This is a genomic window from Paenibacillus residui, from assembly GCF_042677205.1.
GTDB lineage: Bacteria > Bacillota > Bacilli > Paenibacillales > NBRC-103111 > Paenibacillus_L > Paenibacillus_L residui.
On record NZ_JBHTIU010000109.1, the window covers coordinates 1 to 55,609 of the forward strand.

Below are 55,609 nucleotides of genomic sequence, written 5' to 3' on the forward strand. Positions count from 1 at the left end.
GCCGACCTCGAAGTGATTCGAGAAGCATTTTCAGCCGGTGCGGAAGGACGTTGCCAAGCGGCTTTTTTTTGCCTGAATTTAACGTCATCTCTCCCGGAGGAGAGTATGCGGAATCTTTGAACGAAGAAAGCCAAGAAGCTGGCCCGGCCCAAGCAGTGGATTCCGATGCCGACCTCGAAGTGATTCGAGAAGCATTTTCAGCCGGTGCGGAAGGACGTTGCCAAGCGGTTATTTTTTTTGTTTAAAAATCCACGTCGTCTCTCCCGAAGGAGAGTATGCGGAATTTTTTATAAGAACCAAGCCTTGCGGGTATATTGCCGGCAGGGCTTTTTTTATTTTGCTTTTCACCGCCGCTTAACCGAAGAATTGACACTACAAACTGGCTCAAACTGCCAAAGTTTTGAATAAAACGAACATCACAAGCCAAAAATAAATAACATCTACTGAATGATTTGCACAAAAACTATTGGCAAATGATAAAAACATGCTATAATAAGTTTAAGGTCAAAGATAGTCAAAGTCAGTTTGACCTGTATGAAGCTTAACAAAATATATTTAAGAATGCTTATTATGTCAGAAGTGAGGGATGGAAGCAATGCGCAACGCCTCGGAAATCATCGAACAGTATTTAAAGCAAATCATGATGCAAAGTCCGAACGGCGTCATTGAAATCCAGCGAAACGAACTCGCTGAACGATTTGATTGTGTCCCTTCGCAAATTAATTATGTAATCAGTACACGATTTACGTTGGAGAAAGGATATATTGTCCAGAGCAAACGCGGCGGAGGGGGATACATTCGTATTCAGAAGGTGCCGTTAGGAACGCAAGGCCCGGTTTTGGACCATATTTTGCGAACCGTTATTGATTCCATTGACCAGACCACATCCGAAGGTCTTGTTTACCAGTTGGAAGAAGGGGGATTTATTTCCCGCAGGGAAGCCAAATTAATAAAAGCGGCCATTTCACGAGATGTATTAATGGTTAAACTGCCATTGAGGGATGAAATACGGGCTAAAATATTGAGGTCTATGCTGTTAGCCTTGTTAAGCAAATAATGCGTTAGGCTGTCCATGAGCTGCGAAGCAAAGATAAGTCGCTATACTTCACTTGCTTCTCATATACATTTAATCAGGGAAGCGTACAGGAGGGTTGAGCTATGAATTGCCAAGAATGCGGTAAAAGACCGGCGACACTTCATTTTACCAAAATTGTTAATGCGGAAAAGACAGAATTTCATCTTTGTGAAGCCTGCGCCAGGGAAAAAGGGGAGATGATTCCCGGAACACCTAACGGCTTTTCCATCCATAACCTGCTTTCCGGTCTGCTTGATTTCGATCCGTCCTCCCACAGCTCGCTAGGCAATAAACCGCAATCCATACGCTGCGAGGAATGCGGGTTAACCTATTCCCAGTTCAGCAAGCTCGGGAGATTTGGCTGCAGTTCCTGCTACCGGTATTTTTCGGAACGCCTCGATCCTTTGTTCAAAAGAGTGCATGGCAACACTTCGCACGTGGGTAAAGTCCCCAAAAGATCGGGAGGAATTATTAAGTATAAGCGGGAAATTGAAAATTTGAAGCAGGAGCTGTCCAAGAAGATTGAGTTTGAAGAATTCGAGCAAGCGGCCAGAATCCGGGATAAAATTCGGGATTTGGAAAGACGGATGGCTGAATTTTAAGAAACGAGGAGGAAATCGCATGCCTGGGCGTTACACAAGCGAAGCTTTAAGCGAATGGATGAAAGACAACGGACCGGATTCCGATATCGTGATTAGCAGCCGTATCCGGATTGCCCGCAATTTGCGCTCGTTTCCTTTTCCGATGCTGGCCACCAACCAACAATCCAGAGAAGTCATGGAGAAAATAGCGGCAGTTCTGTCCAATGAAGGGCTGACCGAAATTAGTGAACTGGATACGATGCATCTGGCTGACCTGAACGATTTGGAAAAGAGGGTTCTGGTCGAAAAGCATCTAATCAGTCCGAGTTTGGCGAATGAATCGCGTAACGGTGCCGTAATTCTGAGTAAAAATGAGTCGATCAGCATAATGGTCAACGAAGAGGATCACCTGCGCATCCAGGTTCTTTGTTCCGGATTTCAGATTAAAGAGGCTTGGGACCTGGCCAATCAATTGGACGATATTTTCGAAAGCCAGCTGGATTACGCCTATGATGAGAAGAGAGGATATTTAACCAGCTGCCCTACCAATGTCGGAACGGGGATCAGAGCGTCCGTCATGATTCATCTGCCTGCCCTCGTCCTTACTCAGCAGATCAACCGCATTCTGTCGGCGATTACCCAGGTAGGGTTGGCTGTAAGAGGGCTATATGGAGAAGGCAGCGAGGCAACAGGAAATCTGTTTCAAATCTCGAATCAAATAACATTGGGACAGAGCGAAGAGGAAATTATAGATAATTTGTACAGTGTGGTTCGACAGATTATCGAGCATGAGCGGGCTGCCAGAGTAAGGTTGATGGAGGAATCCAGACACCGTTTAAGCGACAGGGTGAACCGCTCCTATGGCATCTTGTCCCACGCCATCATCATGGATTCCAAAGAAGCTGCACAACGCTTGTCCGATGTCCGGTTGGGCATTGATCTGGGGATCATTAAACAACTATCGGCCCGGGTATTAAACGAGCTGATGGTCATGACTCAACCCGGATTTCTGCAGCAATATGCCGGACAGAAGCTTTCGCCGGAGGAAAGGGATATCCGCAGAGCCCAAATGATCAGAGAGCGTTTTAACCAAGCGTGATGTTCAACTGTTTATTCAATAGCATTAGAAATTATCTGGAGGTGTAGGATATGATGTTTGGCAGATTTACGGAACGTGCACAGAAGGTTCTGGCCTTGGCGCAAGAAGAAGCCGTCCGGCTGGGGCACAACAATATCGGCACGGAGCACATTCTGTTGGGGCTTATTCGTGAAGGGGAAGGCATAGCTGCCAAAGCCCTTGTAGCCCTGGGTCTTGGCCTGGAGAAAATTCAGGATGAGGTGGAATCGTTAATTGGACGCGGGCAGGAGCAGCCTACTAATTTCGCTTATACACCGCGGGCGAAGAAAGTGATCGAGCTGTCCATGGACGAGGCTCGCAAGCTGGGACATACTTATGTGGGCACAGAGCATATTCTGCTTGGATTAATTCGCGAAGGAGAAGGGGTTGCCGCCAGAGTTCTTAATAACCTGGGAATCTCTCTGAATAAAGCCCGTCAGCAAGTTCTGCAGCTTCTGGGGAGCAGTGAGGTGGTTTCGTCCAATCATGGTACTCCGGCAAATGTCAACACGCCAACGTTGGATAGTCTGGCCAGAGATCTGACTGCTATTGCCAAAGAAGGTAATCTGGACCCTGTTATCGGCCGGAATAAAGAAATTGAGCGCGTCATCCAAGTGCTGAGCCGCCGGACCAAGAACAATCCCGTTCTGATCGGGGAACCGGGGGTTGGTAAGACCGCCATCGCCGAAGGTCTGGCACAGAAAATAATCAACAACGAAATTCCGGAGACACTGCGTGACAAAAGAGTGATGACCCTGGATATGGGATCGGTCGTGGCAGGGACGAAATACCGGGGAGAATTTGAGGATCGTCTTAAGAAAATAATGGACGAAATCCGTCAAGCCGGCAACATCATTCTGTTTATTGACGAGCTCCACACTTTAATTGGTGCGGGAGGAGCCGAGGGAGCCATCGATGCTTCGAATATTCTAAAGCCGTCTTTGGCCCGGGGTGAATTGCAATGCATCGGGGCGACGACGCTAGATGAATATCGCAAATATATCGAGAAGGACGCCGCATTGGAAAGACGTTTCCAACCTATTACGGTGGATCAGCCTTCTCCTGAAGAAGCGATTCAAATTTTACACGGGTTGAGAGACCGGTACGAGGCGCATCATCGCGTGAAGATCCCCAATGAATCCATTGAAGCCGCGGTGAAATTGTCCGACCGGTACATCACGGATCGTTTCCTGCCGGATAAGGCGATCGATCTCATTGATGAAGCCGGTTCTAAAGTAAGGCTCCGCTCTTATACGGTACCGCCGAATTTGAAGGAGCTGGAGAGCAAGCTGGAGAATATCCGCAAGGAGAAGGACTCCGCAGTTCAAAGCCAAGAGTTCGAGAAAGCCGCTGCGCTGCGCGATACCGAGCAGAAGCTGCGGGAAGAGCTGGAAATTACCAAGAACGACTGGAAAGAGAAGCAGGGCAGAACCGATTCCGAGGTCACTCCGGAGGATATCGCCCAGGTTGTAGCCAGTTGGACGGGGATTCCGGTAAGCAAACTGAAGGAAGAGGAGACGGAGCGTCTGCTCCGGATGGAAGACATTCTTCATTCGCGTGTCATCGGCCAATCCGAAGCGGTCAAGGCGGTCAGCCGGGCCATTCGCAGAGCCCGTGCAGGGCTGAAGGACCCGAAGAGACCGATGGGCTCCTTCATCTTCCTGGGACCGACCGGGGTCGGAAAGACAGAGCTGGCAAGGGCGCTTGCCGAATCTCTATTCGGCGATGAGAATGCCGTCATACGCATCGATATGTCGGAGTATATGGAGAAGCACTCGACCTCCCGTCTGGTCGGAGCTCCTCCGGGATATGTCGGGTATGATGAAGGCGGACAGCTCACCGAGAAAGTACGCCGTAAGCCTTACTCCGTTGTACTGCTCGATGAGATTGAAAAGGCACATCCAGAAGTATTCAACATTCTGCTGCAGGTGCTGGAAGACGGCCGGTTGACCGATTCCAAGGGACGGACAGTCGATTTCCGCAATACCTTGATCATTATGACCTCGAACGTCGGTGCGGAAATGATTAAGAAAAACACTTCCCTCGGATTTACCGTTAGCCGGGATAACGACAAGGATTACAATAATATGAAGGACAAAGTGATGTCCGAGCTGAAGAAAAGCTTCCGTCCGGAATTCCTCAACCGGATCGACGAAATTATTGTATTCCACTCTCTGGATAAGGAGCACATTGCGCAAATTGTTACCCTGATGTCGGATGAACTGCGGAAGCGACTGAAGGAGCAGGAAGTCGACTTCGTTCTGACCGATGGGGCGAAAGAATTCCTGGCTAACGAAGGCTACGATCCGGCTTATGGAGCAAGACCGTTGCGCCGTGCCATCCAGAAGCATATTGAGGATCGTCTCTCGGAGGAATTGCTGAAAGGCAACATCTCCAAGGGAGATACCGTATCTATAGATGAAAAAGACGGGGAACTGATCGTAACCCGATCGAAGCCTGCAGGCGTGGCATCGGAATAAGGACGCTTTCGACATAGGCTAATGAGTTACCCGCGATGCTCAAGTTTGCATTTTCCCAAACGCCTCACTAATCGGCCTATGAGCCGTTAGTGAGGCTTTTTTTCGATGATTTAAAGAAGGAATAAGCAACGGACAGGGGAACACCGTTGAAGGACATTGCAGGACATGGTAAACTTTGATAGAATGTGTGTTTTTTTGAAGATAGGAGAAGGCTCCAATGGCTAAACAAAAGACGAAATTTTGCTGTCAGGAATGCGGTTACGAATCGGCCAAATGGCTGGGCAAATGCCCCGGATGCCAAGCCTGGAACAGCATGGTGGAAGAGATAGAGACGGTTATTAAAACACAGGGAATCGGTTCTTCTCTGCTCCAGACGAAAGAAAAGCCCGTTCCAATCATAGATATAGAAAGTACAAGGGAACCGCGGATAGACACCAACAACCGGGAACTGAATCGTGTGCTTGGAGGAGGGATTGTTCCGGGATCTCTTATTTTGGTAGGCGGAGACCCGGGGATAGGAAAGTCTACCTTACTGCTTCAGACTTCCTTCGCCTTAACCGCCAACAAGCTTCGCGTGCTATATATATCCGGAGAGGAGTCGGCCCGCCAAACCAAGCTAAGAGCGGACCGGCTTGCAGCCGCTTCTCCCGATCTGTACGTTCTCTGCGAAACTAACTTCGAACATATTCAGGCCGCCATTGATGAGGTTAAGCCTGATTTTCTAGTCATGGACTCCATTCAGACGGTTTATCACCCGGCTATTTCCTCAGCGCCTGGCAGTGTCGCTCAGGTACGCGAATGCACTGCGCACTTTATGCGTATAGCTAAGGTCAAAGGAATAGCGACTGTTCTTGTAGGCCATGTGACCAAAGAGGGAGCGATTGCCGGACCGCGACTTCTCGAACATATGGTCGATTGTGTGTTGTATTTTGAAGGGGAACGCCATCATACGTACAGACTTCTCAGGGCAGTGAAGAACCGGTTCGGTTCGACCAACGAAATCGGCATCTTCGAGATGTCTGAAGGCGGATTAACGGAAGTGAATAATCCATCAGAGTTATTTCTGTCCGAGCGGCCGGTAGGGGCTTCCGGCTCTGCCGTTGCGGCAAGCATGGAGGGGACCCGTCCCGTGCTTGTGGAGCTTCAGGCGCTCGTTGCCTCTACCAATTTTCCGTCGCCTCGAAGAATGTCGGCCGGCTTTGACCATAACCGGCTATCGCTCATTATTGCGGTATTGGAGAAGAGAATAGGACTGGTTCTGCAGAGTCAGGACGTTTATTTGAATGTAGCGGGAGGCGTAAAGCTGGATGAGCCGGCTGTCGATCTGGCGGCGGCCGTCAGCATTGCCTCGAGCTTCCGCGATTATCCCGTGGAACCGGACGTAGTCGTGTTCGGGGAGATCGGCCTGACCGGAGAGGTCAGAGGGGTTTCACGCATCGATCAACGGGTGAAGGAAGCTCAGAAGCTTGGATTTAAGAGAGTCATCATGCCGGAAAAAAGTCTGAAGGGCTGGACACCTCCAAGTCAAATGGATATCGTTGGAGTAACGACCGTCTCGGAAGCTTTGGCAGCGGCTATGCGATAGAAGGATCAATAGTGACTAGGGGGGCTAACATGGGTAAGGATGATACAAACCGGGATGTGATGAATCAGCTTCTGCAATTGGTGGCGCCCGGCACCTCTTTTCGCGATGGATTGGAGAATGTGCTGCGTGCCAATACAGGAGCATTAATTGTTGTTGGATATAGTCCCGAGGTTATGGAAATTGTAGACGGAGGCTTTTCGATCAATTGCGATTTCTCCCCGAATTTTCTTTATGAACTGGCCAAGATGGATGGGGCTATTATTCTCAGTGAAGATTTAAAAAGAATTTTATATGCCAACACGCAGTTGATTCCCGATTCCTCCATTCCATCGACGGAGACGGGGATCAGGCATCGGACGGCCGAAAGGGTAGCCAAGCAAACCGGCAAACTGGTCGTTTCCATCTCCCAGCGCAGGCGCGTCATCACACTCTACCAAGGAAATATGCGATATTCGCTTAAAGATATCGGCGTGATCCTGACGAAGGCCAACCAGGCTATTCAAACGCTGGAGAAGTACAAAGCGGTGCTGGATCAGGCGATGATAAATTTGGGAGCATCCGAATTTGAGGAAATGGTGACACTTTATGACGTGACCAACGTATTTCAAAGAGTGGGGATGGTACTCAAGGTCAAAGAAGAAATCAAGAAATATATCAACGAGCTGGGAACGGAGGGGCGGCTGATTCGCATGCAGCTCGAGGAACTGGTAGCTTATACCGAACAGGAATCGACGCTTCTGATCAGGGATTATTGCAAAGATTTGAGCGAAGAGAAGGTAAGAGACATCCGCACGGCTCTGCGCAAGCTGACCAGCGAAGAATTGCTCGATCACCAGCATCTTGCCCGCATTCTCGGCTACAGCATTACTAACACGACATTGGAAGAACAGGTGCAGCCCCGAGGGTTCCGGGTGCTTCATAAAATTCCTAGACTTCCTTCCCCCATTATTACCAATTTGGTAGAACAGTTCGAAAGTTTTTCCCACATTTTGACCGCGACGACGGAGCAATTAGATGAAGTAGACGGAATTGGAGAAGTGAGAGCCCGGGCGATCAAGGAAGGTCTGAAACGAATTCAAGGCCAGTTGTTTGTTGACAGACATATTTAATTCCCGTAAAATGTTTAAGATTAGGTGACTATTCTAAAGGTGGTCAAGGAATGATTAAAAAATCCCTTCCCAGTGTCTTTACGGTGTTGAACCTTTTCCTGGGAATTATCGCCATTATTCTAGTTTATACCGATAAGCCAAGCCTCGCGGCTGTTATGGTTATTATTGCTATGCTTATGGATGGTTTGGACGGCAGAGTCGCCAGGGCATTAAATGCTCAGAGCGAATTCGGCAAAGAACTAGATTCGTTATCAGATGTCATTTCATTCGGGGTAGCTCCCGCTTTTATTATGTATGTGGTTGCTTTCTCCGGCTTGAATCCACCTACCGCCTGGATCACAACAGCGCTGTTCCCTATTTGCGGAGCATTGAGGCTGGCCCGATTCAATGTGGTGGAGGGAATTCCGGGGTACTTCATCGGCCTGCCGATTCCTGCGGCCGGAGGAATTCTGTGTACACTGGCTTTGTTCCATCAGGAAATTCACCCTTATATTTTGGTAGCTTGTACGGTACTTCTGTCCTATTTAATGGTCAGCAATATCAAATACCCCAGCTTTAAGAAAGTGAATGTTCCGAAGCCGATCATTTGGTTAGCACCCTTGATCGTTATTGCCGCTACGGCAATAGCCTTTGCTTATCCCGGACCGTTATCCAAGCTTATATTCGTCCCGCTTGTGCTGTACGCTTTATATGGGACGCTTCAAAGCTTCAGGAAAAGACGCTAGCTGGCGGCGACAAGTAAATATCGAAAATAAAAAGCATTTATTTTCTGAAACTCAGGAAATAAATGCTTTTTTTATTTCTCTTCGAAAATTCCGATCGATAAGTGGAAATATTACGATAGATTAAAAAAACCGAGAGTCGAGCATTTCTTGGATTCGTCTGAGACGATTTCCTGCAAATCGATTTGAAGCAAATTGCACAGGGAAGCCGTGTAAAACAGATTCTTCCCCAGTTCTGCGCTAATAACCTCCAGACAATTTTCGCATAGCTGTCCTGCAATGTGAGTATCCAGAGTTTGACTGGCGTCCTTCAGAGACATCTCGGCCGAGTATTGCTGTTTCTTGGCATTGACCTCAATGCACCCGCATTCGGTTACGGCCTTCACGACGGAGCGGTGCACTGCGGCGTTGGATTGCTGGCATTTAGATAAAACATCAAGCAAACTTCGGTGTCGGAGCAACAATTCGGAGACTTGTTCCTGGAACTGCTTCAAATCGAGCGAGTTCATTCCATCCACCTCAATCAAGTTTAGTGTTTGGAAATCATTATAGCTTATTGGAGGATTGGTTTTCAATTTGAGAATAAGGGTGAGAGAACTCGAAAACCAAAGGTTTAGGGTGGAATGAATTGGAACATAATTACTACTAGAAAGAGAATTCATTATATTCGGAGGTGAAGCAGTAATGAAATTATGGATAGGAATTGTGGCGGCAATCATCGGTGGTATTATGGGATTCCAATGGAATCTGTACTTGGGTGAAGGCTCGCTTCCATGGTTGGAGTCCCTGACGGGTCAAGCACAGCTTAAAGGTCAGGTGTATTGGTTGGTAGGCTTGGGGGCAGCGGCCGGTTATATCTTGGCCGTACTGCTTAGATGGGGGGGAAGGAGGCTTCTTCAGCGAGAGGGTGAATCTCAGCAAATGCCCCTTACCGAGCTGTTAACCGGCATTGCCGGAATGATCGTCGGGTTGATCATTGCCGTTCTGCTGTTCCCTGCCCTGAATCGAATGACCGCCGGTGGAGGAAGCGTTCTGCCGATCGCAGTCACATTGTTGCTGGGAATCGGCGGGTTTCGTTGGGGGAGTTCGCAGACTGAAGAGTTCGCCTCTCTATTTTCCAAGATACGTTCTAGTCAAGGCCCCGCTGCGGAAGAACAGGTGATGGAAGAACATAAAATTTTAGATACCAGTGTCATTATTGACGGAAGGATAGCGGACATTTGTAAAACCGGCTTTATTGAAGGAATTCTTGTCATTCCCGAATTCGTGCTGGAGGAACTGCAGCATATTGCCGATTCTTCCGACCTGCTGAAGAGGAATCGCGGGCGCAGGGGATTGGACATTTTGAACAAGATTCAGAAAGAGCTGGAAGTGAAAGTGCTTATTTATGAGGGGGACTTCGAGGATATTTCGGAGGTCGACAGCAAACTGGTCCGGCTGGCCAAGCTGCTGAGGGGGAAAGTGATTACAAATGACTTCAATCTGAACAAAGTATGCGAGCTCCAGGGTGTATCTGTCCTCAATATTAACGATTTGGCTAATGCGGTTAAGCCTGTTGTGCTGCCGGGAGAAGAAATTATGATCCAAATCATCAAGGATGGCAAGGAATTCGGTCAAGGCGTCGCTTACCTGGATGACGGAACGATGATTGTTGTGGAAGGCGGCAGAGAATATATCGGAATGACGACGGAAGTGATGGTGACCAGCGTTCTGCAGACTTCTGCGGGGCGGATGATCTTTGCGAAGCCAAAATTGTTGGAAAAAGCTCAATAAAGCGTTATGATAGAGAGAAAAACAGGGCGCGGGGGAAGCTATGGGCAAGCAAGGAGTCATCATTGTCGCGGCAGGTACGGGTTCCCGAATGGGAACCGCCGAGAGCAAGCAATACTTGAAGCTGGGCGATAAACCGGTATTGGTTCATACGCTGCAGACTTTTCAACAAATAGAAGAGATTGATTCAATCGTTCTTGTAGTTGGACAAGCCGACCTGGAAAGGTGTCGGGATTATGTCGACCATTACGGGGTGACTAAGGTCAAGCGGATCGTCACGGGGGGAACTGAACGGCAGCATTCGGTCCTCCGGGGGCTCCGCGCAATGCCCGAGGCGGTCGAGTGGGTGCTGGTGCATGATGCGGTCCGCCCATTCGTGTCCCGGCAGGATATCCTGCGATGCCTGGCCAAAGCCAGGGAGACGGGAGCCGCTGTTCTGGCTGTTCCGGTGAAGGATACGATCAAAGTGGTCGGAGCGGACGGAGCGATAGAATCGACGCCGGATCGGCGAAGCTTGTGGGCGATTCAGACCCCGCAAGCTTTTCGTCTGTCTGCACTGATTCAGGCTCATGAGCAGGCCGCCGCCGCCGGTTTCGTCGGCACGGACGACGCCATGTTAATGGAGCGGGCGGGGCATTCCGTACATGTAGTGGAAGGCAGCTATACCAATATTAAAATTACGACACCCGAAGATATGGGGTGGGCGGAATGGTTCATACAATCGGGAAGAGGGGAGATGCAATCATGATTCGGGTTGGACATGGCTTCGACGTTCATCAGCTGGTCGCCGGACGCAAATGCATTATTGGGGGAGTAGACATTCCATATGAGAAAGGGCTGCTGGGGCATTCAGACGCGGATGTGCTGCTTCACGCCATTACCGACGCGGTCCTCGGGGCACTGGCGTTAGGCGATATTGGCAGGCACTTTCCGGACACGGATGAGGCCTACAAGGATGCGGACAGCTTGAAGCTGCTGAAGGATGTCTGGGCACTAGTGAAGGAGAGAGGCTATAGACTCGGCAACGTGGACGCCACATTGATCGCTCAGAAGCCCAAGATGGCACCTTATATTCCGCAGATGGTCAAGATTATTGCCGAGGCGCTGGAAGCGGATGAGGAACAGGTTAATGTCAAAGCCACTACGACCGAGCAGCTTGGCTTCACCGGAAGAGGGGAAGGAATAGCTGCACAATCTGTTGTTTGCCTGGTTAAAGATATGCTATGATAGCTCATAAATATTTTATGTTCTGATTCGATGAGAGGGGTTAACTTCAATGTCTGCTAATGTTCGTGTTCGCTATGCGCCTAGCCCGACCGGTCATCTGCACATCGGCGGCGCCAGAACCGCTTTATTCAATTATCTATACGCCCGCAGCAAGCAAGGACGGTTCATTATCCGGTTCGAGGATACGGACCAGACCCGGCATATCGAGTCCGGGGTGGAGAACCAGTTGAATGGTCTGCGCTGGCTTGGTATGGACTGGGATGAGAGCGTCGATCTCGGGGGCGATTACGGGCCTTACCGGCAGATGGAGCGTCTGCCGCTGTATCGTCCTTATATCGACCAATTGCTGGCGGATAAGAAGATTTATCACTGTTACTGCACTGAGGAGGAGCTGGAGCAGGAGCGGGCTGCCCAGGAGGCCCGCGGTGAGATGCCGCGATACTCGGGCAAATGCCGCCATCTGACCGAAGAACAGGCCGAGAAATATCGTGCGGAAGGCAGGAAGCCTACCCTTCGTTTCCGGGTTCCGGAGAATGAAGTCATCCGCTTCGAAGATGAAGTGCGCGGAACGGTCGAATTCGAGACCAACGGGATCGGCGACTTCATCATTGTTCGTCCTGACGGAATTCCGATGTATAACTTTGCCGTAGTGCTTGATGATCACTTAATGAACATTACTCATGTCATTCGCGGCGAAGAGCATCTGTCCAATACACCGCGCCAAATCATGCTCTACAGAGCATTGGGATGGGAGCCGCCGAGCTTCGCCCATCTTGCGCTCATCCTGAATCAGGACCGCAAGAAGATGAGCAAGCGCGACGAATCGATCATTCAGTTTATCGAGCAATATAGAGATTTGGGCTATTTGCCGGAGGCAGTCGTTAATTTCATCACCCTGCTCGGCTGGTCCCCAGGCGGCGAAGAGGAGATTTTCTCCATGGAGCAGTTGATTGAACAGTTCAGCCTGGACCGAATCTCCAAGAGTCCGGCCGTCTTCGATATGGATAAATTAAACTGGATGAACAATCATTATTTCAAAAAAGCCGACAAAGAGCGGATTGTCGAACTGACGCTGCCGCACCTTCAGAAAGCCGGCAAGCTGCCCGAGACGTTGAACGATTCGGAGAAGGAGTGGGCCTCTCAGCTCATCGGCCTGTATCAGGAGCAGATGAGATATGCTGCAGAGATTGTAGAACTGTCCGATCTGTTCTTCCGGGAGCATCTGGAATATGAGGGCGAGGCTAAAGAATTGCTTGCGGAGGAGCATGTGCCTGTCGTTTTGGCCGGCTTCGCTGAACAGGTAAGAAATGCCGAGGAATTCTCTCCGGATTCCGTTAAAGCCATGCTGAAACAGGTGCAGAAGGAGACAGGCTACAAAGGGAAACAGCTATTTATGTCGATTCGTGTCGCCCTGACCGGACAGATGCACGGGCCGGATCTGAATCAAACCATCTACTTAATTGGACGGGATAAGGTCTTGGACCGATTGCAGAAGCTATTGTCGTAATTCGGAACCTTTTGATATACTGAACTATAGTTTATATGAGTGAATGTGTTGATCAGGAGAGTACATTTGGAATGGGATTGCCAGAGAGGACATCCGGTGCCCGTAGAGGGCCGGCTGTAAGATGTCCATCCCTTCCCTATGGAAATGCGCCTGTGAACAGCACCATTGAGCTGCCTTTGGCGCAGGGTAGATGGTGCCGGGTGGTGCCCGATACCAAACCGGAAAGATGGGTCCTAAGCCGGAAGCCGTACGATGGCCGGCGTCAATGGGCCCAAGCAGAGTGGAACCGCGTGATCTTACGCCTCTGCAGCCTTGGCGCTGCAGAGTTTTTTTGTTTCATGGGGGATTGCGGCGACATTATTATTGTCGAATTGAGGAAGAAGGTGACTCCTTTGTTTCGTACGATCCGCTCGGATATTCAAGCGGTATTCGATAACGACCCGGCTGCGCGCAGTGTGTTGGAAGTGGTGCTGACCTATTCCGGCCTTCACGCCGTCTGGTTTCATAGAATAGCCCATTGGTTTTATAGGCGGAAATGGTTTATGCTGGCCCGGATGATCTCTCAATTTTCTAGATTTATGACCGGGATCGAGATCCACCCCGGGGCGAAAATTGGCCGGCGCTTGTTTATCGACCATGGAATGGGGGTTGTCATCGGGGAAACCTGTGAGATAGGGGACGATGTTATCCTTTATCAGGGAGTCACCCTTGGAGGAACAGGCAAGGAAAAAGGAAAGCGTCATCCGACCATCGGCAATCATGTTGTCGTCTCTTCCGGAGCCAAGGTTCTCGGCTCTTTTACGGTCGGCGACTACTCGATCATCGGTGCGAATGCCGTTGTGCTGTCCGAAGTGCCCCCGAATTGTACGGTAGTCGGAATTCCGGGCAAGGTCGTCAAGCGCGACGGAGTGCGTGTCAACCGGCTGGATCACGGCAATCTCCCTGATCCGGTGATCGATACCTGCAAGCAGCTGCAGCGGCAAATTGAGGAGCTGCGGGAACAATTGGAAGAACAGAAGAGAATGAATGGAGGAGCCTGACAATGGGATTGAAAATCTATAATACATTGACCAGAGCGAAGGAAACTTTCGTTCCGTTGAGCCCCGGCAAAGTGACAATGTATGTTTGCGGTCCGACGGTGTATGATTATATCCATATAGGCAATGCCCGCCCGCTGATCGTATTCGACACCGTTCGACGATATTTGGCTTATCTTGGATACGATGTTCAGTATGTCAGCAATTTTACCGATGTTGACGATAAACTGATCCGTAGAGCGGCAGAAACCGGCTCCACCGTACCGGAAGTGGCGGATAAATTTATAGAAGCCTTCATCGAGGATGCGAAAGCTCTAGGAGTGGAAGAAGCGCTGCACCCGCGAGTGACCGAAAACATTCCGGAAATTATCTCCTTTATTTCCGAGTTGGTAGAGCAGGGCTTCGCTTATGAGAGCGGGGGAGATGTTTATTTCCGCGTACACCGTTTCCCGGAATACGGAAAAGTGTCTCACCAGAATATCGAGGAGCTGCAATCCGGTATTCGGGTGGAAGTGGATGAGAGGAAGGAAGACCCTAAAGATTTCGTGTTATGGAAGCAGGCCAAGCCTGGCGAGATTTCCTGGCCCAGCCCTTGGGGCGACGGGCGTCCGGGATGGCATATCGAATGCTCCGCCATGGCCAGAAAATATTTGGGGGAAACGATCGACATCCATGGAGGCGGTCAGGACCTGCAGTTTCCGCATCATGAATGCGAGGTGGCCCAATCCGAGGCACTTCACGGCAAGCCCCTTGCCAACTATTGGATGCATAATGGCTACTTGAACATCAATAATGAGAAAATGTCGAAATCACTCGGCAACGGCCTGAATGTTCGGGAAATTTTGCAAACTGTCCGGCCGCAGGTGATCCGCTTCTTCATGCTGGCCACGCATTACCGCCACCCGTTGAATTACAGCGAGGACACTATTCGGCAGGCTGCCGCAGGGTTGGAGCGGATTGAAAATTGCCTGGCTAATCTCGACTACCGTCTTAAGGATGCCTCGGAGGGAGAGGTTGACGAAACGATAGCCGAGGCGGTCAAGAAGGCACATGCCGATTTTGTCGAGAAGATGAATGACGATTTCAATACGGCAGACGCTATAACCGTTATGTTCGACCTTGTTACGGAGACAAACCGGTATCTTCAGAAGGAACAAGTAACTCTAGCATCTCTGGAGCTGGTCAAGCAGCGGTTTGCAGAGATGAATCAAATCCTCGGGATCGTTCAAGAAAGGCAGGAAGAACTGCTGGATGAGGAAATCGAGCAGCTTATTCAAGAGCGGACGGAAGCGAGAGCGGCGAAAAATTGGTCCCGGGCCGATGAAATTCGGGATTTGCTGACGGAGAAGGGCATCATTCTCGAGGATACACCTCAAGGAATTCGCTGGCGCCGGAAATGAGTGATTCTATGACCAAACATTCATTGTTCCAATACCCCGGGGGGGCCGATCCCAAACTGATGAACCCGCTGGTTCTGGCGTATATCGGTGACGCCGTCTATGAGCTGGCGGTTCGTCAGCATCTTGCATCACGCGCCAATTTCCGCCCGAATCAGCTTCATAAGCAGGCGACCCGATATGTGTCGGCGAAGGCCCAAGCTCTGGCGCTGGAGCGATGGCAGCCTGTGCTGACGGAGGAAGAAGCCGATGTCGTCCGCCGGGGACGCAATGCGAAATCGGGCACGTCCCCCAAAAATACGGATATTCTTGTCTATCGTCACAGTACGGCGCTGGAATGTCTCGTTGGATACTTATATTGTCTTGGCAGAGAGGACAGGCTCTCTCAGCTCATTAATCTAAGCTTGGGCATGGAGGGCGGCGAGTCCCCTTCGACAGACGAGCTGCAGCATGACAGAAGGAGGGATTAGCTTGGAGGAATATATTGCGGGGAAGCACTCGGTGCTGGAGGCGATCCGTTCCGGCCGGACCATTCATAAAATATGGATTGCCGACAATGCCCAGAAGCACTACGTACAACCGATAATGGCGGAAGCCAAGGCCAATGGCATACTCGTGCAAACCGCCGCCAGGCGCAAGCTGGATCAATTGGTACCTAACGTGCAGAATCAGGGGGTTGTTGCACAGATTGCGGCGTATGACTATGCCAGTGTGGATGATATCTTGGACCTTGCGGCACGCAAGGGGCAGGCGCCATTGATCGTTATTCTGGACGAAATTGAAGATCCGCATAATTTGGGAGCCATCCTGAGAACGGCGGATTGTACCGGTGTGCATGGGATCATCATCCCCAAGCGCCGGGCCGTCGGACTGACCGCCACGGTGTCCAAAATATCGGCGGGGGCCGTTGAATATGTTCCGGTCGCCAAAGTGACCAACCTGGTCCAGACGATCGAAGAGTTAAAAGAGCGGGGAGTCTGGGTCGCCGGTGCGGACGGCTCCGCGGAACAGACGGTGTTCGAGGCGGATTTGACCATGCCGCTGGCCATCGTCATTGGGAATGAGAGCAAAGGGATTGGAAGGTTGGTAAGAGAACATTGCGACTTTCTGATCAAACTGCCGATGTTGGGCAGTATCTCTTCCTTGAACGCTTCGGTAGCGGCTTCCGTGCTCATGTACGAAGCGCTGCGTCAGAGAATCGGCCAATTATCCTCCGGTTGACGCTATGAACGAATACTTGATTGTAGACGGATATAATATTATCGGGGCCTGGCCCGAGCTGCAGAAGCTGAAAGACATTCAATTGGTGGAGGCTCGCGACCGTCTGATTGATATTCTGGCCGATTACCAGGCTTATTCGGGAATCCGGGTATATATCGTTTTTGACGCCCATCGGGTTCCCGGCCTGGCGGTGAAGACCGAACAGAGACGGCTGAAAATCTTCTATACGAAAGAAAAAGAGACCGCTGATGAGCTGATCGAAAGGCTGGTCAACGACCTGATAGGGAGAAGAAACAGGATTTATGTTGCCACCTCGGATATGGTGGAGCAGCATGTTATTTTCGGCAAAGGGGCGCTAAGAATTTCCGCCAGGGAGCTGCTGGTGAAGGTCAGACAGAGCCAGCAGGACATCGGCCGGGAGCTGGAGAAGACGGAGCGGGGCAAGCGGAATTCCTTCGATGCGGTCCTGACTCCTGAGATGAAACAGCTGTTCGAAAAATGGAGGAGAGGGGATTCTTAGCGCGTCATCCCCGGGAAAAGTCCATAATAACGGCTTTTTCTCATTGACGGTCATTAGGCCCTAATGTATACTTAACCTATCTCTGTTTAGAGAGATGCCGAATTGGCCAGGCCGGAGGGATTGTTCGTGAATGTTGACCTCAATGATTTGAGAAGCGATATCTATGAGCTCAAAAGCGACGAGGACAACGTCGAAGCGGTTCGTGATGGCAACAGTGGCGCACTGGAATATTTGATCAACAAGTACAAAAATTTTGTACGGGCGAAGGCCCGCTCTTACTTTTTGATTGGCGCTGACCGTGAAGACATTGTTCAGGAAGGCATGATCGGATTATACAAGGCGATTCGCGATTTCCGGGGAGACAAGCTGGCCTCGTTTAAAGCGTTTGCAGAATTATGCATTACCCGCCAAATTATTACCGCGATCAAAACCGCCACACGTCAGAAGCACATTCCGCTTAATTCTTATGTTTCGTTGGACAAGCCTATCTATGACGAAGATTCCGACCGGACGCTGCTGGACGTTATTTGCGGTTCCAGAGTAACCGATCCGGAGGAACTGATCATCAATCAGGAGGAATTCTTCGGACTGGAAGATAAGATGAGTGAAATTCTGAGCGAGCTGGAGCGCAGGGTGCTGATGCTCTATCTGGACGGACGCTCCTATCAGGAGATCGCGGTAGATCTGGATCGCCATGTGAAATCTATCGATAACGCTCTTCAACGGGTAAAGCGCAAGCTGGAGAAATACCTGGAAGTCAGGGACAATATGTAACGAATAGCTTTCTAGCCATGTTGGGCGGAAAGTTATTTTTTTACCCCGTTAGAAAGTGGCCGCCTCAATACCGGGTTATTCATCTTCAAGATGACCAAAGGTCATGCGAAAATCCTACGCAGTTTGGTTTTAACGGACCCCAGAGAACTTAATCGTACCAAAAGGGCCTTTCGGTAATTTTAACGGAACCAGATGACCTTATTCCCAAGAAATGTTCGCGGAAGTAGGAGAATTCTAGGCAATAAGCGCAACGGTGTCCGTTAGTCTAAAAAAAGCGCCTATTTTACGAAATAGGGTCTTCCAGTTCCGTTACGTTTTCGCTGTTGGACTTTTTACTGGTACAGTATCCTGTTGAACGCCTTTCCCACAATGAATCGATAGCCTCTATATGTAAATTTGTGCAGGTAAAATCAAGCGAATGGTAGAAAGTGATTAAAGTAAAATGGAAAACTGCATTTAGAATCGTTGTTTCTTGCTGAAATCGCCCGTTTTGCACAAATGAGCTGCGGTTTTTCCACTTAGTTACCGACTTTCGCTACAGAGGAACTAGCTGTATGAAATCCAGTTAAACATCTCTGGCGGAAAAGCTTGCTAAGGCAATGCTCGTCACTTTGTAGGGTTATCCTAGTATAAATTATAGTACATATGTAAATATTGGAGTTCTAGGTTTACTAATCCTTAGGTAAGAGAATAATGGTAATGATCCATTCCTTGACATGAAAATCGCGGTATGATAAATTAATTCAGTAACCCTAAATTGTCAGGCTCTCCTCAGACAATCGGGGGTTCTTTATTAAGAAGGTTGTCTACCAGGGGGGTGTGATCATGCGGGTAATCATTACGTTGGCATGTACTAACTGTAAACAGCGTAACTATACGTCCAATAAGAACAAGCGGAACCATCCGGACCGCATGGAGATGAAGAAATATTGCAAGTTTTGCAATGAACACGTGCTTCATCGCGAAACAAGGTAAGCAGTGGGGGTGCAGCAATGGCTTTTTTAGGTAGAATCAAGCGAGGCTTCGGCTCCACCTTTTCCTACTTTGCGGATAGCTGGGCTGAGCTGAAGAAAGTCAAGTGGCCCAATCGTAAAGAAATGGTGAGCTATACTCTTGTCGTGTTGGTTACCGTTATTTTCGTAACGATCTACTTTACTATTCTCGACCTTGGGATTTCCAATATAGTCCGTTTGATAACGGAATAGGGACCGGGGTGACCTTTATGGAAAAAAGATGGTACGTTGTTCACACTTATTCCGGCTACGAGAACAAGGTTAAGGCCAATCTGGAGAAGCGCGTCGAATCGATGAACATGATGGACAAGATCTTTCGCGTGCTTGTTCCGATGGAAGAAGAAGTAGTCAACAAAGACGGCAAGAAGAAAACCGTCATGCGCAAAGTGTATCCCGGTTATGTTCTTGTAGAGATGATCCAGACGGACGATTCCTGGTATGTGGTTCGCAACACGCCGGGGGTGACTGGTTTTGTCGGTTCTACAGGTTCCGGTTCCAAGCCGATTCCACTGTTGCCGGAAGAAGTGGATTCTATTCTGAAGCATATGGGAATGGAAGAGCCTAAGCCGAAGATTGACTTTGACTTGAAAGAGACGGTTCGTGTTAAAGTGGGTCCTTTTGCCGATTTTGTGGGATCCGTTGAGGAGATTTTGCCTGACAAAAGTAAGCTAAAGGTGCATGTAAACATGTTTGGAAGAGAAACCCCGTTGGAGCTTGACTTCCATCAGGTGGAGAAACTGTAGAGAACCCGGCCGGGTGCTCTTCGCTTGTTCTCTTCTTCTCATAAGGTTATGCCAGGTCTATCTGGATTGGGATAGGCCTTCATTGGTGGGAGGGAAACATCCCGTTAGACCACACTACGTGCAAGGAGGTGTCTCACATGGCAAAGAAGGTAATCAAAGTCGTTAAGCTGCAAATTCCCGCTGGTAAAGCTAATCCGGCTCCGCCAGTAGGTCCGGCTCTAGGTCAAGCAGGTGTCAACATCATGGCATTCTGTAAGGAATTTAACGCTCGTACGGCCGATCAGGCTGGTTTGGTTATTCCGGTAGAGCTGTCTGTTTTCGAAGACCGTTCTTTCACGTTCGTAACCAAAACTCCTCCGGCAGCCGTACTGTTGCGTGTAGCAGCAGGAATCGAGAAAGGCTCCGGCGAGCCTAACAAGGTTAAGGTAGCAACGGTAAAACGCGACAAAGTTCGTGAAATCGCCGAATCCAAAATGGCTGATTTGAATGCTGCATCGGTGGAAGCCGCTATGCGTATGGTAGAAGGAACTGCCCGCAGCATGGGAATCAAGATTGAAGATTAAGATTTACCGAATGCTTCCCGCAATAATGAATGCAATAAGTGGCGGTAATTATCCGCATAACCGTGGGAGGATTATCCGTTAATACCACGAAGGAGGAAACCAAATGCCTAAACATGGTAAGAAATATTCGGAGGCAGTCAAGCTGGTTGATGCAGATGCTCAATATGAGCCTGCGGAAGCTGTTGCTCTTGTGAAGAAGATGGCCTCTGCTAAATTTGATGAGACAGTAGAAGTTGCCGTGCGTCTGGGAGTTGACCCCAAGAAGCAGGACCAAGCGGTTCGCGGCGTAGTTGTTATGCCGCACGGTACGGGTAAAACCAAGCGGGTTTTGGTTTTTGCCAAAGGAGAGAAAGCCAAGGAAGCCGAAAGCGCCGGCGCTGATTTTGTAGGCGATCAGGACATGATCAACAAAATCCAACAAGGCTGGTTCGAATTCGATGTCTGTGTGGCAACTCCGGACATGATGAGTGAAGTAGGGAAATTGGGACGGTTGCTCGGGGGGAAAGGTCTGATGCCGAACCCGAAAGCGGGAACCGTAACCTTCGACGTAGCGAAAGCTGTCCAGGAAATCAAGGCCGGTAAGATTGAGTACCGTCTTGACAGAGCAGGACAAATTCATGCGCCTGTAGGGAAAGTTTCTTTCGACGAACAGAAGCTGACCGAGAACCTGCGTGCATTAGTCGAAGCACTGGTCAGAAGCAAGCCTGCTGCGGCTAAAGGGGTTTACTTGAAGAGCGCAGCGATTTCGTCCACTATGGGGCCGAGCGTGAAATTAAACCTTCAATCTTTTAGATAAGCGGTTGACTTCAAACAGTCATCTATGCTACTCTAAGTGAGGTTTTCTGAAATTGAATATGCTGCCGTAGACAGCAGGTGCTTATTGCAAGCTTAATTTCCTGCCGAGGTGTTATGATATAGTTTCGTATTTCGTTACGGAATCTCGAATCATCATGCCTTCGTACTGTCTGCGAAGGCTTTTCTATTTGTAACGCTCCATCCTAGCAACTAAGTACCAGGAGGTGTAACAGATGGGTAATGCAAAAGTTCGTGAACAGAAACAACAGCTGGTTTCCGAGGTGGTAAGCAAGCTTCGCGAAAGCAGTTGTACGATCGTAGCAGACTATCGCGGTTTGAATGTGGCCCAGGTAACCGAGCTTCGTAAGCAGCTGCGTGAAGCGGGAGTGGAATTCCAGGTCCTTAAGAATACGTTGGTACGCCGTGCTACGGCAGAAGCTGAACTGACGGAGCTGGACACCGCTCTGACGGGACCAACAGCGATTGCATTCAGTAAAGAGGATGTCGTCGCACCTGCCAAGATTTTGTCCGATTTTGCCAAGAAGAACGACAAGCTGAGCATTAAAGCGGGTATTGTCGAAGGCAAAATCGTGGACATCAGCCAGATCAAGGAACTGGCGGATCTTCCTTCCAGAGAAGGTCTTCTGTCCATGTTGCTCAGCGTGCTTCAAGCGCCTGTCCGCAACTTCGCGCTTGCAGTTAAAGCTGTGGCGGAGAAGCAGGAGAGCGGAGCGGAAGCTTAAGCTGACGGAAGAAACGATAAGGATAAGATATTATACTATATTGGAGGTTTAACCATGAGTAAAGAGCAAATTTTAGAAGCCATTAAAGGCATGTCCGTTTTGGAACTGAACGACCTGGTTAAAGCAATTGAAGAAGAATTCGGCGTAACGGCTGCCGCTCCTGTAGCGGTTATCGGCGGAGCCGGTGCTGCTGCTGAAGCTGAAGAGCAAAGCGAATTCGACGTAATCCTGGCTAATGCCGGCGGATCCAAGATCAACGTTATCAAAGTGGTTCGCGAAATCACTGGTCTTGGCCTGAAAGAAGCTAAAGATCTGGTTGACGGCGCACCGAAGCCGATCAAAGAGAAAGTATCCAAAGAAGATGCTGAAGCTATCAAAGCTAAGCTGGAAGAAGCAGGAGCAACTGTTGAAGTAAAATAATGCAGTTTCCTATATGGACCCTTTGAAGTTTGTTCTTCAAAGGGTCTTTCCTTAGTCGGCGTGGATGCGGTTATCCCGGATCGGCACCGGATTTGGAAATAAAGGGATGAACTAATCACCGATGCAGGGAGGAATTTAGATGTCCGATCACTACTATACGCCGAAACCGGTCGCCGCTCACGATTTGCGAATGATTAGACAAAGCCTGCGGGGCCGGGATTTTCAATTTGTTACGGATGCCGGGGTCTTCTCGAAGAACGCGATTGATTTCGGAAGCCGATTGCTGATCGAGTCGGTGGAAGTTGCGGAAGATGCCAAGGTGCTGGATGTCGGCTGCGGCTACGGTCCGATCGGTATCGCTGTGGCGGCAGAGGTGAGCCTTGGATCGGTGACGATGATCGATATTAACGAGCGCGCCGTTGAGTTAGCTCGTGAGAATGCAAGACGTAATGGCTTGGCCAACGTTAAAGTTATGCAAAGCAACATGCTGGAACAGGTATTGGATGACCGGTTTCATTGCATTCTGACGAACCCTCCCATACGTGCGGGCAAGGCGGTCGTTCATCAAATTTTCGAACAGGCGTATCATTGTTTGCTTCCTTCCGGACAGTTGTGGGTGGTTATTCAGAAAAAGCAGGGAGCTCCTTCCGCTAAGCTGAAGCTGGAAGAAATGTTTGGTCAGGTGGAGGAAATAACCAAGGATAAAGGGTACCGTATATTTAAAGCGACCAAAACCGTCTGATAACAAATGGTTTTCGGTTGAGTCGGGTTAGAAAGGTTTAAATGGAGCATTTGAAAATCTGTAGTTATTTTCATGGATCGCCGTTTAAAGAAAAGGAGTAGTTATGAAGTCTTTTTTGCTTCCTTCATTGACTCTACTCTCCAGATATGTTATTATTATAAAATGTCAGCATAAAATAGGCTTTATGTCTTTAGTTAATTAAAATGTCAAGCATTTTTTATCTTCTACAGAATTGCGGAAGAGAGGTGCGATATTTTTTTACCCAAAGGACAAGAAATGGAAAGATTTAGTCCAATCTGCCGTTTTGAAGATTATGGGATATTTACTAAGGGCATAATGAAATACAGAGAGAATTACGACTGGGCTTTTTTGGAAAAAGTTCAAAAAGGAAGGCTTCTAATGAAGCTTTTTCTAGTTTATTCCATCGGAAAGGTTTTGTTCATCAGATGTTCGTGAACGACTTTCCGATGACCGCTTAAGAGGGACTTAAATAATGAGTAGTATTTTTGCCCGCGGTAGAATTTGTAGGTATCTGCTTTCCGGACGACTTCAAATTCTATTTTGATGTTAAGAAAAGCTCTGTTGAAGCTATATCGAGGGCGGTCGTTCCTCTATACTACAGCTTTTCTCGACAACTCGAAAGGGGTTCGCCTTAAATTAAGCGGATCTGAAATTCGGGAGCGGTCAATTTCCTCTAGTGCGGTCGCTCATCCTCGAAATACTCCGAGAGGAGTTTTCCTATACAGCGGAAGGGTTAAGGATTCAGAGGGATCCGGAGCAGTTCTTTCCGCGTTAACCGCTTCTCATGCGGCCGCTTTCTACTGCGAAAGGGGCCTCGTTAGATGTCTTTTCGCTATATAAGAGACTATGCTTCATTCGCTCCAGATTTGACCGTCTTATATAGCTTGGTGAGCGGAGTTGTTCTCTATGAACAGGCTCCGGAAGTTTTAGCAACATAATTTGAGTAGTCACGAGGGGTGAAGAATGTTGGCGGGTCATCTTGTTCAATATGGTCGACGCACACGCAGGTCGTATGCACGTATTAATGAAGTGCTGGAGATTCCTAACCTGATCGAAATTCAACAGAAATCATACGATTGGTTTCTGGAGGAAGGCCTTCGGGAGATGTTTCAAGACATATCGCCAATTCAAGATTTCACGGGAAACTTGGTTTTGGAGTTTATCGACTATAGTTTGGGCGAGCCCAAATATACGGTCGACGACGCCAAAGAGCGGGATGTCACTTATGCAGCTCCTCTCCGGGTGAAGGTCCGTCTTATTAACAAAGAGACGGGTGAGGTTAAGGAACAGGAAGTGTTCATGGGGGATTTCCCTCTGATGACGGAAACAGGCACTTTTATTATTAACGGGGCGGAACGGGTAATCGTCAGTCAGCTAGTACGCTCCCCTAGTGTCTATTTTAGTACGAAAGTTGATAAAAACGGCAAAACCACCTATACGGCTACGGTTATTCCCAACCGGGGGGCCTGGTTGGAGCTGGAAACAGACGCCAAGGATATCATCTATGTGCGGATTGACCGGACTCGGAAAATTCCGGTAACCGTTCTGCTGAGAGCTCTTGGTTTCGGCACGGATGCCGAAATACTCGACCTCCTCGGCGAAGATGAGTACATCCGTAATACGCTGGACAAGGATAATACGGATTCCACGGAAAAAGCTTTGATCGAAATCTATGAGAGATTGCGTCCCGGCGAGCCGCCGACGTTGGATAACGCCAAGAGCTTGCTCGTAGCCAGATTCTTTGATCCGAAAAGATACGATTTGGCTAATGTCGGACGTTACAAGATCAATAAGAAGCTTCATATCAAGAACCGTCTGTTCAACCAGCGCCTTGCTGAAACGCTGTTCGACCCCGAAACGGGTGAGATTATTGCAGAGACGGGCCAAATGCTTGACCGCAGACTCCTGGACAAAATTCTTCCTTATTTGGAAGAAGGCGTCAATTTGAAGGAGTTTCCGGTAAATGGCGGGGTAACCGAGTCGGATGATATTCCGCTGCAATGCATTGACGTATTCTCCCCTTATGAAGATGGCAAGGTCATCAAGGTCATCTCCAACGGGAATATTGATAAATCAGTAAAGCATATTACGCCTGCCGATATTATTTCCTCCATTAACTACTTTATTAATTTGCTTCATGGTATCGGCAGTACGGATGATATTGACCATCTGGGCAACCGCCGTCTCCGGTCTGTCGGAGAATTGCTGCAGAACCAGTTCCGGATCGGTCTGTCCCGGATGGAACGTGTTGTGCGGGAGCGGATGTCCATTCAGGATGCCAATGTCATTACGCCGCAAGCGCTGATTAACATTCGTCCGGTGATCGCTTCGATCAAGGAGTTCTTCGGCAGCTCTCAGCTGTCCCAGTTTATGGACCAGACGAACCCGCTGGCTGAGCTGACGCACAAGCGCCGTCTCTCTGCTTTGGGACCTGGCGGATTGACAAGAGAACGCGCCGGGCTGGAGGTTCGGGACGTTCACCACTCTCACTATGGACGGATGTGTCCGATTGAGACGCCGGAAGGACCGAACATCGGTCTGATCAACTCTTTGTCAACCTTTGCGAGAATCAACGAATACGGCTTTATTGAGGCTCCGTATCGTTGGGTGGATCCGCAAACGGGAGTCGTCACGGACAAGATTGCCTATCTGACCGCCGATGAGGAAGATAATTACGTTATTGCCCAGGCGAATGCGGAGCTGTCTCCGGAAGGTACGTTCGTGAACGAGAACGTAATTATCCGCTATAAGGATGATATTCTGACTCTTCCGCGCGATCGGGTTGACTATATGGACGTTTCGCCTAAGCAGGTTGTATCTGTAGCGACGGCGTTGATTCCGTTCCTGGAGAACGACGACTCGAACCGTGCGCTGATGGGTTCGAACATGCAGCGGCAAGCGGTGCCTTTGCTCGTTCCGCAAGCTCCGTTAGTCGGAACCGGTATGGAGCATAAAGCGGCTAAAGATTCGGGAGTCTGTGTCGTTGCCAAGCACGATGGTGTAATCGAGAAAGCTTCCGCGAATGAAATCTGGCTTCGCCGCCAGGAGACCATAGATGGCAAGAAGGTAAGCGGAGATCTTATCAAGTATAAGCTGCACAAATTTTTCCGCTCTAACCAAGGGACTTGCATCAACCAGCGGCCGCTCGTCAAGCGCGGGGATATCGTCAAAGTCGGAGATATTCTGGCGGACGGTCCTTCCACCGAGCAGGGCGAATTGGCTCTCGGCCGTAACGTTGTCGTAGCGTTCATGACATGGGAAGGCTATAACTACGAGGATGCCATTCTGCTGAGCGAGAAACTGGTTAAGGAAGACGTGTATACGTCTATTCATATTGAGGAATACGAGTCCGAGGCGCGGGATACCAAGCTCGGACCGGAAGAAATCACCCGGGATATTCCTAACGTCGGGGAAGAGGCGTTGAAGAATCTGGATGAACGGGGAATTATTCGGGTCGGTGCGGAAATTGGCGCCGGGGACATTCTGGTCGGGAAAGTCACTCCTAAAGGGGTAACGGAACTGACTGCAGAGGAGCGCCTGCTGCACGCGATCTTCGGTGAGAAGGCACGTGAAGTCAGAGACACCTCCTTAAGAGTGCCGCACGGAACAGACGGAATCGTCGTTGACGTTAAAGTGTTTACCCGGGAGAATGGCGATGAGCTGCCTCCTGGAGTCAACCAGCTTGTACGGGTATATATCGCTCAGAAACGGAAGATTTCCGAGGGCGACAAGATGGCCGGACGTCACGGGAACAAAGGGGTTGTGGCCCGGATTCTGCCTGAGGAGGATATGCCTTTCCTGCCGGACGGAACGCCTGTAGAAGTTGTTCTGAACCCTCTTGGGGTTCCTTCCCGGATGAATATCGGTCAGGTTCTGGAGGTTCACCTCGGGATGGCAGCCAAGCTGCTCGGCATTCATACCGCGAGCCCTGTTTTTGATGGAGCCACCGAGTATGACGTATTCGATACGATGGAAGAAGCCGGAATGCAGCGGAACGGTAAGACCATTCTCTACGACGGACGGACAGGAGAGCCGTTCGAACGCGAGGTCACCGTTGGCGTCATGTACATGATCAAGCTGGCGCACATGGTCGATGATAAGATCCATGCCCGTTCCACAGGGCCATACTCCCTCGTTACCCAGCAGCCGCTGGGTGGTAAGGCGCAGTTTGGCGGACAGCGGTTCGGTGAGATGGAGGTATGGGCGCTGGAGGCTTATGGCGCGGCCTATACCCTTCAGGAAATCCTTACGGTCAAGTCCGATGACGTGGTCGGCCGGGTGAAAACCTACGAATCCATTGTCAAAGGCGAGAATGTGCCGGAGCCAGGTGTTCCTGAATCGTTTAAAGTATTGATCAAAGAGCTGCAAAGCTTGGGTATGGACGTCAAGATCCTGACTGAGAACGAAGAAGAAATCGAAATGAAGGAAATAGATGATGAGGATGACACGGGCAGTGACAAGCTCAACCTCAATCTGGAAGGAGCTGAACTGGGCGTAGAATAGCCCGGTTTCAGCTTTGGACGACACACGGTCGCTAGTTTGAAGAGTAATGCACATTTCTAAGGAGGGTTGCTCCTTGATCGACGTTAACAACTTTGAGTATATGAAGATCGGATTGGCATCGCCTGAGAAGATTCGTTCCTGGTCGCGAGGGGAAGTCAAAAAGCCGGAGACGATCAACTACAGAACGTTAAAGCCCGAGAAAGAAGGGTTGTTCTGCGAAAAGATCTTCGGACCGACCAAGGATTGGGAGTGTCATTGCGGTAAATACAAGCGGGTCCGCTATAAAGGAGTCGTCTGTGACCGATGCGGTGTAGAGGTCACCCGTCAGAAGGTTCGCCGTGAGCGGATGGGCCATATTGAGCTGGCTGCTCCTGTCTCCCACATCTGGTATTTCAAGGGCATTCCGAGCCGGATGGGCCTGGCTTTGGACATGTCGCCGCGTTCCTTGGAGGAAGTGATTTATTTCGCCTCCTATGTCGTGACCGATCCGGGAGATACGCCGCTGGAGAAGAAGCAGCTGCTATCGGAGAAGGAATACCGCAGCTACCGCGAGAAATACGGATATGCTTTCCAGGCGGGAATGGGTGCTGAAGCGATCAAGAAGCTGCTTCAGGACATCGATATAGAGAAGGAATTAGATTCTCTTAAAGAAGAACTCAAGACCGCTCAGGGTCAGCGCAGGAATCGTGCGATTAAACGTCTTGAAGTCATTGAGGCGTTCCGCAACTCCAAGAACCTGCCTGAGTGGATGGTCCTCGACGTGCTCCCGGTTATACCGCCGGAGCTTCGTCCGATGGTTCAGCTCGATGGTGGCCGCTTTGCGACTTCCGACCTGAACGATCTGTATCGGCGTGTTATTAACCGGAACAACCGGCTTAAGCGCCTGTTGGATCTGGGTGCACCAGATATCATTGTTCAGAACGAGAAGCGGATGCTGCAGGAAGCGGTCGATGCCCTGATCGATAACGGCCGCCGCGGGCGTCCCGTAACCGGGCCCGGAAACCGTCCTCTGAAATCCTTAAGCCATATGCTTAAAGGAAAGCAAGGCCGTTTCCGTCAGAACCTGCTTGGTAAACGGGTAGACTATTCGGGCCGTTCGGTTATCGTTGTAGGCCCGAGCCTGAAAATGTATCAATGCGGATTACCTAAAGAAATGGCGTTGGAGCTGTTCAAGCCGTTCGTCATGAAGGAATTGGTGAACAAAGGGCTGGCCCATAACATTAAAAGTGCCAAGCGGAAGGTAGAGCGAAGCAGCGCGGAAGTGTGGGACGTTCTGGAGGAAGTAATCAAAGAACACCCAGTTCTTCTGAACCGTGCGCCTACGCTGCACAGACTTGGAATTCAGGCGTTCGAGCCTATTCTCGTAGAAGGACGTGCCATTAAGCTTCACCCGCTCGTATGTACGGCTTACAACGCTGACTTTGACGGTGACCAGATGGCGGTTCACGTTCCGTTGTCTGCAGAAGCTCAAGCGGAAGCCCGCCTTCTGATGCTGGCATCCGGCAATATTCTTAACCCGAAAGACGGAAAGCCTGTCGTTACTCCGTCTCAGGATATGGTATTGGGAAGCTTCTACTTGACGATGTCTAACAAGGAAGCCAACGGGGCGGGTATGATACTGGCATCCGTTCATGAGGCCGTCTCGCTGTATCAGCGCGGAATTGCGTCTCTGCATGCGGTTGTCGGGATTCCGGCCAAGGCCCTTAATAAGACATCATTCACGGAAAAGCAGCAAAATGCTATGCTGATTACTACCATCGGGAAAATTATATTCAATGAAATCTTCCCGAGTGATTTCCCATATATCAACGAAGCCTCCAAGGCTAACTTGCTGAATGGAATATCCGACGAGCACTTCGTGTTCGACAAAGGCGTGGACATCCGCGAGCGCATCATGCAGGCCGAGGAGAAGCCGGCTATAGGCAAGGAATACCTCGGAGCCATCATTGCGGAATGCTTCCGCCGCTACCATACGACGGAGACTTCCGTAATCCTTGATAAAATCAAGAGCCTGGGCTTTACTTACTCGACTCGCGCCGGTATTACCATTGCCGTGGCGGACGTAACCGTGCCTCAAGAGAAAGACCAGATCATCAAGGCATCGGAAGAGAAGGTACTGACCGTCACGAACCAATACCGCAGAGGTCTGATCACCGATGAAGAACGGTACGACCGCGTCATCGGCATCTGGAGTAAAGCCAAGGATGACATTACGGACATCCTCATGAAATCGCTGGATAAATTCAACTCCATCAACATGATGGTTGAATCCAAAGCACGGGGTAACAAATCCCAGATTACCCAGCTCGGCGGAATGCGCGGCTTGATGGCTAACCCGTCCGGACGGATCATCGAGTTGCCGATCAAGTCCAACTTCCGGGAAGGACTTACCGTTCTGGAGTACTTTATCTCCACGCACGGTGCCCGGAAAGGATTGTCGGATACGGCGCTTCGTACCGCAGACTCGGGTTATCTGACACGCCGTCTGGTTGACGTGGCTCAGGATGTTATCGTCCGTGAAGAGGATTGCGGCACGGACAAAGGTCTTGTCGTCACCAAAATTCAGGACGGTAAAGAGGTCATCGAGGATCTGTACGACCGGATTGAGGGAAGGTATTCCTTCGAGACGGTAAGACATCCGGAAACCGGTGAGATCATTGTCGGACGGAACGAGATGATCACGGCGTCCATTGCCGATCAGATCGTACGTGCCGGGGTGGAGAAGGTGCAAATCCGTTCGGTGCTGAGCTGCCGTGCCAAGCACGGAGTATGTAAGAAATGCTACGGACGCAACCTGGCAACAGGTCAGTTCGTTGAAATAGGTGAAGCAGTCGGAATTATCGCCGCACAATCGATCGGGGAGCCTGGAACGCAGCTGACGATGCGTACGTTCCACACCGGGGGAGTAGCCGGAGACGATATTACTCAAGGTTTGCCGCGGATTCAGGAGCTGTTCGAGGCCCGGAATCCGAAAGGTCAGGCGATCATCACCGAAGTCGACGGCGTGATCAAGGATATCCGCGAAGCCAAAGATCGCCGGGAGATTGAAGTCCAGGGCGAGGCGGAGACCAAGGTGTACTCCGTAACCTTCGGTTCCCGAATCCGGGTAACGAAGGGACAGACGGTGGAAGCCGGAGACGAGCTGACGGATGGCTCGATCGATCCGAAGGATATGCTGCGGATTAAAGGAATACGCGGCGTTCAGAATTATATTCTGCAAGAAGTTCACCGCGTATACCGGAACCAAGGCGTTGAAATCAACGACAAGCATATCGAGGTTATGATCCGCCAGATGCTGCGTAAGATCCGTATCGTCGATTCCGGAGATACACCGCTCTTGCCGGGTTCGTATGTGGATATCCATGAATACGAAGCGGCCAACCGTGAAGCGCTGCTTAACGGGCTTGAGCCTGCAGTGGCCAGACCTGTACTGCTTGGAATCACCAAGGCTTCGCTGGAGACCGACTCCTTCTTGTCGGCCGCATCCTTCCAGGAGACGACCCGTGTCCTTACGGATGCCGCCATCAAGGGCAAGGTGGACCAATTGCTCGGTCTTAAGGAGAACGTCATTATCGGTAAGCTGATTCCTGCCGGAACAGGAATGGCGCGGTACCGGAATGTACGCATCATGGATCCGAATGCGCCGGTAACGGAGCCCGAAGGCGATGAGGCTGTAGAGAACGGCTTGGATCCCGAAGCGGGCAGCGAGGTTGCATTGAGCCAGAATTAATACTTCCAGATAGTCAAGAAAGTTCATGAAATTACATGCATGAACTTTCTTGACACAGTTTTTTTGAAGTGATATTATATCGGAGTGTGCCTATTTGATCTCACCTGTACTTTGGAGGATACGAGTTAATCATGTCTTATGATAAAGTTAAGCAGGCAAATCATTTAATCGTTGGCACCAAGCAAGCGACAAGGATGGTGGAGCTTGGTAAAGCCGAAGAGGTCATTATTGCCAAGGACGCCGATCCGCGCATAACAACGAAAATGGTAAACCTCTGCAAAAAAATGGGGGTTAAAGTAACCTATGTCGATTCTATGAAAATGCTTGGAAAAGCATGCGGGATCGAAGTGGGTGCTGCCATGGCTGCAGTGGTGAATGAAGGATAGATATGTTTTTGTTAACGGAAGGCCTTATATGAAGCACACCGGAAACGGAGTGTTTCATGGTGTACTTCTGCGGGCAAAAACTTTCCTTTGCTTTTTTATGATTCACCTGGATCTGTGGGCTTGCTGCAAGGAAATAGAAAGTATAAAGGAAGGAGGTGCGATGAATGCCAACAATTAACCAACTAGTTCGCAAAGGCCGCAAGGCGAAGGTTTACACTTCGAAATCTCCGGCCCTGCAAAAAGGGTTTAACGCGCTGAAGAGAGAGGAAACAGATTTGAACGCCCCTCAAAAGCGCGGAGTTTGTACTCGTGTGGGCACGATGACACCGAAGAAACCGAACTCCGCCCTCAGGAAATATGCCCGTGTACGCTTGAGTAACCGTGTAGAGGTAACCGCCTATATTCCGGGAATCGGGCACAACCTTCAAGAGCACAGCGTTGTTCTGGTGCGTGGAGGTAGGGTTAAAGACCTTCCGGGGGTACGTTACCACATCGTTCGCGGAGCATTGGATACCGCAGGTGTAGCCAACCGGATGCAGGCTCGTTCCAAATACGGAGCGAAGCGTCCTAAGGAGAAGAAATAAACCGGACTCGATCCGATAAATGGATGAAGAATGTAACGAAAGGGGGATAACTATGCCACGTAAAGGACCAGTTCCACGCAGAGACGTATTGCCGGATCCGATTTACAACAGCAAGCTGGTAACCCGTCTGATCAACCGTATCATGATCGACGGTAAGAGAGGTACGGCACAAAGAATTCTATATGATGCTTTCAACGCGGTTAAAGAACGTACCGGCAAAGAGCCAATGGAAGTTTTTGAACAAGCGCTGAAGAACATCATGCCTGTATTGGAAGTAAAAGCCCGTCGTGTCGGGGGGGCCAACTACCAAGTACCTATCGAAGTAAAGCCTGAGCGCCGCACTTCGCTTGGTTTGCGCTGGTTGGTGCATTACTCTCGTCTTCGCGGCGAGAAGACAATGCAGGAAAGACTGGCTGCGGAAATCATCGATGCCAGCAATAACTCCGGTGCTTCGGTTAAGAAGCGCGAAGATACTCATAAAATGGCTGAGGCTAACAAAGCTTTTGCTCATTACCGCTGGTAGAATTCCAAAAATGGCAGCATATTAGAAAGGAGACGAATGACTATGGCAAGAGAGTTCTCCTTACAAGATACACGAAACATCGGGATCATGGCGCACATTGACGCCGGTAAGACTACCACGACGGAGCGGATCCTGTTCTACACGGGTCGTACCCACAAGATTGGGGAGACCCACGAGGGTTCCGCTACTATGGACTGGATGGAGCAGGAGCAAGAACGTGGAATCACGATCACTTCGGCGGCGACGACAGCCCAGTGGAAAGGTCACCGCATCAATATTATCGACACGCCTGGTCACGTAGACTTCACCGTTGAAGTTGAACGTTCGCTTCGTGTACTGGATGGAGCAGTTGGTGTGTTTTGCGCCAAGGGCGGCGTAGAGCCCCAATCTGAAACCGTATGGCGTCAGGCAGACCGTTATGGCGTTCCGCGGATCGCATATGTTAACAAGATGGACATTATCGGTGCAAACTTCGATGGTGTTATCGAACAGATGCGTGAAAGACTGCAGGCCAACGCTGTTGCAATCCAATACCCTATTGGTGCGGAGAGCGAATTTGTTGGTATTATCGACCTGATCGAAAACTGCGCCTACATCTATAAAGATGACAAAGGGCAGGAAATTGAGAAGGTTGAAGTTCCTGCAGAGTATCAAGATAAAGTTGAAACGCTTCGTGGAGAATTGATAGAGAAAATCGCCGAGCTGGATGAAGAACTGACGATGAAATACCTGGAAGGGGAAGAAATCAGCGTAGATGAGCTGAAGGCTGCTCTTCGCAAGGGAGTAATCGATGTTAAGATCACTCCGGTTCTGTGCGGATCCTCTTACCGTAACAAAGGTGTTCAGTTGATGCTTGACGCTGTCGTAGCTTATCTGCCGGCTCCTACCGATGTTCCGGATATTACGGGGCATTTGGAAGACGGAACCGAAGCTACCAGAAAGTCCTCCGATGATGAGCCTTTCGCAGCGCTTGCGTTCAAAATTATGACTGACCCGTATGTAGGTAAACTGACCTTCTTCCGTGTTTACTCCGGTATTCTGAATTCCGGTTCCTATGTGTTGAACACAACCAAAGGAAAGCGCGAAAGAGTGGGACGTATCCTGCAAATGCACGCTAACAGCCGTCAGGAAATTACCGAGGTTCATGCCGGTGATATCGCGGCTGCCGTAGGTTTGAAGGATACAACTACAGGGGACACCTTGTGTGATGAGAAAAATCCTGTTATTCTGGAGTCAATGACCTTCCCAGAGCCTGTTATTGACGTAGCTATCGAACCGAAGACGAAAGCCGACCAGGACAAGATGGGTATTGCTTTGTCCAAGCTGGCTGAAGAAGACCCGACTTTCAGAACGCACACCGATGAAGAAACAGGGCAGACGATCATTTCCGGTATGGGTGAGCTTCACCTGGAAGTTATCGTTGATCGTATGCTTCGCGAGTTCAAGGTGGAAGCGAACGTAGGTAAGCCTCAGGTAGCCTACAGAGAAACCTTCCGCAGTGCGGCTAAAGTCGAAGGTAAATTCGTACGTCAGTCCGGTGGACGCGGTCAATACGGACACGTATGGGTTGAGTTCGAGCCTCTTGAGCCGGGAACTGGTTTCCAATTCGAGAACAAGATTGTCGGTGGAGCCGTTCCGAAGGAGTACGTCGTTCCTGTTCAGGCAGGAATCGAAGAAGCTATGAAGAACGGGGTTTTGGCCGGATATCCGCTGGTTGACATCAAAGCAACACTGTTTGATGGTTCCTACCATGATGTTGACTCTAGTGAGATGGCGTTCAAAATTGCCGGATCTATGGCGCTCAAGGCAGCCAAGGATAAGTGTAATCCTGCCATCCTTGAGCCTATCATGAAAGTGGAAGTCACTGTACCGGAAGAGTATATGGGAGACGTTATGGGAGATTTGAACTCCCGCCGCGGACGCATTGAAGGAATGGATGCACGCGCAGGAGCCCAAGTCATTCGCGCCAAAGTACCTTTGGCCGAAATGTTCGGATACTCCACGACTCTCCGCTCCCGTACCCAAGGTCGCGGGGTTTACTCTATGGAAATTTCCCATTATGAAGAAGTGCCTAAATCTATCGCCGATGAAATCATCGCTAAGAACAAAGGCGCCTAATATATTTAATTTTAAGGAGGCTTATTAAACATGGCAAAAGCAAAATTCGAACGTACAAAACCGCACGTTAATATCGGAACTATCGGTCACGTTGACCATGGTAAAACAACTTTGACAGCTGCCATCACAACTGTATTGACAAGGAAATACGGCGGCGGAGAAGCATTCTCCTACGATCAAATCGACAAAGCTCCTGAAGAGCGCGAGCGCGGTATTACGATCTCTACTTCCCACGTTGAGTATGAGTCCGCTAACCGTCACTATGCTCACGTTGACTGCCCTGGACACGCCGACTATGTTAAAAACATGATCACCGGCGCTGCCCAAATGGACGGAGCTATCCTGGTTGTATCCGCTGCTGATGGTCCTATGCCGCAAACTCGTGAGCACATCCTGCTCTCCCGTCAGGTTGGCGTACCTTATATTGTAGTCTTCCTGAACAAATGCGACATGGTAGAAGACGAAGAGCTTCTCGAACTGGTTGAAATGGAAGTTCGCGATCTGCTGAGCGAATATGAATTCCCTGGAGATGACACTCCGGTTATCCGTGGTTCCGCACGTGAAGCTCTGCAAAATCCGGACGGAGAATGGGCTCAGAAAATCGTCGAGCTGTTCGAGCAAATCGACACCTACATTCCGACTCCTGAGCGCGACACTGACAAGCCTTTCTTGATGCCTGTCGAGGACGTATTCTCCATCACCGGACGCGGTACGGTTGCTACTGGCCGTGTAGAGCGTGGAACAGTTAAAGTGGGCGACGAGATCGAAATCGTTGGTCTTGTAGAAGAAACTAAGAAATCCGTTGTAACCGGAGTAGAAATGTTCCGTAAGCTGCTTGACTCCGCTCAAGCCGGGGACAACATCGGTGCTCTTCTCCGCGGTGTGGATCGTAAAGAAATCGAGCGCGGCCAAGTTTTGGCTAAGCCTGGTTCCGTTAATCCGCACACCAGCTTCACCGCTCAAATCTACGTACTGACTAAAGAAGAGGGCGGACGTCATAAGCCTTTCTTCACCGGATATCGTCCTCAGTTCTACTTCCGTACAACGGACGTAACAGGAATCATCACTCTTCCGGAAGGAACCGAGATGGTTATGCCTGGGGACAACATCACCGTTACCGTTGAACTGATTGCTCCGATCGCTATCGAGCAAGGAACCAAATTCGCTATTCGCGAAGGCGGACGTACAGTAGGTGCCGGTGCGGTTGCTACAATCGTGAAGTAATAATGCAATTATGAGAACCTTCATCTTAATAGGTGAAGGTTCTCTTTGCGATTTAAGAAGAGGAAGAATTCAAGCCGACGTAGAGGCTGCATAAGGCCTATAGCCCTTAATGCTTTGGTTGTTTCTATAAAAGAATAGCGTTTGAGTAAGTTTTTTTGAAATTTTCTTGATTTCTTGCTGGGTTTTTAATATAATAGTGAACGTTGGTCTGTGACGTTGCGATGATGTGAGAGGTTGCTGACACACCCGGCCCCTTTGCCATGGACGGTGTTCAGGAGATTTTCACGGAGTATGTCCGATTATAATTTGGGCGAAAGAAGGAGGGACTACTATGGCAAAGCAAAAGATTCGTATTCGCTTGAAAGCATACGATCACAGAATTCTTGATCAATCCGCCGAGAAAATCGTAGAAACGGCAAAACGTTCGGGAGCAGGTGTATCCGGACCGATTCCGCTTCCTACCGAGAAGCAAATCATCACGATTCTGCGTGCGGTTCACAAGTACAAGGATTCCAGAGAGCAATTCGAAATGCGTACGCATAAACGTTTGATTGACATTGTCAACCCGACGCCGCAAACGGTCGATGCGCTCATGCGTTTGGACTTGCCGTCCGGTGTGGACATCGAAATCAAGCTGTAGAATAGAAGATCGAAGCAACGAGTAACGAATATTTCATTTCAGAAGGATTGTAAAGGAAAAGAGGTGTCAACATGACTAAAGGTATCTTAGGTAGAAAACTGGGGATGACTCAAGTATTTACACCGGAAGGTGTAGTTCTGCCCGTAACGGTAATTCAAGCCGGCCCTTGTGTTGTTCTGCAGAAGAAAGACGTGGAGAACGACGGTTATGAGGCGATTCAGATCGGTTTTGAAGATAAGAAGGAAGTTCGCGCCAACAAGCCTGAGTCAGGCCATGCCAAAAAAGCGAACACAGCACCTAAGCGCTACATTAAAGAATTTCGCGGAGTTCAGTTGGCAGATTATGAGGTAGGACAAGAAATTAAAGTAGATCTGTTCAGCGAAGGCGAATTCGTAGACGTAACTGGCACTTCGAAAGGTAAGGGATTTGCCGGATCTATCAAAAGACATGGACAGCACAGAGGGCCTATGTCTCACGGTTCCCGTTATCATCGCGGACCGGGTTCGATGGGATCGATTCAAGCCAACCGTGTTCCCAAAGGCAAGAAATTACCGGGACATATGGGTCAGGAAACCGTTACGCTGCAAAATCTGCAAGTCGTTAAAGTGGATGCGGAGCGCAATGTAATTCTGGTTAAAGGATCTATTCCAGGACCTAAAAATAGCTTCGTCAGCATCAAATCTTCGGTTAAGAAGTAATTTTGCGAGAAAGGAGGATTCATCATGCCAAAAGTAGCATTATACAACGTTAGCGGAGCTCAGGTTGGTGAAGTTGAACTGTCCGATGCCGTATTCGGAGTTGAACCGAATCAACACGTGCTTCATGAAGCTGTTGTTATGCAGCAGGCTTCCCAGCGTCAGGGAACGCACAAGGTTAAAGGTCGCTCCGAAGTAAGAGGCGGAGGACGCAAGCCTTGGAAACAAAAAGGAACTGGTCGCGCTCGTCAAGGCAGCATCCGTGCGCCGCAGTGGAAAGGCGGAGGTGTTGTATTCGGCCCGACTCCACGCAGCTATGGATACAAATTGCCTAAGAAGGTTCGCCGTTTAGCAATCAAATCAGCTCTTTCTTCTAAAGTGATCGAGAACGAGATTATTGTGTTGGATCAACTTCAAATGAATCAGCCTAAAACGAAGGAATTCGCAGCTATTCTGAAAAATTTGAAGGCCGATCGCAAGGCACTGATCGTCGCTCCGAGCTTCGATGAAAATGTGGCATTGTCCGCTCGTAATCTCCCGGGAGTTAAATTTGTAACTGCTGAAGGAATCAACGTATTGGACGTATTGGTTCACGACAAACTCATCATTACGAAGGAAGCGGTTGAGAAAGTAGAGGAGGTTCTTGCGTAATGAAAAATCCTCGTGACATTATCAAGCGTCCGTTAATTACGGAACGTTCTGCAGATATGATGGCCGAGAAGAAATACGTGTTTGAAGTGGATATTAAGGCCAACAAAACGCAAATTCGGCAGGCGATTGAAGAAATTTTCAAAGTGAAAGTCCTTAAAGTCAACACTTTAAGAATGCCCGGCAAGCCGAAGCGCTATGGCCGTTTCTCCGGATACAGACCGGATTGGAAGAAAGCTTTTGTTACCTTAAGCCCGGACAGCAAAGAACTTGAGTTCTTTGAAACGGTCTAAGGCCATTTTGTGAAGATAGGAGGGAATCCGAATGTCATTTAAAAAATACAAACCGACATCTCCGGGAAGACGCGGTATGAACGTATCTACCTTCGAAGAGATTACGACAAGCACGCCTGAGAAGTCTTTGCTGGCTCCGCTGAGCAAGACGGCAGGACGGAACAACCAAGGTAAAATTACGGTTCGTCACCATGGCGGCGGACATAAGCGTAAGTACCGGATTATCGATTTCAGACGGAACAAAGATGGAATACCTGGACGCGTTGCTACGATCGAGTACGATCCGAACCGGACAGCTAATATTGCCTTGATCCACTATGCAGACGGAGAGAAGCGTTACATTCTTGCCCCACAAGGTTTGAAGGTGAACGATGTAATCGAGTCCGGAGCAGCTGCGGATATCAAGGTCGGAAACAGCCTTCCACTGGAAAATATTCCGGTAGGTACGCTTATCCACAATATCGAATTGAAGCCCGGCAAAGGCGGACAGCTCGTTCGTGCTGCTGGAACAGAGGCTCAGCTTCTTGGTAAAGAAGATAAGTACGTAACTGTTCGTTTATCTTCTGGAGAAGTACGCCGCATTCTCAAGGTTTGCCGCGCAACGATCGGTTCTGTCGGCAACGAGGACCATGAGCTGCTCAAAATCGGTAAAGCCGGCCGCTCCCGTTGGTTGGGCAAACGCCCGGTAGTCCGCGGGGTAGTTATGAACCCGAACGATCACCCTCACGGTGGTGGTGAAGGTCGTGCTCCAATCGGACGCAAATCTCCGATGTCTCCATGGGGTAAACCTACGCTTGGTTACAAAACCCGTAAAAAAGGTAAAGCTTCTAGTAAGTACATTGTACGTGGACGTACGAAATAATATTCAGATCCGTAAGGTTGGATGAAGGGAGGAACAGCTATGGGTCGCAGTTTGAAAAAAGGACCGTTTGTGGACAGCTATTTGCTTAAGAAGGTTGAGGAAGCCGACAGCACAAGCAAAAAAGTAGTGATCAAGACCTGGTCTCGCCGCTCCACCATTTTCCCTCAATTTGTCGGACATACTTTTGCCGTATACGATGGCAGAAAGCATGTGCCTGTGTATGTAACGGAAGACATGGTTGGGCATAAGCTCGGTGAATTTGCTCCAACCCGGACATACAAAGGGCATACGGACGACGACAAAAAAACCGGCAGACGCTAATAGCCGGAATCAGTAAGCGATATGTTTGAGAGGAGGTAGACTCATGCAAGCAACTGCAAGTGCAAGATATATTCGCATTGCTCCTCGTAAAGTTCAATTGGTTATCGATCTGATCCGCGGCAAGAACGTGGGAGAAGCTATCGCTATTTTGCGTCATACGCCTAAAGCCGCTTCTCCGGTCGTGGAGAAAATTTTGAACGCAGCGATTGCGAATGCTGAGCATAATCATTCCCTGGATCCGGAGAAGCTGTATATCGCTCAAGCTTATGTAAATCAGGGTCCGATCATGAAACGTTTTCGGCCGCGTGCTATGGGACGTGCTAGCCGTATCAATAAACGCACAAGCCACATTACGTTAGTGGTATCTGAAAAATAAGGAGGGATACATGTGGGTCAAAAAGTAAGTCCGGTCGGATTGAGAATAGGCATCATTCGTGATTGGGAATCCAAATGGTACGCAGATAAAGACTATGGCGATCTGCTCCTGGAGGATGTCAAAATCCGCGAATATCTTAAAGGTAAGCTGAAGGATGCTTCTGTTTCCCGTATTGATATCGAACGTGCTGCTAATCGGGTGAACGTAACCATCCATACGGCTAAACCAGGAATGGTTATTGGTAAAGGCGGTTCCGAGGTAGAGAATATCCGCGCCTACATTGCCAAATTGTCTAACAAGAAGGTCCACATCAATATTACAGAAATTAAAAATCCTGAGCTGGATGCAACATTGGTTGCAGAAAGCATTGCACAGCAACTCGAGCGTCGCGTATCTTTCCGCCGGGCTATGAAGCAGGCTATTCAAAGATCGATAAGAGCAGGCGCTAAAGGAATCAAGACGTCTGTCAGCGGACGTTTGGGCGGGGCGGAAATCGCTCGTACGGAAGGCTACAGCGAAGGTACCGTGCCTCTGCACACTCTGCGTGCGGACATCGACTACGGAACTGCTGAAGCTCATACCACTTACGGACGGATCGGTGTGAAGGTATGGATCTATCGTGGAGAGGTTCTTCCGCCAGCTAAGAAGAAGGCTGAACAGGAAGGAGGAAACTAATCATGTTAATGCCTAAACGTGTTAAACACCGCAAGGAACATCGCGGTAAGATGAAAGGCAGAGCCAAGGGCGGGACGGAAGTCACTTTCGGCGAATATGGCCTGCAGGCTATGGAGCCGTCCTGGGTTACCAACCGTCAGATTGAGGCTGCCCGTATTGCCATGACCCGTTACATTAAGCGTGGCGGTAAAGTATGGATTAAAATTTTCCCTTCCAAGCCGATCACCCAGAAGCCTCTTGAGGTGCGGATGGGTAGCGGTAAAGGAAGCGTAGAGAAATGGGTTGCAGTTGTTAAACCCGGTAAAATTTTGTTTGAATTGGCCGGAGTAAGCGAAGAGGTGGCTCGCGAAGCGATGCGCCTGGCTGCTCACAAACTGCCGATCAAAACAAAGTTTGTGAAACGTGATGAATTGGGTGGTGAAGCAAATGAAGGCTAGTGAATTTCGCAACTTAACCACTGAAGAGATCGAGCGCAAAATTTCCGGTTTCAAGGAAGAACTGTTCAACCTCCGTTTTCAACTGGCTACCGGCCAACTGGATAACCCGTCTCAAATCCGTAAAGTGCGCAAAGAAATTGCACGTGCCAAGACCATTTTGCGTGAAAGAGAACTCGGCATCAGCTAAGCTGAACCAGAGAGAAGAAAGGAGGATCCTTCATGAGTGAACGTAACGAACGCAAAGTTCAAATCGGTAAAGTTGTCAGCGACAAAATGGATAAAACCATCGTTGTAGCTGTAGAAACTTACAAGAAGCACTCCCTCTACCACAAGCGTATTAAATATACGAAGAAATTCAAGGCGCATGACGAGAACAACCAAGCCAAGATCGGCGATGTGGTTAAAATTATGGAAACCCGTCCGCTGTCCAAAGACAAGCGCTGGAGACTGGTTGAAATCGTAGAGGAAGCTGTAGTCATTTAAGCCGTTGCTATATAGATTTTTTCGGAAATAGGTTGAAAGGAGGTCGCTGGAATGATTCAACAACAAAGCCGTTTAAGCGTAGCCGACAACTCTGGTGCGAAGCAATTGATGTGTATTCGCGTACTTGGTGGAACAGGACGCAAGTTTGCCAATATTGGTGATTTGATCGTCTGCTCCGTCAAAGAAGCAACACCAGGCGGCGTTGTCAAAAAGGGTGATGTAGTTAAGGCGGTTATCGTTCGTTCTAAGCGTGGTGCTCGCCGGAAAGATGGTTCTTACATCACTTTCGATGAGAACGCAGCTGTTATCGTCAAAGAAGACAAAAGCCCTCGCGGAACCCGTATTTTCGGGCCGGTTGCCCGGGAGCTTCGTGATAAAGACTTCATGAAGATTATTTCGTTGGCGCCTGAAGTTATTTAATTGGGCCGCTGGCGTAACGCAGTTAGAACCATCCGTTACTTAGGAGGTGTACTTGAAAATGCCGAAAGCTAAACAGCTTGAATCCCATAATAACAAATTGCACGTCAAAAAAGACGATACGGTATTTGTTATTACCGGTAAAGATAAAGGCAAGAAGGGCCGTGTCATCGCAGCTTATCCGCGTCAGAACCGCGTGTTGGTGGAAGGCGTGAACATGGTCAAGAAGCATTCCAAACCATCCCAGCAAAATCCGCAAGGCGGAATCATCGAACAGGAAGCTCCGATTCATGTTTCCAACGTGATGCTGCTGGATCCGAAGAGCGGACAACCGACCCGTATCGGATACAAAACGCTCGACAATGGCAAAAAAGTCCGGATCGCGAAAAAATCCGGAGAAGTTATTGATTAAGTTTAGTGCGGAAAGGAGGTACATGTCAGCATGGCAGCTAGATTAAAGGATCGTTATCTGAATGATGTTACCCCTGCATTGATGCAGAAGTTTAATTACACGACCGTCATGCAGGTTCCTAAAATAGAGAAGATTGTCATCAATATGGGCGTGGGCGACGCTGTGGCTAACTCCAAGGTTCTGGACAGCGCAGTTGAGGATCTTCAGCTGATCGCCGGTCAGAAGCCTGTTATTACAAGAGCAAAGAAATCTATTGCAGGTTTTAAATTGCGTGAAGGAATGCCGATCGGAGTTAAAGTAACCCTGCGCGGTGAACGCATGTACCATTTCCTGGATAAGCTGTTTAACGTAGCTCTTCCACGCGTACGTGACTTCCGCGGGGTGTCGAACAAGGCATTCGACGGCCGCGGCAACTATACGCTTGGTTTGAAGGAACAGCTCATTTTCCCGGAAATCGATTATGACAAAGTAGACAAAGTTCGCGGTATGGACGTAGTTATCGTAACAACCGCCAAAACGGATGAAGAATCCCGCGAATTGCTTGCTCAATTGGGTATGCCTTTCGCCAAATAATTCCAACTATTGGAGGTGGAAAGTAAGTGGCAAAAACCTCGATGATCGTAAAGCAACGCCGTAAACCGAAATTTCAGGTTCGTGCATATACCCGTTGCGAGCGTTGTGGTCGTCCGCATTCCGTTCTGCGCAAATTCAAAATCTGCAGAATATGTTTCCGTGAATTAGCATACAAAGGCCAGATTCCTGGCGTCAGAAAAGCAAGCTGGTAATCACCCTAGTTCGGGAAGGAGGTTCGCAATATGGTAATGTCTGATCCGATTGCAGATATGCTTACTCGCATTCGCAACGCTAATACAGTTCGTCATGAAACTGTGGAAATTCCCGCTTCCAAGATCAAGAAGGAAATTGCTGAAATCCTGAAAAGAGAAGGTTTCATCCGCGACGCGGAATACGTTCAGGATAGCAAGCAAGGAATTATCCGCCTGTTTCTGAAATATGGTCCGAACAACGAGCGCGTTATTACCGGGCTGAAAAGAATCAGCAAGCCGGGATTGCGCGTATATTCCAAAAGCCAAGAGATTCCTAAAGTATTGGGCGGTCTGGGTTTGGCGATCATTTCCACGTCTCGCGGTGTGATGACGGATAAGGAAGCACGTCAGGCCAACGCAGGCGGAGAAGTTCTCTGCTACGTATGGTAATGTTTTTATCGTAAACGAATGGAGGTGCACACATGTCTCGAGTTGGACGCAAACCGATTGCTGTTCCAGGCGGCGTTACAGTGACTTTGGACAATTCCGTAATTACGGTTAAAGGTCCTAAAGGAACATTGACCCGCGAACTGCATAAGGAAATTAATGTAAATATTGAAGATAACACTATTCTGATCGAACGTCCTTCAGATAATAAATTGCATCGTTCCCTGCACGGAACTACCCGCACTGTGGTAGCGAATATGGTTAACGGTGTAACGGAAGGATACGCGAAAGCGTTAGAGCTTGTCGGGGTCGGATACCGCGCTAACAAAAGCGGCAACAAGCTTGTGCTGAACGTTGGCTACTCCCATCCGGTTGAGATCGAAGCGGAAGAAGGAATCGAGTTCGAAGTTCCTTCCAATACGAAAGTGATTGTTAAAGGTATCGATAAAGAGCAGGTTGGCGCTACAGCGGCCAAAATCCGCTCTATTCGTAAGCCTGAGCCTTACAAAGGCAAAGGAATCAAGTATGAAGGCGAACGGATTATCCGCAAGGAAGGTAAAGCCGGTAAGAAGAAGTGATTTCTCTGAAGCGTGTTAAGGGAAATGGAAAGGAGTGACAACCGAATGATTACTAAATCCGATAAAAATCAAGCCCGCGTGAAAAGACACCTTCGTGTCCGCAAGAAAATTGAAGGGACGACGGAACGTCCTCGCCTGAACATTTTCCGTTCCGAGAAGCATATGTACGCTCAAGTTATTGACGATGTTAAAGGCGTTACGATCGCAGCGGCCTCTACATTGGATAAAGAATTGAAGATGGAGAACGGCGGCAATGTCGAAGCGGCCCGCCAAGTAGGTGCCTTGATTGCCAAGCGTGCCAAAGAGAAAGGCATCGACAAAGTAGTATTTGACCGCGGTGGTTATCTGTATCATGGTCGCGTACAGGCTCTGGCCGATGCGGCACGGGAAGCAGGATTAGAATTCTAACCGCGAATTCACTTAATAAGGAGGTAATAGAACTTGCGTGTAGATCCCAACACTTTAGAACTTAAGGATAAAACAGTTCACATCAACCGTGTTGCTAAAGTAGTTAAAGGTGGTCGTCGCTTCAGCTTCAGCGCTCTCGTTGTTGTTGGCGACGAGAAGGGCTGGGTTGGCGCCGGAATCGGTAAAGCTTCTGAAGTCGGCGATGCGATCCGCAAAGGCATCGAAGACGCCAAGAAGAATCTGGTCTATGTTCCGCTGGTCAACACTACTATTCCGCACTTTGTAATTGGACGGTTCGGTGCGGGTAAAGTTTTGATGAAGCCGGCAGCAGAAGGTACCGGAGTTATTGCCGGAGGACCTGTTCGTGCGGTGCTCGAACTGGCAGGCGTAGGCGACATTCTGACCAAGTCTTTAGGATCTTCCAATCCTATCAACATGGTCAACGCCACTTTGGAAGGCTTGCAGCGTTTGAAGAAAGCAGAAGACGTTGCTAAACTTCGGGGTAAAACTGTAGAAGAGTTATTAGGTTAGGAGGGGAAACGATGACCAAGCAATTAGCAATCACCCTCAAGCGCAGTTTGATCGGACGTCCGGAGACCCACCGCACAACGGTTAGAACTTTAGGTCTGCGTAAACTGCACCAGACTGTTGTTCAACCGGATAACGCGGCTATTCGGGGCATGGTGAATCAAGTTAGCCATTTGGTTGAAGTTAAAGAAGTCGAGGCTTAAGAATCCGTTCGGATGACATTCCGGCTTCAACATAACAGATTGCAAAAATTATAAGGAGGTGCACACGATGAAATTGCATGAACTTACTCCTGCAGCCGGCTCCCGTCATGAGAAAAAGCGTGTTGGTCGTGGTATTGCCAGCGGTAACGGAAAAACTGCAGGCAGAGGTCATAAGGGGCAGAAAGCCCGTTCCGGCGGCGGTGTACGTCCTGGATTCGAGGGTGGACAAAACCCGCTGTTCCGTCGACTTCCAAAACGCGGTTTTACGAACATTTCGCGCAAGGAATATGCAGTGGTTAACCTCGACCGCCTGAATCAATTTACAGAGGGCGCTGAGGTGACACCAGAGGTTTTAGTGCAAGCCGGTATTGTTAAAAATACTCTGAGCGGCATCAAGATCTTAGGGGAAGGCGAACTGACCGTTAAGCTGACAGTTAAAGCCAATAAGTTCTCTAAATCTGCGGTGGAAAAAATTGAAGCTGCCGGTGGTAAAACCGAGGTGATTTAATGTTAAAGACCATATCAAACATCATGAAAGTAGAGGATCTTCGCAGAAGGATCCTGTTTACTCTTCTCGTTCTGATTGTCTATCGGATTGGTGCGTTTATTCCAGTGCCCAATATCGATACTGACATTTTATCAGCTACTGACCGGCAGCAAGCAGATATATTCGGGCTGTTAAATACTTTCTCAGGCGGCGCCTTGTTCCAATTCTCCATTTTCGCCATGGGTATTTTTCCATACATTACAGCGTCCATTATCGTTCAGCTGTTGTCTATGGATGTTGTCCCCAAGTTTGCGCAGTGGGCTAAAGAAGGGGAAGCGGGACGCAAGAAGCTTACTCAATTTACAAGATACGGAACGATCGTACTTGGGTTGATCCAGGCTTTCGGAACTTCGGTTGGATTTAACAGCTATTACGGCAATCTGGTCATCGATCCGAGCTTCACAACCTACGCGATGATCGCTATCGTATTGACTGCAGGTACTGCTTTCTTGATGTGGTTGGGTGAACAAATTACCGAGCATGGGATCGGAAACGGGATTTCCATCCTTATCTTTGCCGGTATTGTAGCAGGAATTCCGACTCACGGACGCGCAATCTATCTTCAGCTGTTTGTTGACGCAGGAGATGCGCTGTTCCTTAATATCATTAAATTTATTGTTATCCTTGTTGCGATTGTCCTCATTATTGCCGGGGTTATTTTCGTTCAACAAGGTGTGCGCAAAATCCCTGTACAGTATGCCAAACGCGTAGTTGGGCGTAAAATGTACGGCGGTCAGTCGACTCATATTCCGCTTAAAGTGAACGCAGCAGGGGTTATTCCGGTCATCTTCGCGATGTCGCTGCTGATGTTCCCAGCTACGATTGCACAGTTCTGGAGTGGAAATGTCGTCGCCAATTGGATCATCGAAAATCTGTCCTTCACCGCTCCGCTCGGTATGGTTCTGTACGTTCTGTTGATTATCGGATTTACATTCTTCTATACGTTCGTACAAATTAACCCTGAGCAAATGGCGGACCAAATGAAGAAAAACGGCGGATACATTCCTGGGATTCGTCCAGGTAAGACGACCTCGGTTTATTTAACGAGAGTAATGACAAGAATTACATTATCGGGTGCCATATTCCTGGCGGCTATCTCCATTCTCCCTATGCTGTTCGGAGGATTGGCCGGTCTGCCGGAATCGGTGCGAATCGGTGGAACTTCACTCTTGATCGTAGTCGGAGTTGCGCTTGAGACTATGAAACAAATCGAAAGCCAGCTGATCAAACGTCACTACAAAGGGTTTATCAACAAATAAGAAGCTTTGCATTCGCATTGCAGGCTAGCGATAAGTAGACTGGATTCATCGCTTTGTCTGTCACCTTCGGGGAGGTTAAAGCGAAGTGAACATTTTATTTATGGGTCCTCCCGGGGCGGGGAAAGGGACTCAAGCGGAAAGAATCGTCAGCGAGTTCGGGATCCCTCACATTTCTACCGGAGACGCTTTTCGTTTGGCCAAGAGCCAGGCTACACCGCTTGGCTTGGAAGCCCAGAAGTATATGGATCAGGGTCTCCTGGTGCCGGACGACATAACGATCGGCATTGTGAGGGACAGACTGATGCAGCCGGATTGTGAACAAGGATTTCTGCTGGACGGGTTTCCAAGAACGACGGCCCAGGCCGAAGCACTTGATGAAATCATGGAGTCCATGGGAAGAAAACTGGATCACGTCATTGATCTGCAAGTCGATCGCAACCTGCTGTTGGCGAGATTGACCGGTAGAAGAATTTGCAAATCCTGCGGAGCTACTTACCACGTTATGTTTAATCCGCCTCAGGCGGAGGGAACATGCGATAAATGCGGCGGCGAGCTGTATCAGCGGGCCGATGATAACGAGGAGAAAGTAGGTACCCGGTTGGATGAATATACCAACAAGACGGCACCTCTGCTTGATTACTACCGGGCTAAAGGTATTTTACGTCAAGTTGACGGAGAGCAGGAAATTGATTCGGTTACTGCAAACATCCATTCTCTGCTAAGAGGGAATGCCTGATGATTATTTGTAAGTCCGAATACGAGTTGGATTTAATGAGGGAAGCAGGTCGGATTGTGGCGGAGACCCACCGATTGCTTTCCAAAGAGATCCGACCTGGTGTGACGACCAAAGAATTGGATCGGATCGCGGAAGAATTCATTCGCAGTCAGGGTGCGACACCATCTTTTAAAGGCTACAACGGTTTTTCCGGCAGTATCTGTGCTTCAGTCAATGAAGAGTTGGTACATGGAATACCCGGACCCAGAAAACTAAAAGAAGGCGACATCATCAGCATAGATATCGGAGCACAATATCAAGGCTATCATGGCGACTCTGCATGGACCTATCCGGTAGGGGAGATCTCTTCAAGCGCTCAGAAATTGCTGGAAGTGACCGAAAAGGCTCTATATGATGGACTTGCAGAAGCCAAACCGGATGCTCGCCTGTTCACAATTTCACATGCTATTCAACGCACGGTTGAAGCGGAAGGGTTCTCCATTGTCCGGGAATATGTCGGTCATGGAATCGGGGCCAGCCTGCATGAAGAGCCGCAAATACCGAACTACGGACTTCCTGACCGAGGGCCTCGCCTGAAGCCCGGTATGGTCTTGGCCATCGAGCCGATGGTAAACATCGGCGAACGGTATGTCAAAACATTGGATGATCAATGGACGGTTGTGACGGTAGACGGATCTCTCTGTGCTCATTTCGAGCATACTATCGCGATTACGAACGATGGGTACGAGATCCTGACTAAATCGGAAATGTAGGTGATGAGCGTGGAGGTATCCGATCATCCCCGGCTTGGGCAAATTGTACAGATCCTGAAAGGAAGGGACACTGGAAAATTCGGGATTATCATACAAATCGTCGATGACCGTTTCGTTCTTATCGCGGACGGCGATAAGAGGAAATTCGATCAGCCAAAGAAGAAAAACCTGCTTCACCTTAAATTGCTAGAAGCGGTAAGCAGTGAGGTTGTGGATAGTTTAACGGAAACCGGTCGTGTGACCAACGGAAAACTGCGATATGCACTGAGCAAGTTTGTGGAAGAGCAACAAGCCTCAGTTCATGAGAAAGGAGAATAACGGTGGCCAAAGAAGATGTTATTGAAGTTGAAGGTACGGTAGTAGAACCTCTCCCGAATGCCATGTTTAAAGTGGAATTGGAGAACGGTCATAAAATTTTGGCTCACGTATCTGGTAAAATTCGAATGCACTTTATCCGGATTTTGCCTGGAGACAAGGTTACAGTCGAGCTTTCCCCTTATGATCTGACAAGAGGACGCATTACGTACCGCTTTAAATAAGTCGGCATTCCTGTTAGTGACGCATGAGATAGATGAGGTTATGCATATGAAGTATGGTTTTGCTCAGGCAAAACCCCAAAGCTCAAGCTTACGAAGTAGGTTTTGCTAAGACAAAACCAATAGGAGGTAACCACAATGAAGGTTAGACCGTCGGTTAAACCTATATGCGAAAAATGCAAAGTCATCAAGCGTAAAGGTAACGTTATGGTGATTTGCGAAAATCCGAAGCATAAACAAAAACAAGGTTAAGGAGGTGCATTCAATCAATGGCTCGTATAGCTGGAGTAGACTTACCTCGTGATAAGCGGGTGGAGATTGCCCTTACCTACATTTTTGGAATTGGCCGCACCACTTCGCAGAAAATTCTGAGCAGCACCGGCGTTAATCCGGATACTCGTGTCCGTGATTTAACGGAAGATGAAGTCAGCAAACTGCGTGACGCAATTGACAAGACGGTGAAAGTGGAAGGTGACCTTCGCCGTGAAATTTCTCTCAACATCAAGCGTTTGATTGAGATCGGATCTTATCGGGGAATTCGTCACCGTCGCGGACTTCCGGTTCGTGGTCAACGGACTAAGACGAATGCACGTACGCGTAAAGGTCCTCGTCGTACCGTAGCTAACAAGAAGAAATAATAAGGGGGGATAAAGACGAATGGCTAAACCTAAAACAAAAGTAACCCGTACAAAACGTCGTGACCGTAAAAATATTGAATCTGGAGTAGCTCATATCCGTTCCACATTTAACAATACGATCGTTACGATTACGGACCCGCACGGGAACGCTATTTCTTGGGCAAGCTCCGGAAACCTTGGATTTAAAGGCTCCCGTAAGAGTACTCCTTTTGCAGCGCAAATGGCAGCCGAAGCCGCAGCCAAAACTGCTATGGAGCACGGTATGAAAACTGTGGAGGTTATGGTTAAAGGTCCTGGCGCCGGACGTGAAGCTGCAATTCGTTCCTTGCAGGCTGCAGGTCTGGAAGTCAACATGATCAAAGACGTAACTCCGATTCCGCATAACGGTTGCCGTCCTCCTAAACGTCGTCGTGTCTAATTAAGGATCGAAAACTAGTATAAATATCCGTAACATGTGAATAATGGTGTTGAAGGATAGGAATACTAGATGTTTTTATCGGTTATCGGGTATCCAGTGGAAACGACGTTTCGAAGGAGGGTAAATTTAATGATAGAAATTGAAAAACCAAAGATTGAGACCGTGACAGTAAACGAAGAAGGCACATACGGCATGTTTGTGGTTGAACCTTTGGAACGGGGTTACGGGACGACGCTTGGCAATTCTTTACGTCGTATTTTGCTCTCTTCTTTGCCGGGAGCTGCTGTTAACTCCGTTCAAATCGAAGGTGTCCTTCATGAGTTCTCGACCATTCCCGGTGTAATGGAAGATGTTACGGAAATTATCCTAAACCTCAAAGGACTATCGTTAAAGATTCATTCCGACGAAGAGAAAGTACTGGAAATTGACGCGGATGGCGAAGGAGTAGTCACAGCTGGAGACATTCGCGCGGACAGCGATGTAGAAATTTTGAACCCGGACCTTCATATTGCTACTTTATCGGCTGACGCACGCCTTCATATGCGAATCAATGCCAATCGTGGCAGAGGGTACGTACAGGCGGACAAGAATAAGCGTGAGGATCATCCGATCGGTGTTATCCCGATTGACTCGATCTACACTCCAATTACCCGCGTCAACTACAGTATTGAGAACACTCGTGTTGGTCAAGTTACTAACTACGATAAACTTACCCTCGAAGTATGGACCGATGGCAGTATTCGTCCGGAGGAAGCGGTTAGTCTCGGAGCCAAGATTTTGACCGAACATCTTATGCTCTTTGTTGGCTTGACGGATGAAGCCAAAGATGCTGAGATCATGATAGAGAAAGAAGAAGACAAAAAAGAAAAAGTATTGGAAATGACCATCGAAGAGTTGGATCTTTCCGTTCGTTCTTACAACTGTTTGAAACGTGCGGGAATTAATACCGTTCAAGAGCTGATAACCAAGACGGAAGAGGACATGATGAAGGTCCGCAATCTTGGCCGCAAATCTCTGGAAGAAGTTCAGGAGAAGCTCGACGAATTAGGATTAAGCCTTCGATCGGAAGATTAAATTTCCCATTAGAAGGAGGGAACAACATGGCATATCAAAAGCTGGGTCGTGATTCCAGTGCGCGGAAAGCCTTGTTCCGTGATCTGGTGACCGACTTATTCATTCAAGAGCGCATCCAAACGACAGAGGCTAAGGCGAAAGAGGTTAGATCCATCGCGGAGAAGCTGATCACTCTGGCTAAACGCGGAGATCTTCATGCTCGTCGCCAAGCAGCCGCCTACGTTCGCCGTGAAGCGGCTAACGATGAGCAGGACGCCATTCAAAAGCTGTTTACTGAATTGGCCACCCGCTATTCCGAGCGTCCAGGCGGATACACACGTATCCTGAAGCTGGGGCCTCGTCGCGGAGATGCTGCTCCTATGGTTTATTTGGAACTGGTGGATCAAGCTTAACGACTGGATAGGAAAGGGTGGACAGAATCTCTGATTCTGCTGAAGCCCTTTTTTTGTATCGTTCACGCGATTAGGTGAGGAACAGGAGCATATCGTGAGAAACATTAAGATGCAGGTAAGCTACGATGGTACAGCCTATTGCGGATATCAGATTCAACCGGATCAGGTGACTATTCAGGGCAAGCTGGAAGAAGCCGTCTCCATCCTTACCGGTGAAGAGGTTCATATTACCTCTTCCGGTAGGACGGATGCGGGGGTTCATGCCCGGGCCCAGGTCATTAACTTCTTAACCAGGTCGGCCATCCCGATCGAACGCTGGTGCCTTGCGATCAATTCCAGACTTCCTGACGATATTACCGTTCATACTGCCGAAGAAATGCCTCTTAATTTCCACGCCAGACACGATGCCAAACAAAAGACCTACCGCTACAGCATTCATAGGAGCCGCTGGCCGGACGTCTTCCACCGGAAGACACGCTTGCATCACCCTTCATTGCTGGACATCGATGCTATGAGAAGGTCCCTTCGCTACTTGGAAGGGGAGCACGATTTTACTTCCTTCTGCTCCACCCGGACTTCGGTTGAATCACACGTGCGTACCATCTTCTCGACCAGCGTGGAGTATAGGCCGGAACCGATGCTGGGAGATGGTGAGGCAGGTGTGATTCATATTTATATCACGGGGAACGGTTTTCTATTCAATATGGTGAGAATTATCGTCGGGACCGTATTGGAGGTCGGCACAGGCAAGAGAAGCGAGTCGGAAATCAAACAAATTCTTGATGCCCGGGACCGTAAACTGGCAGGGCCGACAGCTATGGCTCACGGACTCACGCTATGGGAAGTCAGGTATGAATAAATCTTCATATTGCCTGCTGATTTGTACGACTTTTTCTTGCTATTCAAATCCAGGTATAGTAAGATATTAGATGGTGTTTCATAACTGGCTATCCCACGGCCCCGAGTCATGAAATGACCACCGGATAATTGAACATTAATGAATTAAATCATACAAGCTATTTCTGATGCTTAGGAGGATTAAGCAAATGAGTACCACATATATGGCTAAGCCTAACGAAGTTGAACGTAAATGGTACATTATCGACGCCGAAGGCAAGACCTTGGGTCGACTGGCCAGCGAAGCGGCCAGCCTGATTCGCGGTAAGCATAAGCCGACCTTTACGCCACATATTGATACGGGTGACTTCGTTATCATTATTAATGCCAGCAAGATTGTCCTGTCGGGGAACAAATTGCAAGACAAGAAATACTACAGACACTCGCTGCATTCCGGCGGTCTGAAAGTAACCTCGGCTCAGGAAATGCTGGCCAAGAAACCGGAGCGGATGATCGAACTGGCTGTTCATGGAATGCTGCCTAAGAACCGTCTCGGCAACAAAATGAAATTAAAGCTGAAAGTGTATGCCGGAAGCGAGCATCCACATCAAGCACAACAACCCGAAGTTTGGGAACTTCGCGGGTAATAAAGGGAGGACTCTTTCGTGGCACAAGTACAATACTATGGAACCGGTCGTCGTAAGCATTCGGTAGCACGTGTCCGCCTTGTACCGGGTGAAGGACGAATTGTTATTAATAAACGCGATCTGAATGAATATTTTGGTCTGGAAACATTGAAATTAATCGTTAAGCAACCATTGGCCCTTACCGAAACGGAAGGTAAATATGATGTGCTGGTAACGGCACATGGCGGCGGAACGACTGGGCAAGCAGGTGCTATCCGCCACGGAATTTCCCGTGCACTGCTTAAAGCAGATCCGGAATTCCGCGGTTCTTTGAAGAAAGCCGGCTTCCTGACCCGCGATCCGCGGATGAAGGAGCGTAAGAAATACGGCTTGAAAGCCGCTCGTCGCGCACCTCAATTCTCGAAACGTTAAAAAACCTTATTTTCAACCCTTTCGCCCATTTGCGTTATTCGCAAATGGGCGAAAGCTATATTAGGCACCAAAAGAAAAAGCAAAATCCACAATATAAGAAGCACATCACCCGGGTGGTGTGCTCTTTTTGTTGATAACTTCAAAATTAAACTTGGTTTTTCTTTAATGAGCTAAAATAAAAGCAATTCGGAAGAAATTCATAAAATGCATTTAGGTTATATTAAGAAAAATATATGAATTTTTAGTGAGGGAGGCATACAGCATGAACGAAATCGAGACAATCTACCGACAGTTGTTGAATGCGTGGAACAATCAAGATGCACGAGAAATGGCTGACTTGTTTTCGGAGAGCGGCGAGCTTATCGGTTTTGACGGAAGTCAAGAAATTGGACCGGAAAACATTTTTTCGCACCTTGACCCCATCTTCAGAGACCACCCCACCGCAAAATTCGTTAGTAAAGTTAATGATGTGCGCTTCTTAGGTTCAGAGACAGCATTGTTAAGAGCGATAGCGGGCATGGTTCCCCGTGGACAAACTGATATCAACCCGGACGCCAATGCACATCAGACCCTTGTTGTTAGCAGGAAAGAAGGGAAATGGAAAATCGAACTTTTTCAAAATACCCCTGCTCAGTTTCATGGTAGACCAGAGTTGGTCGAACGTATGACAGAGGAATTACGATCCATGCTATCATGACTCGCTTAAGCGACTCTGAAACAGAGCGTGCAGCTTACATGTATACAGCCCTTTCCTAGTTCTGTCGGAAAGGGTATTTTTATTTTCTAAATTTCTCCATTTGGCAAAGTGTTCCGTATAAAATGAATCCTTTTGGTAAGATAAACAGTATATATACTAAGACTAATTTTAAAGAGGAGAAGACTATGGGGATCTTATCCAGATTTAAAGACATTATGTCCAGCAATATCCATGCTTTTTTAGATAAGGCGGAGGACCCGGAGAAAATGCTGGATCAATACTTACGAAATCTCAGAAGCGATTTAGGCCAGGTAAAGGCGGAAACGGCTTCGATTATGGCGGAAGAACAAAGAAGCAAGAGGCAGTGGGATGAATGCAAATCGGAGATCAGCAAGCTGAAAAAGTACGCGGTTAAAGCTTTGGAAGCCGGGAATGAGGGCGATGCCCGGACCTTCCTGGAGAAAAAGTCTTCTCTGGCTGCGAAAGAAGAGGAGCTGCAAGCAGCCTACAATCTGGCGTCCGCCAATGCGGTTAGAATGAAAGAAATGCATGACAAGCTCGTATCCGATATCGGAGAGCTGGAATCAAAGGCAGCCATGCTCAAGGGCAAAATGGCCGCAGCCAAGGCCTTGAAGAGAATGAATGAAATGGGTTCATCCGTCGCCGGTGCCAATTCATCCATTTCTGCTTTCGGAAGGATGGAGGAGAAGGTGAACAGGGCATACGACGAGGCTGAGGCGTTGGCCGAATTAAGAAAGGATCCGGCAGACGAATTCGAGGAGTTAACGGAGAAATACGAGGAAAGTAACGATGTGGAAGATGAGTTGGAGGCCCTCAAAAAGGAACTTAAAAACAATAAAGAATAATCGCACGAAGCTTCACCGGATCGGGTTTCTTCATTCCAACTGAAAGTGTTAAAATGAAGGAATAAGCTGTAGCTGTAGCTACAGCTTTCATAATGAAAGGCATTGAGCGAGGTGACACAGGGGATGGTTATCCATTACAAATGTCCCAACTGCGGCGATGATATGGCATTCGACAGCGATTCGGGAAGGTTAACCTGTCATAGCTGCGGAAGACAGGATAGAATAGAGGAATTTTCCGAAGATTTCATAACAACGACGTTTTCTGACGAGGACGCCCACGAATATCACTGCGACAATTGCGGCGCCATATTGATTACAGAGGCGGAAACAGCGGCTACGACGTGCAGCTTCTGCGGAGCGGGTGTTGTGCTTGGGGACCGGT

General features: G+C 48.9%; 71 protein-coding genes and 1 other annotated feature (1 of these 72 cut by a window edge). Of the genes, 70 read left to right on the top strand and 1 reads right to left on the bottom strand.

Translation table 11 applies throughout. From position 1 onward, the window contains the following. The 8 genes from ACFQ03_RS25295 to pssA form a co-directional block, all read left to right on the top strand. Positions 1-245, top strand: a 245-nt coding sequence (locus tag ACFQ03_RS25295; protein ID WP_379291816.1) for a hypothetical protein, incomplete at its 5' end; no start/stop codon positions are given. 350 nt (positions 246-595) lie between these two features. After that, positions 596-1,057, top strand: coding sequence for a CtsR family transcriptional regulator (locus ACFQ03_RS25300; RefSeq protein WP_379291818.1), 462 nt, complete (start codon positions 596-598; stop codon positions 1,055-1,057). 101 nt (positions 1,058-1,158) lie between these two features. Continuing rightward, positions 1,159-1,677 (top strand): hypothetical protein, encoded by a 519-nt coding sequence (locus ACFQ03_RS25305; protein WP_144936426.1) that lies wholly within the window; start codon positions 1,159-1,161, stop codon positions 1,675-1,677. Positions 1,678-1,696: 19 nt separating this feature from the next. Continuing rightward, positions 1,697-2,755, top strand: coding sequence for a protein arginine kinase (locus ACFQ03_RS25310; protein ID WP_379291820.1), 1,059 nt, complete (start codon positions 1,697-1,699; stop codon positions 2,753-2,755). Between the two features lie 50 nt (positions 2,756-2,805). Next, positions 2,806-5,253 carry an ATP-dependent protease ATP-binding subunit ClpC gene (clpC, locus tag ACFQ03_RS25315; protein ID WP_144936432.1) on the top strand — a complete coding sequence of 816 codons (2,448 nt, stop codon included), beginning with the start codon at positions 2,806-2,808 and terminating at the stop codon, positions 5,251-5,253. A 217-nt stretch (positions 5,254-5,470) separates the two neighbouring features. Further along, positions 5,471-6,838 (top strand): DNA repair protein RadA, encoded by a 1,368-nt coding sequence (gene radA / locus ACFQ03_RS25320; protein WP_144936434.1) that lies wholly within the window; start codon positions 5,471-5,473, stop codon positions 6,836-6,838. A gap of 29 nt (positions 6,839-6,867) precedes the next feature. Continuing rightward, positions 6,868-7,947, top strand: coding sequence for a DNA integrity scanning diadenylate cyclase DisA (gene disA / locus ACFQ03_RS25325; protein WP_150960537.1), 1,080 nt, complete (start codon positions 6,868-6,870; stop codon positions 7,945-7,947). Between the two features lie 50 nt (positions 7,948-7,997). Next, a complete protein-coding gene (gene pssA, locus ACFQ03_RS25330; protein ID WP_144936440.1) occupies positions 7,998-8,672 on the top strand; it encodes a CDP-diacylglycerol--serine O-phosphatidyltransferase in 675 nt (224 codons plus the stop codon). A 110-nt stretch (positions 8,673-8,782) separates the two neighbouring features. On the opposite strand, the gene ACFQ03_RS25335 is transcribed toward pssA, so the two are convergent. Further along, positions 8,783-9,178: a DUF1573 domain-containing protein gene (locus tag ACFQ03_RS25335; protein WP_144936443.1), complete on the bottom strand. Its 396-nt coding sequence runs from the start codon at positions 9,176-9,178 to the stop codon at positions 8,783-8,785. Positions 9,179-9,353: 175 nt separating this feature from the next. On the opposite strand from ACFQ03_RS25335, the gene ACFQ03_RS25340 reads away from it, so the two are divergent. The 62 genes from ACFQ03_RS25340 to ACFQ03_RS25645 form a co-directional block, all read left to right on the top strand. Further along, positions 9,354-10,442, top strand: a complete 1,089-nt coding sequence (locus ACFQ03_RS25340; RefSeq protein ID WP_379291824.1) for a PIN/TRAM domain-containing protein — start codon at positions 9,354-9,356, stop codon at positions 10,440-10,442. 40 nt (positions 10,443-10,482) lie between these two features. Next, positions 10,483-11,187: a 2-C-methyl-D-erythritol 4-phosphate cytidylyltransferase gene (gene ispD, locus ACFQ03_RS25345; RefSeq protein WP_144936449.1), complete on the top strand. Its 705-nt coding sequence runs from the start codon at positions 10,483-10,485 to the stop codon at positions 11,185-11,187. After that, a complete protein-coding gene (ispF, locus tag ACFQ03_RS25350; RefSeq protein ID WP_144936452.1) occupies positions 11,184-11,666 on the top strand; it encodes a 2-C-methyl-D-erythritol 2,4-cyclodiphosphate synthase in 483 nt (160 codons plus the stop codon). Before ispD ends, ispF begins: the two co-directional genes overlap by 4 nt. Positions 11,667-11,715: 49 nt before the next feature. Next, positions 11,716-13,173 (top strand): glutamate--tRNA ligase, encoded by a 1,458-nt coding sequence (gltX, locus tag ACFQ03_RS25355; protein ID WP_144936455.1) that lies wholly within the window; start codon positions 11,716-11,718, stop codon positions 13,171-13,173. A gap of 392 nt (positions 13,174-13,565) precedes the next feature. Beyond that, entirely contained in the window at positions 13,566-14,213 is a 648-nt protein-coding gene (gene epsC / locus ACFQ03_RS25360) for a serine O-acetyltransferase EpsC (RefSeq protein WP_150960549.1), read from the top strand. A 2-nt stretch (positions 14,214-14,215) separates the two neighbouring features. Beyond that, positions 14,216-15,610, top strand: coding sequence for a cysteine--tRNA ligase (gene cysS, locus ACFQ03_RS25365; protein WP_379291827.1), 1,395 nt, complete (start codon positions 14,216-14,218; stop codon positions 15,608-15,610). Positions 15,611-15,618: 8 nt separating this feature from the next. Next, positions 15,619-16,077 (top strand): Mini-ribonuclease 3, encoded by a 459-nt coding sequence (locus ACFQ03_RS25370; protein WP_379291829.1) that lies wholly within the window; start codon positions 15,619-15,621, stop codon positions 16,075-16,077. Between the two features lies 1 nt (position 16,078). After that, the gene (gene rlmB, locus ACFQ03_RS25375) at positions 16,079-16,828 is read left to right on the top strand and encodes a 23S rRNA (guanosine(2251)-2'-O)-methyltransferase RlmB (protein ID WP_379291831.1); all 750 of its coding nucleotides are present in this window, start codon (positions 16,079-16,081) and stop codon (positions 16,826-16,828) included. Positions 16,829-16,832: 4 nt separating this feature from the next. Continuing rightward, the gene (locus ACFQ03_RS25380; RefSeq protein WP_144936467.1) at positions 16,833-17,348 is read left to right on the top strand and encodes an NYN domain-containing protein; all 516 of its coding nucleotides are present in this window, start codon (positions 16,833-16,835) and stop codon (positions 17,346-17,348) included. A gap of 126 nt (positions 17,349-17,474) precedes the next feature. After that, a complete protein-coding gene (gene sigH, locus ACFQ03_RS25385) occupies positions 17,475-18,122 on the top strand; it encodes an RNA polymerase sporulation sigma factor SigH (protein WP_144936470.1) in 648 nt (215 codons plus the stop codon). A gap of 825 nt (positions 18,123-18,947) precedes the next feature. Beyond that, positions 18,948-19,097 (top strand): 50S ribosomal protein L33, encoded by a 150-nt coding sequence (rpmG, locus tag ACFQ03_RS25390; protein ID WP_144936473.1) that lies wholly within the window; start codon positions 18,948-18,950, stop codon positions 19,095-19,097. Between the two features lie 17 nt (positions 19,098-19,114). Further along, positions 19,115-19,327, top strand: a complete 213-nt coding sequence (gene secE / locus ACFQ03_RS25395) for a preprotein translocase subunit SecE (RefSeq protein WP_144936476.1) — start codon at positions 19,115-19,117, stop codon at positions 19,325-19,327. 17 nt (positions 19,328-19,344) lie between these two features. Next, on the top strand, positions 19,345-19,878 hold the full coding sequence (gene nusG, locus ACFQ03_RS25400; protein ID WP_144936479.1) for a transcription termination/antitermination protein NusG: 534 nt from the start codon (positions 19,345-19,347) through the stop codon (positions 19,876-19,878). A gap of 137 nt (positions 19,879-20,015) precedes the next feature. Beyond that, positions 20,016-20,441, top strand: coding sequence for a 50S ribosomal protein L11 (gene rplK, locus ACFQ03_RS25405; protein WP_144936482.1), 426 nt, complete (start codon positions 20,016-20,018; stop codon positions 20,439-20,441). Positions 20,442-20,544: 103 nt separating this feature from the next. Further along, on the top strand, positions 20,545-21,237 hold the full coding sequence (rplA, locus tag ACFQ03_RS25410; RefSeq protein ID WP_144936485.1) for a 50S ribosomal protein L1: 693 nt from the start codon (positions 20,545-20,547) through the stop codon (positions 21,235-21,237). A gap of 46 nt (positions 21,238-21,283) precedes the next feature. Then, positions 21,284-21,431 (top strand) — a sequence feature (ribosomal protein L10 leader region). Positions 21,432-21,469: 38 nt separating this feature from the next. Then, positions 21,470-21,979: a 50S ribosomal protein L10 gene (gene rplJ / locus ACFQ03_RS25415; RefSeq protein ID WP_144936488.1), complete on the top strand. Its 510-nt coding sequence runs from the start codon at positions 21,470-21,472 to the stop codon at positions 21,977-21,979. Positions 21,980-22,033: 54 nt separating this feature from the next. Then, on the top strand, positions 22,034-22,399 hold the full coding sequence (gene rplL / locus ACFQ03_RS25420; protein ID WP_144936490.1) for a 50S ribosomal protein L7/L12: 366 nt from the start codon (positions 22,034-22,036) through the stop codon (positions 22,397-22,399). Positions 22,400-22,538: 139 nt separating this feature from the next. Beyond that, a complete protein-coding gene (locus tag ACFQ03_RS25425) occupies positions 22,539-23,141 on the top strand; it encodes a class I SAM-dependent methyltransferase (protein WP_144936493.1) in 603 nt (200 codons plus the stop codon). 987 nt (positions 23,142-24,128) lie between these two features. Continuing rightward, positions 24,129-27,665: a DNA-directed RNA polymerase subunit beta gene (gene rpoB / locus ACFQ03_RS25430; RefSeq protein WP_379291863.1), complete on the top strand. Its 3,537-nt coding sequence runs from the start codon at positions 24,129-24,131 to the stop codon at positions 27,663-27,665. A 73-nt stretch (positions 27,666-27,738) separates the two neighbouring features. Then, the gene (gene rpoC, locus ACFQ03_RS25435) at positions 27,739-31,395 is read left to right on the top strand and encodes a DNA-directed RNA polymerase subunit beta' (RefSeq protein ID WP_150960543.1); all 3,657 of its coding nucleotides are present in this window, start codon (positions 27,739-27,741) and stop codon (positions 31,393-31,395) included. A 131-nt stretch (positions 31,396-31,526) separates the two neighbouring features. Continuing rightward, complete coding sequence (locus ACFQ03_RS25440) at positions 31,527-31,781, top strand: 50S ribosomal protein L7ae-like protein (RefSeq protein ID WP_144936498.1); 255 nt, start codon at positions 31,527-31,529, stop codon at positions 31,779-31,781. Between the two features lie 164 nt (positions 31,782-31,945). After that, the gene (gene rpsL / locus ACFQ03_RS25445; RefSeq protein ID WP_144936501.1) at positions 31,946-32,365 is read left to right on the top strand and encodes a 30S ribosomal protein S12; all 420 of its coding nucleotides are present in this window, start codon (positions 31,946-31,948) and stop codon (positions 32,363-32,365) included. A gap of 52 nt (positions 32,366-32,417) precedes the next feature. Beyond that, a complete protein-coding gene (rpsG, locus tag ACFQ03_RS25450; protein WP_144936504.1) occupies positions 32,418-32,888 on the top strand; it encodes a 30S ribosomal protein S7 in 471 nt (156 codons plus the stop codon). A 42-nt stretch (positions 32,889-32,930) separates the two neighbouring features. Continuing rightward, the gene (fusA, locus tag ACFQ03_RS25455; protein WP_144936507.1) at positions 32,931-35,006 is read left to right on the top strand and encodes an elongation factor G; all 2,076 of its coding nucleotides are present in this window, start codon (positions 32,931-32,933) and stop codon (positions 35,004-35,006) included. 30 nt (positions 35,007-35,036) lie between these two features. Continuing rightward, positions 35,037-36,230, top strand: a complete 1,194-nt coding sequence (gene tuf, locus ACFQ03_RS25460; protein ID WP_144936510.1) for an elongation factor Tu — start codon at positions 35,037-35,039, stop codon at positions 36,228-36,230. A 331-nt stretch (positions 36,231-36,561) separates the two neighbouring features. Continuing rightward, positions 36,562-36,870 (top strand): 30S ribosomal protein S10, encoded by a 309-nt coding sequence (gene rpsJ / locus ACFQ03_RS25465; protein WP_005544556.1) that lies wholly within the window; start codon positions 36,562-36,564, stop codon positions 36,868-36,870. 71 nt (positions 36,871-36,941) lie between these two features. After that, positions 36,942-37,568: a 50S ribosomal protein L3 gene (gene rplC, locus ACFQ03_RS25470; RefSeq protein WP_144936513.1), complete on the top strand. Its 627-nt coding sequence runs from the start codon at positions 36,942-36,944 to the stop codon at positions 37,566-37,568. 24 nt (positions 37,569-37,592) lie between these two features. Beyond that, positions 37,593-38,216, top strand: a complete 624-nt coding sequence (rplD, locus tag ACFQ03_RS25475; RefSeq protein ID WP_144936516.1) for a 50S ribosomal protein L4 — start codon at positions 37,593-37,595, stop codon at positions 38,214-38,216. Further along, a complete protein-coding gene (rplW, locus tag ACFQ03_RS25480) occupies positions 38,216-38,506 on the top strand; it encodes a 50S ribosomal protein L23 (protein WP_144936519.1) in 291 nt (96 codons plus the stop codon). The genes rplD and rplW overlap by 1 nt, the downstream gene beginning before the upstream one ends. Positions 38,507-38,537: 31 nt before the next feature. Then, positions 38,538-39,368, top strand: coding sequence for a 50S ribosomal protein L2 (rplB, locus tag ACFQ03_RS25485; RefSeq protein WP_144936522.1), 831 nt, complete (start codon positions 38,538-38,540; stop codon positions 39,366-39,368). Between the two features lie 39 nt (positions 39,369-39,407). After that, a complete protein-coding gene (rpsS, locus tag ACFQ03_RS25490) occupies positions 39,408-39,689 on the top strand; it encodes a 30S ribosomal protein S19 (RefSeq protein ID WP_144936525.1) in 282 nt (93 codons plus the stop codon). Positions 39,690-39,732: 43 nt separating this feature from the next. Beyond that, on the top strand, positions 39,733-40,065 hold the full coding sequence (gene rplV / locus ACFQ03_RS25495) for a 50S ribosomal protein L22 (protein ID WP_144936528.1): 333 nt from the start codon (positions 39,733-39,735) through the stop codon (positions 40,063-40,065). A 12-nt stretch (positions 40,066-40,077) separates the two neighbouring features. Further along, entirely contained in the window at positions 40,078-40,740 is a 663-nt protein-coding gene (rpsC, locus tag ACFQ03_RS25500; RefSeq protein WP_144936530.1) for a 30S ribosomal protein S3, read from the top strand. Between the two features lie 2 nt (positions 40,741-40,742). Then, on the top strand, positions 40,743-41,177 hold the full coding sequence (gene rplP / locus ACFQ03_RS25505) for a 50S ribosomal protein L16 (protein ID WP_144936533.1): 435 nt from the start codon (positions 40,743-40,745) through the stop codon (positions 41,175-41,177). After that, complete coding sequence (rpmC, locus tag ACFQ03_RS25510) at positions 41,167-41,364, top strand: 50S ribosomal protein L29 (RefSeq protein WP_144936536.1); 198 nt, start codon at positions 41,167-41,169, stop codon at positions 41,362-41,364. Before rplP ends, rpmC begins: the two co-directional genes overlap by 11 nt. 32 nt (positions 41,365-41,396) lie before the next feature. Beyond that, on the top strand, positions 41,397-41,660 hold the full coding sequence (rpsQ, locus tag ACFQ03_RS25515; RefSeq protein WP_144936539.1) for a 30S ribosomal protein S17: 264 nt from the start codon (positions 41,397-41,399) through the stop codon (positions 41,658-41,660). A 51-nt stretch (positions 41,661-41,711) separates the two neighbouring features. Continuing rightward, positions 41,712-42,080: a 50S ribosomal protein L14 gene (gene rplN / locus ACFQ03_RS25520; protein WP_144936542.1), complete on the top strand. Its 369-nt coding sequence runs from the start codon at positions 41,712-41,714 to the stop codon at positions 42,078-42,080. Positions 42,081-42,138: 58 nt separating this feature from the next. Beyond that, positions 42,139-42,489, top strand: coding sequence for a 50S ribosomal protein L24 (gene rplX / locus ACFQ03_RS25525; protein ID WP_222126656.1), 351 nt, complete (start codon positions 42,139-42,141; stop codon positions 42,487-42,489). Positions 42,490-42,519: 30 nt separating this feature from the next. Further along, complete coding sequence (gene rplE, locus ACFQ03_RS25530) at positions 42,520-43,062, top strand: 50S ribosomal protein L5 (RefSeq protein WP_144936545.1); 543 nt, start codon at positions 42,520-42,522, stop codon at positions 43,060-43,062. 26 nt (positions 43,063-43,088) lie between these two features. Continuing rightward, on the top strand, positions 43,089-43,274 hold the full coding sequence (locus ACFQ03_RS25535) for a type Z 30S ribosomal protein S14 (protein ID WP_144936548.1): 186 nt from the start codon (positions 43,089-43,091) through the stop codon (positions 43,272-43,274). 30 nt (positions 43,275-43,304) lie between these two features. Beyond that, positions 43,305-43,703: a 30S ribosomal protein S8 gene (gene rpsH, locus ACFQ03_RS25540; RefSeq protein WP_144936552.1), complete on the top strand. Its 399-nt coding sequence runs from the start codon at positions 43,305-43,307 to the stop codon at positions 43,701-43,703. 32 nt (positions 43,704-43,735) lie between these two features. Beyond that, positions 43,736-44,278, top strand: coding sequence for a 50S ribosomal protein L6 (gene rplF / locus ACFQ03_RS25545; RefSeq protein WP_144936555.1), 543 nt, complete (start codon positions 43,736-43,738; stop codon positions 44,276-44,278). 45 nt (positions 44,279-44,323) lie between these two features. Next, positions 44,324-44,686: a 50S ribosomal protein L18 gene (rplR, locus tag ACFQ03_RS25550; protein WP_144936558.1), complete on the top strand. Its 363-nt coding sequence runs from the start codon at positions 44,324-44,326 to the stop codon at positions 44,684-44,686. A 33-nt stretch (positions 44,687-44,719) separates the two neighbouring features. Further along, positions 44,720-45,217, top strand: a complete 498-nt coding sequence (gene rpsE / locus ACFQ03_RS25555) for a 30S ribosomal protein S5 (RefSeq protein ID WP_144936561.1) — start codon at positions 44,720-44,722, stop codon at positions 45,215-45,217. A gap of 11 nt (positions 45,218-45,228) precedes the next feature. After that, entirely contained in the window at positions 45,229-45,417 is a 189-nt protein-coding gene (rpmD, locus tag ACFQ03_RS25560; RefSeq protein WP_144936563.1) for a 50S ribosomal protein L30, read from the top strand. Between the two features lie 67 nt (positions 45,418-45,484). Then, positions 45,485-45,925 carry a 50S ribosomal protein L15 gene (gene rplO / locus ACFQ03_RS25565; RefSeq protein ID WP_144936566.1) on the top strand — a complete coding sequence of 147 codons (441 nt, stop codon included), beginning with the start codon at positions 45,485-45,487 and terminating at the stop codon, positions 45,923-45,925. Continuing rightward, positions 45,925-47,223: a preprotein translocase subunit SecY gene (secY, locus tag ACFQ03_RS25570; protein WP_144936569.1), complete on the top strand. Its 1,299-nt coding sequence runs from the start codon at positions 45,925-45,927 to the stop codon at positions 47,221-47,223. The genes rplO and secY overlap by 1 nt, the downstream gene beginning before the upstream one ends. A gap of 85 nt (positions 47,224-47,308) precedes the next feature. Beyond that, positions 47,309-47,959: an adenylate kinase gene (locus tag ACFQ03_RS25575; RefSeq protein ID WP_144936572.1), complete on the top strand. Its 651-nt coding sequence runs from the start codon at positions 47,309-47,311 to the stop codon at positions 47,957-47,959. After that, on the top strand, positions 47,959-48,711 hold the full coding sequence (map, locus tag ACFQ03_RS25580) for a type I methionyl aminopeptidase (RefSeq protein ID WP_144936575.1): 753 nt from the start codon (positions 47,959-47,961) through the stop codon (positions 48,709-48,711). Before ACFQ03_RS25575 ends, map begins: the two co-directional genes overlap by 1 nt. Before the next feature lie 3 nt (positions 48,712-48,714). Continuing rightward, positions 48,715-49,029 carry a KOW domain-containing RNA-binding protein gene (locus ACFQ03_RS25585; RefSeq protein WP_144936578.1) on the top strand — a complete coding sequence of 105 codons (315 nt, stop codon included), beginning with the start codon at positions 48,715-48,717 and terminating at the stop codon, positions 49,027-49,029. A 2-nt stretch (positions 49,030-49,031) separates the two neighbouring features. Then, on the top strand, positions 49,032-49,250 hold the full coding sequence (gene infA / locus ACFQ03_RS25590) for a translation initiation factor IF-1 (RefSeq protein ID WP_144936581.1): 219 nt from the start codon (positions 49,032-49,034) through the stop codon (positions 49,248-49,250). Positions 49,251-49,385: 135 nt separating this feature from the next. After that, positions 49,386-49,499 carry a 50S ribosomal protein L36 gene (rpmJ, locus tag ACFQ03_RS25595; protein WP_023388342.1) on the top strand — a complete coding sequence of 38 codons (114 nt, stop codon included), beginning with the start codon at positions 49,386-49,388 and terminating at the stop codon, positions 49,497-49,499. A gap of 17 nt (positions 49,500-49,516) precedes the next feature. Further along, positions 49,517-49,885, top strand: a complete 369-nt coding sequence (rpsM, locus tag ACFQ03_RS25600; protein ID WP_144936584.1) for a 30S ribosomal protein S13 — start codon at positions 49,517-49,519, stop codon at positions 49,883-49,885. A gap of 19 nt (positions 49,886-49,904) precedes the next feature. After that, positions 49,905-50,303 carry a 30S ribosomal protein S11 gene (gene rpsK, locus ACFQ03_RS25605; protein WP_144936587.1) on the top strand — a complete coding sequence of 133 codons (399 nt, stop codon included), beginning with the start codon at positions 49,905-49,907 and terminating at the stop codon, positions 50,301-50,303. 129 nt (positions 50,304-50,432) lie between these two features. Beyond that, positions 50,433-51,377, top strand: coding sequence for a DNA-directed RNA polymerase subunit alpha (locus ACFQ03_RS25610; protein ID WP_144936590.1), 945 nt, complete (start codon positions 50,433-50,435; stop codon positions 51,375-51,377). A gap of 26 nt (positions 51,378-51,403) precedes the next feature. Continuing rightward, entirely contained in the window at positions 51,404-51,769 is a 366-nt protein-coding gene (gene rplQ, locus ACFQ03_RS25615; RefSeq protein ID WP_144936593.1) for a 50S ribosomal protein L17, read from the top strand. Between the two features lie 94 nt (positions 51,770-51,863). After that, positions 51,864-52,628: a tRNA pseudouridine(38-40) synthase TruA gene (gene truA, locus ACFQ03_RS25620; protein WP_144936596.1), complete on the top strand. Its 765-nt coding sequence runs from the start codon at positions 51,864-51,866 to the stop codon at positions 52,626-52,628. 187 nt (positions 52,629-52,815) lie between these two features. Next, a complete protein-coding gene (gene rplM, locus ACFQ03_RS25625) occupies positions 52,816-53,253 on the top strand; it encodes a 50S ribosomal protein L13 (RefSeq protein WP_144936599.1) in 438 nt (145 codons plus the stop codon). Between the two features lie 18 nt (positions 53,254-53,271). Beyond that, positions 53,272-53,664 carry a 30S ribosomal protein S9 gene (gene rpsI / locus ACFQ03_RS25630; RefSeq protein ID WP_144936602.1) on the top strand — a complete coding sequence of 131 codons (393 nt, stop codon included), beginning with the start codon at positions 53,272-53,274 and terminating at the stop codon, positions 53,662-53,664. 262 nt (positions 53,665-53,926) lie between these two features. Continuing rightward, complete coding sequence (locus ACFQ03_RS25635) at positions 53,927-54,361, top strand: SgcJ/EcaC family oxidoreductase (RefSeq protein ID WP_144936605.1); 435 nt, start codon at positions 53,927-53,929, stop codon at positions 54,359-54,361. Positions 54,362-54,546: 185 nt separating this feature from the next. Further along, a complete protein-coding gene (locus ACFQ03_RS25640; RefSeq protein WP_144936609.1) occupies positions 54,547-55,227 on the top strand; it encodes a PspA/IM30 family protein in 681 nt (226 codons plus the stop codon). A 123-nt stretch (positions 55,228-55,350) separates the two neighbouring features. Continuing rightward, positions 55,351-55,609: the 5' end (the start) of a TFIIB-type zinc ribbon-containing protein gene (locus ACFQ03_RS25645; RefSeq protein WP_144936612.1), read on the top strand. It continues 770 nt past the right edge of the window; the window shows 259 of its 1,029 coding nt (coding positions 1-259); the start codon lies at positions 55,351-55,353; its stop codon lies beyond the right edge, outside the window.

Bases quoted from the DNA above. Each gene is read 5' to 3' on its own strand.
- ACFQ03_RS25300 (WP_379291818.1), top strand. From the start codon at position 596: ATGCGCAACGCCTCGGAAATCATCGAACAGTATTTAAAGCAAATCATG.
- ACFQ03_RS25305 (WP_144936426.1), top strand. From the start codon at position 1,159: ATGAATTGCCAAGAATGCGGTAAAAGACCGGCGACACTTCATTTTACC.
- ACFQ03_RS25310 (WP_379291820.1), top strand. From the start codon at position 1,697: ATGCCTGGGCGTTACACAAGCGAAGCTTTAAGCGAATGGATGAAAGAC.
- clpC (WP_144936432.1), top strand. From the start codon at position 2,806: ATGATGTTTGGCAGATTTACGGAACGTGCACAGAAGGTTCTGGCCTTG.
- radA (WP_144936434.1), top strand. From the start codon at position 5,471: ATGGCTAAACAAAAGACGAAATTTTGCTGTCAGGAATGCGGTTACGAA.
- disA (WP_150960537.1), top strand. From the start codon at position 6,868: ATGGGTAAGGATGATACAAACCGGGATGTGATGAATCAGCTTCTGCAA.
- pssA (WP_144936440.1), top strand. From the start codon at position 7,998: ATGATTAAAAAATCCCTTCCCAGTGTCTTTACGGTGTTGAACCTTTTC.
- ACFQ03_RS25335 (WP_144936443.1), bottom strand. From the start codon at position 9,178: ATGAACTCGCTCGATTTGAAGCAGTTCCAGGAACAAGTCTCCGAATTG.
- ACFQ03_RS25340 (WP_379291824.1), top strand. From the start codon at position 9,354: ATGAAATTATGGATAGGAATTGTGGCGGCAATCATCGGTGGTATTATG.
- ispD (WP_144936449.1), top strand. From the start codon at position 10,483: ATGGGCAAGCAAGGAGTCATCATTGTCGCGGCAGGTACGGGTTCCCGA.
- ispF (WP_144936452.1), top strand. From the start codon at position 11,184: ATGATTCGGGTTGGACATGGCTTCGACGTTCATCAGCTGGTCGCCGGA.
- gltX (WP_144936455.1), top strand. From the start codon at position 11,716: ATGTCTGCTAATGTTCGTGTTCGCTATGCGCCTAGCCCGACCGGTCAT.
- cysS (WP_379291827.1), top strand. From the start codon at position 14,216: ATGGGATTGAAAATCTATAATACATTGACCAGAGCGAAGGAAACTTTC.
- ACFQ03_RS25370 (WP_379291829.1), top strand. From the start codon at position 15,619: ATGACCAAACATTCATTGTTCCAATACCCCGGGGGGGCCGATCCCAAA.
- ACFQ03_RS25380 (WP_144936467.1), top strand. From the start codon at position 16,833: ATGAACGAATACTTGATTGTAGACGGATATAATATTATCGGGGCCTGG.
- rpmG (WP_144936473.1), top strand. From the start codon at position 18,948: ATGCGGGTAATCATTACGTTGGCATGTACTAACTGTAAACAGCGTAAC.
- secE (WP_144936476.1), top strand. From the start codon at position 19,115: ATGGCTTTTTTAGGTAGAATCAAGCGAGGCTTCGGCTCCACCTTTTCC.
- nusG (WP_144936479.1), top strand. From the start codon at position 19,345: ATGGAAAAAAGATGGTACGTTGTTCACACTTATTCCGGCTACGAGAAC.
- rplK (WP_144936482.1), top strand. From the start codon at position 20,016: ATGGCAAAGAAGGTAATCAAAGTCGTTAAGCTGCAAATTCCCGCTGGT.
- rplA (WP_144936485.1), top strand. From the start codon at position 20,545: ATGCCTAAACATGGTAAGAAATATTCGGAGGCAGTCAAGCTGGTTGAT.
- rplJ (WP_144936488.1), top strand. From the start codon at position 21,470: ATGGGTAATGCAAAAGTTCGTGAACAGAAACAACAGCTGGTTTCCGAG.
- rplL (WP_144936490.1), top strand. From the start codon at position 22,034: ATGAGTAAAGAGCAAATTTTAGAAGCCATTAAAGGCATGTCCGTTTTG.
- ACFQ03_RS25425 (WP_144936493.1), top strand. From the start codon at position 22,539: ATGTCCGATCACTACTATACGCCGAAACCGGTCGCCGCTCACGATTTG.
- ACFQ03_RS25440 (WP_144936498.1), top strand. From the start codon at position 31,527: ATGTCTTATGATAAAGTTAAGCAGGCAAATCATTTAATCGTTGGCACC.
- rpsL (WP_144936501.1), top strand. From the start codon at position 31,946: ATGCCAACAATTAACCAACTAGTTCGCAAAGGCCGCAAGGCGAAGGTT.
- rpsG (WP_144936504.1), top strand. From the start codon at position 32,418: ATGCCACGTAAAGGACCAGTTCCACGCAGAGACGTATTGCCGGATCCG.
- fusA (WP_144936507.1), top strand. From the start codon at position 32,931: ATGGCAAGAGAGTTCTCCTTACAAGATACACGAAACATCGGGATCATG.
- tuf (WP_144936510.1), top strand. From the start codon at position 35,037: ATGGCAAAAGCAAAATTCGAACGTACAAAACCGCACGTTAATATCGGA.
- rpsJ (WP_005544556.1), top strand. From the start codon at position 36,562: ATGGCAAAGCAAAAGATTCGTATTCGCTTGAAAGCATACGATCACAGA.
- rplC (WP_144936513.1), top strand. From the start codon at position 36,942: ATGACTAAAGGTATCTTAGGTAGAAAACTGGGGATGACTCAAGTATTT.
- rplD (WP_144936516.1), top strand. From the start codon at position 37,593: ATGCCAAAAGTAGCATTATACAACGTTAGCGGAGCTCAGGTTGGTGAA.
- rplW (WP_144936519.1), top strand. From the start codon at position 38,216: ATGAAAAATCCTCGTGACATTATCAAGCGTCCGTTAATTACGGAACGT.
- rplB (WP_144936522.1), top strand. From the start codon at position 38,538: ATGTCATTTAAAAAATACAAACCGACATCTCCGGGAAGACGCGGTATG.
- rpsS (WP_144936525.1), top strand. From the start codon at position 39,408: ATGGGTCGCAGTTTGAAAAAAGGACCGTTTGTGGACAGCTATTTGCTT.
- rplV (WP_144936528.1), top strand. From the start codon at position 39,733: ATGCAAGCAACTGCAAGTGCAAGATATATTCGCATTGCTCCTCGTAAA.
- rplP (WP_144936533.1), top strand. From the start codon at position 40,743: ATGTTAATGCCTAAACGTGTTAAACACCGCAAGGAACATCGCGGTAAG.
- rpmC (WP_144936536.1), top strand. From the start codon at position 41,167: ATGAAGGCTAGTGAATTTCGCAACTTAACCACTGAAGAGATCGAGCGC.
- rpsQ (WP_144936539.1), top strand. From the start codon at position 41,397: ATGAGTGAACGTAACGAACGCAAAGTTCAAATCGGTAAAGTTGTCAGC.
- rplN (WP_144936542.1), top strand. From the start codon at position 41,712: ATGATTCAACAACAAAGCCGTTTAAGCGTAGCCGACAACTCTGGTGCG.
- rplX (WP_222126656.1), top strand. From the start codon at position 42,139: ATGCCGAAAGCTAAACAGCTTGAATCCCATAATAACAAATTGCACGTC.
- rplE (WP_144936545.1), top strand. From the start codon at position 42,520: ATGGCAGCTAGATTAAAGGATCGTTATCTGAATGATGTTACCCCTGCA.
- rpsH (WP_144936552.1), top strand. From the start codon at position 43,305: ATGGTAATGTCTGATCCGATTGCAGATATGCTTACTCGCATTCGCAAC.
- rplF (WP_144936555.1), top strand. From the start codon at position 43,736: ATGTCTCGAGTTGGACGCAAACCGATTGCTGTTCCAGGCGGCGTTACA.
- rplR (WP_144936558.1), top strand. From the start codon at position 44,324: ATGATTACTAAATCCGATAAAAATCAAGCCCGCGTGAAAAGACACCTT.
- rpmD (WP_144936563.1), top strand. From the start codon at position 45,229: ATGACCAAGCAATTAGCAATCACCCTCAAGCGCAGTTTGATCGGACGT.
- rplO (WP_144936566.1), top strand. From the start codon at position 45,485: ATGAAATTGCATGAACTTACTCCTGCAGCCGGCTCCCGTCATGAGAAA.
- secY (WP_144936569.1), top strand. From the start codon at position 45,925: ATGTTAAAGACCATATCAAACATCATGAAAGTAGAGGATCTTCGCAGA.
- map (WP_144936575.1), top strand. From the start codon at position 47,959: ATGATTATTTGTAAGTCCGAATACGAGTTGGATTTAATGAGGGAAGCA.
- ACFQ03_RS25585 (WP_144936578.1), top strand. From the start codon at position 48,715: ATGAGCGTGGAGGTATCCGATCATCCCCGGCTTGGGCAAATTGTACAG.
- rpmJ (WP_023388342.1), top strand. From the start codon at position 49,386: ATGAAGGTTAGACCGTCGGTTAAACCTATATGCGAAAAATGCAAAGTC.
- rpsM (WP_144936584.1), top strand. From the start codon at position 49,517: ATGGCTCGTATAGCTGGAGTAGACTTACCTCGTGATAAGCGGGTGGAG.
- rpsK (WP_144936587.1), top strand. From the start codon at position 49,905: ATGGCTAAACCTAAAACAAAAGTAACCCGTACAAAACGTCGTGACCGT.
- ACFQ03_RS25610 (WP_144936590.1), top strand. From the start codon at position 50,433: ATGATAGAAATTGAAAAACCAAAGATTGAGACCGTGACAGTAAACGAA.
- rplQ (WP_144936593.1), top strand. From the start codon at position 51,404: ATGGCATATCAAAAGCTGGGTCGTGATTCCAGTGCGCGGAAAGCCTTG.
- rplM (WP_144936599.1), top strand. From the start codon at position 52,816: ATGAGTACCACATATATGGCTAAGCCTAACGAAGTTGAACGTAAATGG.
- ACFQ03_RS25635 (WP_144936605.1), top strand. From the start codon at position 53,927: ATGAACGAAATCGAGACAATCTACCGACAGTTGTTGAATGCGTGGAAC.
- ACFQ03_RS25640 (WP_144936609.1), top strand. From the start codon at position 54,547: ATGGGGATCTTATCCAGATTTAAAGACATTATGTCCAGCAATATCCAT.